General features: G+C 58.0%; 44 protein-coding genes (1 of these 44 running past the window's edge). 17 read left to right on the top strand and 27 right to left on the bottom strand.

From position 1 onward, the window contains the following. The 7 genes from ispE to trmFO all read right to left on the bottom strand — a co-directional run. Positions 1-773: the 5' portion of a 4-(cytidine 5'-diphospho)-2-C-methyl-D-erythritol kinase gene (gene ispE / locus ACVWVQ_RS08940; RefSeq protein ID WP_457508066.1), read on the bottom strand. 163 nt of this gene lie to the left of the window's left edge; 773 of the gene's 936 nt are visible here — the first part of the coding sequence; its start codon is at positions 771-773; its stop codon lies off the left edge, out of view. 121 nt (positions 774-894) lie between these two features. Then, positions 895-1,347, bottom strand: a complete 453-nt coding sequence (locus ACVWVQ_RS08935) for a hypothetical protein (protein WP_414388642.1) — start codon at positions 1,345-1,347, stop codon at positions 895-897. A 258-nt stretch (positions 1,348-1,605) separates the two neighbouring features. Continuing rightward, entirely contained in the window at positions 1,606-3,639 is a 2,034-nt protein-coding gene (locus ACVWVQ_RS08930) for an FHA domain-containing protein (protein WP_457508055.1), read from the bottom strand. 176 nt (positions 3,640-3,815) lie between these two features. Beyond that, positions 3,816-4,358: an FHA domain-containing protein gene (locus ACVWVQ_RS08925; protein ID WP_457508053.1), complete on the bottom strand. Its 543-nt coding sequence runs from the start codon at positions 4,356-4,358 to the stop codon at positions 3,816-3,818. 529 nt (positions 4,359-4,887) lie between these two features. Next, positions 4,888-5,355 carry a hypothetical protein gene (locus ACVWVQ_RS08920; protein WP_457508051.1) on the bottom strand — a complete coding sequence of 156 codons (468 nt, stop codon included), beginning with the start codon at positions 5,353-5,355 and terminating at the stop codon, positions 4,888-4,890. Positions 5,356-5,784: 429 nt separating this feature from the next. Then, positions 5,785-6,996 carry an acetate kinase gene (locus tag ACVWVQ_RS08915; protein WP_457508049.1) on the bottom strand — a complete coding sequence of 404 codons (1,212 nt, stop codon included), beginning with the start codon at positions 6,994-6,996 and terminating at the stop codon, positions 5,785-5,787. A 110-nt stretch (positions 6,997-7,106) separates the two neighbouring features. Then, positions 7,107-8,486 (bottom strand): FADH(2)-oxidizing methylenetetrahydrofolate--tRNA-(uracil(54)-C(5))-methyltransferase TrmFO, encoded by a 1,380-nt coding sequence (gene trmFO / locus ACVWVQ_RS08910; protein WP_414329729.1) that lies wholly within the window; start codon positions 8,484-8,486, stop codon positions 7,107-7,109. Positions 8,487-8,669: 183 nt separating this feature from the next. Between trmFO and trpD the strand changes: the two genes are divergently transcribed. Further along, complete coding sequence (trpD, locus tag ACVWVQ_RS08905; RefSeq protein WP_414329730.1) at positions 8,670-9,701, top strand: anthranilate phosphoribosyltransferase; 1,032 nt, start codon at positions 8,670-8,672, stop codon at positions 9,699-9,701. 51 nt (positions 9,702-9,752) lie between these two features. On the opposite strand, the gene ACVWVQ_RS08900 is transcribed toward trpD, so the two are convergent. Next, the gene (locus ACVWVQ_RS08900; protein WP_457508047.1) at positions 9,753-10,379 is read right to left on the bottom strand and encodes a nitroreductase family protein; all 627 of its coding nucleotides are present in this window, start codon (positions 10,377-10,379) and stop codon (positions 9,753-9,755) included. A 275-nt stretch (positions 10,380-10,654) separates the two neighbouring features. On the opposite strand from ACVWVQ_RS08900, the gene dapA reads away from it, so the two are divergent. Together dapA and ACVWVQ_RS08890 are read left to right on the top strand one after the other, a co-directional pair. Then, positions 10,655-11,575 carry a 4-hydroxy-tetrahydrodipicolinate synthase gene (gene dapA / locus ACVWVQ_RS08895; protein ID WP_457508046.1) on the top strand — a complete coding sequence of 307 codons (921 nt, stop codon included), beginning with the start codon at positions 10,655-10,657 and terminating at the stop codon, positions 11,573-11,575. A gap of 219 nt (positions 11,576-11,794) precedes the next feature. Then, the gene (locus ACVWVQ_RS08890; protein ID WP_457508044.1) at positions 11,795-13,630 is read left to right on the top strand and encodes a ribonuclease J; all 1,836 of its coding nucleotides are present in this window, start codon (positions 11,795-11,797) and stop codon (positions 13,628-13,630) included. 71 nt (positions 13,631-13,701) lie between these two features. On the opposite strand, the gene ACVWVQ_RS08885 is transcribed toward ACVWVQ_RS08890, so the two are convergent. Continuing rightward, entirely contained in the window at positions 13,702-14,583 is an 882-nt protein-coding gene (locus tag ACVWVQ_RS08885) for an SGNH/GDSL hydrolase family protein (RefSeq protein ID WP_457508042.1), read from the bottom strand. Between the two features lie 238 nt (positions 14,584-14,821). Here ACVWVQ_RS08885 and ACVWVQ_RS08880 point away from each other — a divergent pair, with 238 nt between their 5' ends. From ACVWVQ_RS08880 to purD, 3 genes are all read left to right on the top strand, one after another. Further along, positions 14,822-16,111, top strand: a complete 1,290-nt coding sequence (locus ACVWVQ_RS08880) for an HD domain-containing protein (protein ID WP_457508039.1) — start codon at positions 14,822-14,824, stop codon at positions 16,109-16,111. Between the two features lie 98 nt (positions 16,112-16,209). Continuing rightward, entirely contained in the window at positions 16,210-17,400 is a 1,191-nt protein-coding gene (locus ACVWVQ_RS08875) for a glycosyltransferase (protein WP_457508037.1), read from the top strand. Positions 17,401-17,480: 80 nt separating this feature from the next. After that, positions 17,481-18,776: a phosphoribosylamine--glycine ligase gene (gene purD / locus ACVWVQ_RS08870; protein WP_457508035.1), complete on the top strand. Its 1,296-nt coding sequence runs from the start codon at positions 17,481-17,483 to the stop codon at positions 18,774-18,776. Positions 18,777-18,931: 155 nt separating this feature from the next. Here purD and ACVWVQ_RS08865 read toward each other — a convergent pair whose 3' ends face one another. The 11 genes from ACVWVQ_RS08865 to ACVWVQ_RS08815 form a co-directional block, all read right to left on the bottom strand. Beyond that, entirely contained in the window at positions 18,932-19,543 is a 612-nt protein-coding gene (locus ACVWVQ_RS08865) for a nitrate reductase associated protein (protein ID WP_457508064.1), read from the bottom strand. A gap of 34 nt (positions 19,544-19,577) precedes the next feature. Further along, positions 19,578-21,746, bottom strand: a complete 2,169-nt coding sequence (locus ACVWVQ_RS08860) for a molybdopterin oxidoreductase family protein (RefSeq protein WP_457508062.1) — start codon at positions 21,744-21,746, stop codon at positions 19,578-19,580. Positions 21,747-21,854: 108 nt separating this feature from the next. Continuing rightward, complete coding sequence (locus ACVWVQ_RS08855; RefSeq protein ID WP_457508033.1) at positions 21,855-22,388, bottom strand: Uma2 family endonuclease; 534 nt, start codon at positions 22,386-22,388, stop codon at positions 21,855-21,857. Between the two features lie 33 nt (positions 22,389-22,421). Continuing rightward, a complete protein-coding gene (locus ACVWVQ_RS08850; protein WP_457508060.1) occupies positions 22,422-23,264 on the bottom strand; it encodes an ABC transporter ATP-binding protein in 843 nt (280 codons plus the stop codon). Positions 23,265-23,302: 38 nt separating this feature from the next. Continuing rightward, a complete protein-coding gene (locus ACVWVQ_RS08845; RefSeq protein ID WP_457508031.1) occupies positions 23,303-25,294 on the bottom strand; it encodes a nitrate ABC transporter ATP-binding protein in 1,992 nt (663 codons plus the stop codon). A gap of 72 nt (positions 25,295-25,366) precedes the next feature. Continuing rightward, positions 25,367-26,326, bottom strand: a complete 960-nt coding sequence (gene ntrB / locus ACVWVQ_RS08840; protein ID WP_011431708.1) for a nitrate ABC transporter permease — start codon at positions 26,324-26,326, stop codon at positions 25,367-25,369. A gap of 145 nt (positions 26,327-26,471) precedes the next feature. Then, entirely contained in the window at positions 26,472-27,794 is a 1,323-nt protein-coding gene (locus ACVWVQ_RS08835; protein ID WP_457388132.1) for a CmpA/NrtA family ABC transporter substrate-binding protein, read from the bottom strand. Positions 27,795-27,855: 61 nt separating this feature from the next. Beyond that, positions 27,856-29,403 (bottom strand): ferredoxin--nitrite reductase, encoded by a 1,548-nt coding sequence (locus tag ACVWVQ_RS08830; protein WP_414389720.1) that lies wholly within the window; start codon positions 29,401-29,403, stop codon positions 27,856-27,858. A gap of 192 nt (positions 29,404-29,595) precedes the next feature. After that, positions 29,596-30,735, bottom strand: a complete 1,140-nt coding sequence (locus tag ACVWVQ_RS08825) for a CAP domain-containing protein (protein ID WP_457508030.1) — start codon at positions 30,733-30,735, stop codon at positions 29,596-29,598. 16 nt (positions 30,736-30,751) lie between these two features. Next, on the bottom strand, positions 30,752-30,898 hold the full coding sequence (locus ACVWVQ_RS08820; protein ID WP_187147246.1) for a hypothetical protein: 147 nt from the start codon (positions 30,896-30,898) through the stop codon (positions 30,752-30,754). A gap of 580 nt (positions 30,899-31,478) precedes the next feature. Beyond that, complete coding sequence (locus ACVWVQ_RS08815; protein ID WP_011431703.1) at positions 31,479-31,964, bottom strand: ureidoglycolate lyase; 486 nt, start codon at positions 31,962-31,964, stop codon at positions 31,479-31,481. Positions 31,965-32,179: 215 nt separating this feature from the next. Here ACVWVQ_RS08815 and ACVWVQ_RS08810 point away from each other — a divergent pair, with 215 nt between their 5' ends. The 3 genes from ACVWVQ_RS08810 to ACVWVQ_RS08800 all read left to right on the top strand — a co-directional run bounded on the left by ACVWVQ_RS08810 (position 32,180) and on the right by ACVWVQ_RS08800 (position 36,836). Next, on the top strand, positions 32,180-32,971 hold the full coding sequence (locus ACVWVQ_RS08810; RefSeq protein ID WP_457508028.1) for a hypothetical protein: 792 nt from the start codon (positions 32,180-32,182) through the stop codon (positions 32,969-32,971). 226 nt (positions 32,972-33,197) lie between these two features. Next, the gene (locus tag ACVWVQ_RS08805; RefSeq protein WP_414351185.1) at positions 33,198-33,839 is read left to right on the top strand and encodes an ABC transporter permease; all 642 of its coding nucleotides are present in this window, start codon (positions 33,198-33,200) and stop codon (positions 33,837-33,839) included. A gap of 18 nt (positions 33,840-33,857) precedes the next feature. Next, entirely contained in the window at positions 33,858-36,836 is a 2,979-nt protein-coding gene (locus ACVWVQ_RS08800) for an ATP-binding protein (RefSeq protein ID WP_457508026.1), read from the top strand. 3 nt (positions 36,837-36,839) lie between these two features. Here ACVWVQ_RS08800 and ACVWVQ_RS08795 read toward each other — a convergent pair whose 3' ends face one another. From ACVWVQ_RS08795 to ureC, 5 genes are all read right to left on the bottom strand, one after another. Beyond that, the gene (locus tag ACVWVQ_RS08795) at positions 36,840-38,099 is read right to left on the bottom strand and encodes an ABC transporter substrate-binding protein (RefSeq protein ID WP_457508024.1); all 1,260 of its coding nucleotides are present in this window, start codon (positions 38,097-38,099) and stop codon (positions 36,840-36,842) included. Between the two features lie 59 nt (positions 38,100-38,158). Then, positions 38,159-39,406 carry an RNA-guided endonuclease InsQ/TnpB family protein gene (locus ACVWVQ_RS08790; protein ID WP_457508058.1) on the bottom strand — a complete coding sequence of 416 codons (1,248 nt, stop codon included), beginning with the start codon at positions 39,404-39,406 and terminating at the stop codon, positions 38,159-38,161. Further along, positions 39,294-39,887, bottom strand: coding sequence for an IS607 family transposase (locus ACVWVQ_RS08785; protein ID WP_457508022.1), 594 nt, complete (start codon positions 39,885-39,887; stop codon positions 39,294-39,296). The genes ACVWVQ_RS08790 and ACVWVQ_RS08785 overlap by 113 nt, the downstream gene beginning before the upstream one ends. A gap of 67 nt (positions 39,888-39,954) precedes the next feature. Further along, positions 39,955-41,061, bottom strand: a complete 1,107-nt coding sequence (locus ACVWVQ_RS08780; protein ID WP_457508020.1) for an ABC transporter ATP-binding protein — start codon at positions 41,059-41,061, stop codon at positions 39,955-39,957. A gap of 50 nt (positions 41,062-41,111) precedes the next feature. After that, on the bottom strand, positions 41,112-42,830 hold the full coding sequence (ureC, locus tag ACVWVQ_RS08775; protein WP_457508018.1) for an urease subunit alpha: 1,719 nt from the start codon (positions 42,828-42,830) through the stop codon (positions 41,112-41,114). Positions 42,831-43,157: 327 nt separating this feature from the next. Here ureC and psaA point away from each other — a divergent pair, with 327 nt between their 5' ends. The 4 genes from psaA (at position 43,158) to ACVWVQ_RS08755 (ending at position 50,018) form a co-directional block, all read left to right on the top strand. After that, positions 43,158-45,425 (top strand): photosystem I core protein PsaA, encoded by a 2,268-nt coding sequence (gene psaA / locus ACVWVQ_RS08770; RefSeq protein ID WP_457508016.1) that lies wholly within the window; start codon positions 43,158-43,160, stop codon positions 45,423-45,425. Positions 45,426-45,446: 21 nt separating this feature from the next. After that, positions 45,447-47,681, top strand: a complete 2,235-nt coding sequence (psaB, locus tag ACVWVQ_RS08765; RefSeq protein WP_457508014.1) for a photosystem I core protein PsaB — start codon at positions 45,447-45,449, stop codon at positions 47,679-47,681. 117 nt (positions 47,682-47,798) lie between these two features. Continuing rightward, positions 47,799-48,380 carry a Uma2 family endonuclease gene (locus ACVWVQ_RS08760; protein ID WP_414522281.1) on the top strand — a complete coding sequence of 194 codons (582 nt, stop codon included), beginning with the start codon at positions 47,799-47,801 and terminating at the stop codon, positions 48,378-48,380. A gap of 30 nt (positions 48,381-48,410) precedes the next feature. Continuing rightward, a complete protein-coding gene (locus ACVWVQ_RS08755) occupies positions 48,411-50,018 on the top strand; it encodes a phytoene desaturase family protein (RefSeq protein ID WP_457508012.1) in 1,608 nt (535 codons plus the stop codon). A 59-nt stretch (positions 50,019-50,077) separates the two neighbouring features. Here the strand turns inward: ACVWVQ_RS08755 and ACVWVQ_RS08750 are convergent, their stop codons facing one another. After that, positions 50,078-51,556: a hypothetical protein gene (locus ACVWVQ_RS08750; protein WP_457508010.1), complete on the bottom strand. Its 1,479-nt coding sequence runs from the start codon at positions 51,554-51,556 to the stop codon at positions 50,078-50,080. A 320-nt stretch (positions 51,557-51,876) separates the two neighbouring features. On the opposite strand from ACVWVQ_RS08750, the gene ACVWVQ_RS08745 reads away from it, so the two are divergent. Together ACVWVQ_RS08745 and ACVWVQ_RS08740 are read left to right on the top strand one after the other, a co-directional pair. Beyond that, positions 51,877-52,506: a hypothetical protein gene (locus tag ACVWVQ_RS08745; protein WP_457508008.1), complete on the top strand. Its 630-nt coding sequence runs from the start codon at positions 51,877-51,879 to the stop codon at positions 52,504-52,506. Between the two features lie 66 nt (positions 52,507-52,572). Continuing rightward, on the top strand, positions 52,573-53,661 hold the full coding sequence (locus ACVWVQ_RS08740) for a DUF7933 domain-containing protein (protein ID WP_457508006.1): 1,089 nt from the start codon (positions 52,573-52,575) through the stop codon (positions 53,659-53,661). A gap of 221 nt (positions 53,662-53,882) precedes the next feature. On the opposite strand, the gene ACVWVQ_RS08735 is transcribed toward ACVWVQ_RS08740, so the two are convergent. Then, the gene (locus ACVWVQ_RS08735) at positions 53,883-55,286 is read right to left on the bottom strand and encodes a phosphoglucomutase/phosphomannomutase family protein (protein ID WP_457508004.1); all 1,404 of its coding nucleotides are present in this window, start codon (positions 55,284-55,286) and stop codon (positions 53,883-53,885) included. A gap of 270 nt (positions 55,287-55,556) precedes the next feature. Between ACVWVQ_RS08735 and ACVWVQ_RS08730 the strand changes: the two genes are divergently transcribed. Beyond that, complete coding sequence (locus ACVWVQ_RS08730; protein WP_457508003.1) at positions 55,557-56,279, top strand: hypothetical protein; 723 nt, start codon at positions 55,557-55,559, stop codon at positions 56,277-56,279. A gap of 183 nt (positions 56,280-56,462) precedes the next feature. Then, positions 56,463-57,467: a phosphate/phosphite/phosphonate ABC transporter substrate-binding protein gene (gene phnD, locus ACVWVQ_RS08725; RefSeq protein WP_457508000.1), complete on the top strand. Its 1,005-nt coding sequence runs from the start codon at positions 56,463-56,465 to the stop codon at positions 57,465-57,467. Positions 57,468-57,671: the final 204 nt, after the last annotated feature.

The raw sequence follows: 57,671 nt of genomic DNA, 5'->3' as shown, positions 1-57,671 counted from the left end.
CCCGACATCAGGGATCCCAGGGCCCCCGCCGAGAGAAGAGCTTGGCGCAGTTCCCCTACAATCGCGTACTCCGGCAAAACCACCTGTTCCAAGTCATTGCGCAAACTCCTGGCTAACGCCGGCGGATCCTGACGGCTGAGAGCCGCCAACGCCTGCGGCAAGGTGGGCAGTGTGGGTTTGGGTAGGGCATCCCCTCCCAAGCTCCCCTGACGAGAACGAAAGGCTTGATAGGCCCAGGCGGTGGAAACCCCCAGGTGCTTGGGCTTGGCCAGCAGCACAGGGATCCCTTCCCAATCGGCCAGCGGCTCCAAAACTTCCCCGCGCCCGGTGGCCAGTTGCGTTCCCCCCTGGATACAGAAGGGAATGTCGGATCCCAGACGGGCTGCCAAGCTCTGCAACTCTCCCACCGTCAGGCCCAGCCCCCACAGTTGGTTTAACCCCACCAAAACCGCCGCCGCATCAGCCGAGCCCCCCGCCAAACCTGCTGCCACCGGAATGTGCTTTTCGATGTGAATCTCCACGCCAGCGGCAGAGTGACACTCTTTTTGCAGCAGCTCAGCGGCTTGATAGGCAAGGTTGCGGGCATCTGTGGGCACTTCTGGGCGATCGCAGGTGAGGTGGATCCCGTGAGGACGGCTCTTCAACTGCAGTCGATCCGCCAAATGAATGCTCTGCAACACCATCGCCACCTCTGAATACCCATCAGGACGGGAGCCGAGGATTTCCAGGTAGAGGTTGATCTTGGCGCGGGCAATCAGGGTACAGGCTTGCATGGGGTGAAAATCTGGGTCAGCAACAAGTCTCAACTCCCCTTAGCCTGTACAGACCTGATCAAAACACAGACTTATCCGGGGAGGTCTCCCAGCCCGATTCTAACGGCAATGGATCCCCTTTCTAGCTGCCGGAGCGCGGCCATGGCCCCAGCCACTCTCCACCGCGAAAGCGCCAGCGGGGAAACAAAATGCGCATTACCACCCAAGCGCTGAGGTAAAGGCAAACCCAGACCACACTGTAGTGGAGAATAAAATCTCCCAAGTCAAACCGTTGGGTTGGGATATAAGGAAGACCCACCACCTTCAAGACTGTACCCAAAAAAAGCCCTTCCCAAATGCCGGCCAAAAGCTGAAGGATCCCAGGCCAATCGTGATCCCACATCCACCCCATCAGATAGTTATAAACGACATCCCAAACACAGCCAAACAGACCTACGTAGAGCAATACCCAAAAATAGGTGAGGCTGCCGCCATGTCCAGTGATCCCAAAATAAAAGGGTAAACTTGCCAAAACACCAACGGTGGCCAATAAGAAAATGCGAGTTTGCCAGCGGCCAATCAGGGTCGGAGTCATCTTTTCCTCCCGCAGTTTTGCCAATCGAGATCATCAGGATCCGTGTCGCTCCCAGTCTGTTTGAGGGAACCTTCTGGCCCTCACCCCCAACCCTTCCCCCTTTGGTATAGAAGAGTTGGGGATCAACGCAACGCCACTTTCATGAGGCTAGCGCGATGGGGAATGGCCATGGTGTGCCGCCAATGTTTTACGTGTGGGACAGCGTTGATAACCAAAAACATCTCACAAAATCCAGAAGCGTTGCCCAATGTCGGCAAGCTAGGGGCTGATGTTTAGGGCCCACTTGCACCATTGCCACAGGGATCGGATCCCTTCTAAGCCTTTGACCCCCGGTGCCCGCAGTCGAGCCAGGTGTTCCACCGAGCGATGGGCACAGTACTGTAAACCCAAAAACGTATCCACCGGCGCATAGGGCCCGCCCAAGGTGATGATCCCAGCGGCGTACATTCGCCCATCCCGGTTGCGCATCTCCACCAGCTCAAAGTCGTTGGAGACATGCAAGCGCCCGTGAGGATTGAGGGGCAGGTTGTAGTGGGTAATTAGATCGTTGAGGAGAGGATTGGTCATGGGATCCGAAACCAAACCCGTACAGTCGATAACGAAATCGGCCTCCACCTTTAATTGCGTGTTGTTGTGGGTACCTCGAATGTAGGTTACCGGCTTACCCTTGTCGCCGGGAACCACCGACTCCACCTTGCCGAACACAATCGAGTACCAGCCCTCTCGCAACCCTTGCCGCACGATCCGCCGCCATTTCCGCCGACTTGCTGTCGTGGTGCCGCCCCAAGCTTCCAGCAGTTCGCGCCGTTCCAGGGGGGTCGCCGCTTCCAATTTGGCACGCAGAACTCCTCCCCAAGTGCCCTTGGGCCAGTTGAAGGGCTGAAACTCCCAATGGTTATCCACTGCCCGTTTGGCTCGTCCGAAGCGATTACCGCTTTTGGGCGCACGGCTCAGATGCACCACCGAGATGCGGGGGTTGACTTTGCGGGCTTCGTAAAGGCGTTCCATCACCTGAGAGGCGACGATCCCAAATCCCCGAATTAGGACGGTGCCACCTTGTTTCTCCAACTGCTCATAAACGTGATCATGAGGCTCATAGCCATGTACCACCGATCTCAAATCTCCTGTTTTTTCGCGAAACTCCTGCAGGTCGTTGAGCAACTTGATGGCCGGATATCCAGTTGCCAAATGGAGATACTTGGCCACCATAAAACGGTGATCCGTATGGCCGGGCCGCGTTGCCGAATAGGCCACCACATATCGCCCATCCTCCGTTTTGCGAATGGCGCGAATATGGCCGTAACACAACATTTGCTCCCAACCAATTCGGGCTGCCTCCCGATCCATTGAGGCAAATACATCCCCCGCCCGCGGCGTATAGGTATCTGCCAACAAGGGCTCACTAAATACCTGCCACAAAAAGCCGAGTGCTTCCAACAATCGGCCGGAGAAAAAGGAACGCCAAGCATCCCGCAGAGCATAGCCAGGCCAGCCCCAAATGTTGTCTGGACAAGAATCGGAGCCAGAGCGAATTCGCTTCCAGCGGGGGATCTGGCAGTTGGTCAAAAGCCGTTCATACCGTTCGTAGGGTTTGCGGGCAATGCTGATGACGCGGATGTGTTCCGGTCTGACCCCGTAGATGCGCAGGGTATCCACCCAGACAAAGCTGCCGATACCGCCGCCCAAGGCCAAATAGAGGGTCTCTTCCACAGGTAGTCCGGTGGCTTTGAGGGCGCTCAGGGCAATTTGCTCAGCTCGAAACAAATCCGGCGGCGGAAAATCCGAGCCAGCCCGCACTTCAGGAAGCTGCTCTGGGGCAAAAACCACCGTGGAAGCCGGGGGAACCTCAAATGCGGTGTCGGGTTGGGTGGCCGGGCGAATCAGTTCGGTGCGCGGCTCCAGCAGGAGGGTAGGGGTACCGCGATGGGTGCCGGTCAAAAGGGTGGCATTGGGATCCCTGGGGGACACCAAACCCACGGTGATGCTGTAGGGGCCAAGCTCCACCACTTCTCCCCCCTGGAGCACCCGGCGTGCCTGACGGATTTTTTCCCCATTGATGCGGCTGCCGTTGGCACTGCGATCTTCATAGATGACCTGGCCATCCTCACCGAGATAGACGAGGGCGTGATAACGGGAGATCTCCTGGCTGGCAAACACAGCCCGCGCCACTTCTCGACCTTGCCATTCCTGTGGCAATTGGGCCAGCTCCCTGCCCAAGGCAAGAGGCAATGGAAAAATCAGCTCCTGCTGTTCTTCGGTGATGGGATCTTCCCAGCTCAGTTGAATTTGCATAGCTTCTCCTTACCTTTACAAAGATCATGAAGAGGCCATTGAGAAAACCCAGAACAACGCGACCTCACAGGTCACCTCGGGGTTTGTCTGGGATCCCTTTTTTCTATCCCCCACGGACTTGGATCAGCCACTGGGATCTGTAAGAAGAATTAAGAAGAATAGAAAGGGTTGGTCCTCTAGAGAGGAGGTTGTGGGGCTTTGCCAGCTTCTGGAGGAGGGATCACCAAGGTAGCGCTCAAGACCAAATGCCCACAGTAGGGACAATTCTGGCCCTGATATTCCGGGGGTAGGTAGTGAGGGTTTTCCAGGCGGCTGCACTTAACCTTGAGGGCGTCCAAAGTGCCGCGGCTGAGGGGAACCCCCTGATTCTTCCTGGCCACTTCTATGGACTTCACGCTCAGCACAATGTGCCCCAACTGAATTTGGCTATTGGCCTCAAGCGCAAGCTCTTCCTGAATTATTTTTCGGCCATTCACCCAGACAGGGTTGGGCTGCTTAGGAGGCAAACGATCCCGAGTTAAGTTGCGAATGTGAAAGTTTAAGGTTTTGGGATCAAAATAAAGCCCGGCGTGAACTCCTGAAACCGAGCGAGTTGGGTCATTGAGCACCACATCGCAGCCGGGATCCCGTCCAATGGTAACCAGCTTGGAGGGAACAGGCGAAACCGTTTGCGATCGACGCCGGTCGGCTTCGGTCCATTCCAAAGTGAGTTGACACACGATCCCATTCTCCACAGTTCAGCGCCTCCATTCCCTAGATCGGCTTCAGCATATCCAAAGGTCAGCTTGGGGAAAGCAGAAGATGTCTTTTTCGTCAAAATTGTTATCTTTTTGGATAACTATAACCTACTCCCCTGACCAAAGGCTTGCGCTGATCCGGATCACCTGAGTTGGGATCTCCGAGTTACATTCCTGCTGGAGACCGTGCCCAAACGCTCCGCGCCGCTTCCGCGACCACCCTCAGCTCCTCTTCCAGAGGGAGAGGGGAGCCAGACGGAAAGGTTTCATTCATGATGTTTAGACCATGATGTTTAGAGTGACTACATACTCGACTTTATCCCCACCCGATTTGAAGCAACAAAACTCGATCTCCTCAGGAACGGCGAGGCCGTTCAAGTTTGACCGAGGTGGCCTGATCCCTTGGCCGGAAGCCTCAGAAATCCACCTGAGAGATAGGGCCTAGAGTGAGTTTTGAGTTTCTGGGGATCCTGCAAGACTAGTATCCTCTGTGTCTTTATCCAAACCGTTTTCAAAGCACTCCGGTAAATGGGAAACTGCCGCTGCCCAGCCGCTCCTGCCGATCGAACACACTGATGGTGAGCTGATGGGATCCCGTTTGAGTGAGGGTAAAGCGATTCTGGGTCAGGGTCAGCCCTGTAACGGTGCAGGTGGTCGCCCCAACGAAGCAGCCGGGCAACTGAGCAGCATCAAAAGCTCCCAGGGTTACGAAATTGCCCAGTGGGGTGGTGACGGAAGCCAAAAAGGCGTTGGAACCCCGGATCCCGGCAGGGGCCTCTACCCGGAAAGACACCACAAAGGTTGGAGTTTGCCCCACCAAGACGGTGCGCGGAGAGAGATCAGTAATGGTGAGGGATGGAGCAGGTATGGGAGGCGGCAGGGGCAGAAGATCGCTGCTGCCGGTCGTGCCCCCACACCCCACCAGAACACTGCTCAGCAGCACCAGCACTGGGATCCGTTCATGTATCCGCTGCATCATCTCTTCTCCATCCCCAAAAGATCCCAAAGGAGCATGCCTCTAACCCCCAAAACCCTGAACTTTGCTGAATTTACTGAGCTTTAGGCGGTTTGGCAAAAGTCATTGAGAGGGATATAATAGACCAAGTTTCCCCCTGATCCTTGAGTCCACCGCAACGGTTGCCGGGAAGTGAAGGGGGAAAGCGCTCGGGGGGTATTCCTCAGGGCTTTGCGGGATACCGCCTTCCTGTTTGGACTCCGTCCCGCTGACGCGAACAGAGATAGGCAGGATGCGATCGCCTCTTTCCTGAACCATGTTCAGGAAAGTTCAGCGTGAATGTATCAGTCTCAAAAGACCTTCTTTCTTGAGCTTATTGTCCGAGGTTGATCTTCACCAAGCCAGCGGGCAGAAAGGAGAGAACCTGGCGAGAAGCAGCCTGGGATCCTTCGCTTATTCCCCTTGCAAAAGGTTTTGGCAAGCTGTGGCAATGGCCCAGTCCTCTTGGGCTGAGATCACCAGAACCCGCACCGGAGCATCCGAAGTGCTGATATCGCAGTTGCGGGGGGATCCGGCATTCAAAACCGGGTCGATCTGGATCCCTAAAAAACCCAGATCTGCACAGGTTGCTGCCCGCACCGGCGCCGAGTTTTCCCCAATCCCCCCAGAGAACACCAGCGCATCCAGCCGATCCAAGCTCATGAGCATTGCCCCAATCTGGCTGCGCAGACGGTGAACAAACAGCTCAAAAGCCAGCTCCGCCCGGGCATGGCCTGCCTCCATTGCCTCCAACACAACCCGCATATCGCTGCTTAGGCCGGAAACGCCCTTCAGCCCTGATTCTCGGTTCAAGATCCGATCCAGTTCATCCACGCTCATGCCCTGGCGCAACTGATGGATCAAAATGCCCGGATCCACCGACCCCGACCGGGATCCCATCATCAAGCCCTCCAGAGGGGTATAGCCCATGGTGGTATCCACGCTTCTGCCCCCGCGAATAGCCGCCAACGAACAGCCGTTGCCCAGGTGACAGGTGATCAGCCGCAACTCTTCCAGGGGTCGGTTCAAGATCTCGGCAGCGCGACGGGCGCAATGCTCGTGGTTAATGCCATGAAACCCGTAGCGGCGGATCCCTTGTTCAGCCCAGGCATAGGGGAGGGGGTAGAGGGCTGCTGCCGGGGGCATTTGCTGGTGGAAGGCGGTGTCGAAAACGGCCACCTGAGGGATCCCGGGCAACAGTTGCCTTAGCAGACGGATGCCAGCCAGCGCGGCAGGGTTGTGGGCTGGGGCCAAGGGGATCAATTGCTCAATCGCCCTCTCCACCTCTGGTGTAATTAAGGTAGGCTGCCGGTACAGGGATCCCCCATGCACCACCCGATGGCCAACGCCGCCGATCTCAGCCGCCTGGGAGAGCAGGGATCCCTCCCCTTGCCAGAGGCTTTGAAACAGCGGGGCCAATTGGCCGATCCCCCTCTCAGGTGAAACGGAGGGAAAAGGTTCCCACCCACCGCTTCGCCGACGGGTCTGGATGAGGGCCTCCCCCGGCTTGTAGATGAAATCCACCTGGGCTTGCCAGATGGGCGTGGCCTCCACCCTTCCCTCAACCGCCAGAAATAGGGAGGATTTGAGGCTGCTGGAACCGGCATTGACGACCAGAATATTCACAGCGTGTCTTCGTCGGCCTTCGCAAGGCTTATCGACTTCAAGCTAACGCTCAATCTCGACTTTGACTTCGGACTGCAACCGTTGGTAACACGCTCCAGCCTGGGCCTCCCCTAGGCAGTTTGCACTTGGCGCACCAACCCAGTCGTTTTCAGAGCAGCCAAAGCCCGATCCCGGTAACGGCCATAGCGCTCCTGCTTGTTGCGAAGCTTGCGCCCCTCCAAATCCGGCAACAGCCCAAAATTGGCCGGCATCGGCTGAAAGTGCCTGGGATCCGCGCTGCTGATGAATTGAAACAGGGATCCCATCATCGTTTCGGGGGGCAGCGTGATCAAGGGCAACCCCAGAGCCAGGCGGGCGGCGTTCTGTCCGGCCAACCATCCCCCTGCCACCGCGCAGGCATAGCCCTCGGTGCCCACCAACTGGCCGGCGGCAAACAGCGTGGGTCGGCGACGGAATTGCAAGGTCGGCCACAGAAGCTGGGGCGAATTCAAAAATGTATTGCGGTGCATCACCCCAAAGCGGACAAACTCCGCCTGTTCCAGGCCGGGGATGAGGCGAAAGACCCGCTGCTGTTCTCCCCATTTCAAGTTGGTTTGAAAGCCCACCAAGTTCCACAGCTGCCCTGCTTTGTCCTCTTGCCGCAACTGCACCACCGCGTAAGGACGGGATCCCGTGCGCGGATCCACCAGCCCCACCGGCTTCAAGGGGCCGAAACAGAGGGTGTCTTTGCCACGGCGCGCCATTTCTTCAATCGGCAAGCAGCCCTCGAAAAACTTGCGCTCCTCCCGTTCAAAATCCTTGAGGGGCGCCTGCTCCGCCTCCACCAGCGCCCGCCAAAACCGTTCGTACTCCGCTTCCGTCATGGGGCAGTTGAGATAGGCTGCTTCCCCCTTGTCGTAGCGGGAAGCCTGAAACACCACCGCTCGGTTCAACGAATCCCCGGTAACAATAGGGCTAGACGCATCAAAAAAGCTCAGGTACTCCAGGCCCGTAAAGGCTTGCAGTGCCTTGGCCAGGGGATCGCTGGTCAGAGGGCCGGTACAGAGGACGGCAATGCCCTCCGGGATCTCCGTCACCTCCTCCCGACGCAGGGTGATGCGGGGATGGTTTTGAATGGCTTCCGTGAGAGCCTGGCTGAAGCGGGCCCGATCCACTGCCAATGCCCCTCCTGCCGGCACTGCATGGCAATCCGCCGTCGCGATCACCAGGGATCCCAGTTGTCGCAGTTCTTCCTTGAGTAGCCCTGCCGCCCGATCGCTGGCCGCAGCCCCAAAGGAGTTGCTGCACACCAGCTCCCCCAACTGATCGGTGTGATGGGCCGGGCTCTGACGCACGGGGCGCATCTCCGAAAGGATGACAGGCAACCCTGCCTGGGCAATTTGCCAAGCAGCTTCTGTCCCCGCCAACCCCCCGCCCACAACATGGATGGGGGCAAAGGCTCCCGCTCGTGCAAGCGGGCTGCAAGCCCTTGGGTTAGTTGGAGGATTCATCACAACCTCCGGGAGGGAAGAGAAGAATGGAGCGCACCCTGCCGAGGCCGGAAACGGCTCAGGTCAAACCCACTATACCAACCATCAGCATGGCCCGACCTGCACGAGGCAAGTGACCCAGAGGCGGGATACGCTACTAGATACGCTACTATAAGTACCCGCTGACACCCAGGATCCCGACCCATGACGGAAACGGCTGACCTTTGGCCACAGCTTTTGGGGCAGTTGCTGGATCGGCAATCTCTCAGCGAAGCCCAAGCTGAACAGTTGATGAACGGTTGGCTCCAGAACCAAGTGCCAGATGTGGTGTCGGGGGCGATTCTGGCGGCCCTGCAAGCCAAGGGTGTGAGCGCTGGTGAACTGGCCGGCATGGCACGAGTGCTACAGCGGGCTTCGCTGGGATCCCCGCTGGACTTGCCTCTCCTGGTGGATACCTGTGGCACCGGCGGCGATGGGGCCGGCACTTTTAACATTTCCACGGCGGTGGCCTTTGTGGTCAGTGCAGCCGGGATCCCGGTGGTTAAACATGGCAACCGTTCCGCCTCTGGCAAGGTCGGCTCGGCGGATGTGCTGGAGGCCCTGGGGGTGAACTTGGGGGCTGAGCCAGAGCGGGTGCGGGCGGCTGTGGCGGAAGTGGGCATCACCTTTTTGTTTGCTCCCCAGTGGCACCCGGCCATGCGGGCGGTGATCCCCTATCGACGGGCCCTAAAAGTTCGCACCATCTTCAACCTGTTGGGGCCCTTGGTCAACCCCCTCTATCCCAACCGCCAGGTGATCGGGGTTTACGCCCAGGAGCTGGTGCCGGTAATGGCAGAGGCCCTGCGCCTGTTGGGACGGGAAGGGGCCATTGTGTTGCACAGCCGCGAAGGTCTCGACGAGGCCGGTCTGGATCAACCCACCGATCTGGGCATCCTGTCCGGTGGGCTGGTACGGACGGAAGTCTTGAACCCTGCAGATTACGAGCTGACCCTGGCACCCACCCAAGCTCTCAAGGGGGGGGATGTGGCGGAAAATGCCGCCATCCTCACCCAAGTTCTCCAGGGATCCGGGACGCCTGCCCAGCAGGATGTGGTGGCCTTGAATGCTGCTTTGGCCCTGCAGGTGGCCGGAGTGGCCCCCGATTGGAGAGCCGGGATCGCCCAAGCTCGCGAGATTCTCGCCAGGGGTGCCGCTTGGGATCGCTTGCAACAGCTGGTTCATTTTCTCAAGGCTTGATGCCGGTAGGAGCCCAGGAGAGGGCGACAGGGATCCCACCTGAGCCTAGGGCTAAAACTCCCGCCCTCGCCCAAAGGCCAGAACTTCATCCACCCCCAAGCGAGGCTTGCGCGGCAGGTTACCCGCTGCCGCATATCCAACCGCCAGCAGCATCACCGGCACGTAGCGGTCGGCAATGCCGAACTCCCGCTTTACCCCTTCCGGATCAAAGCCGATCATCGGCCCGCTCACCAAACCCTTGGCCTGAGCCGCGATCATCAGCGCCATGGCAGCCATCGCCCCAGAGCGAATCGCTTCATCCCGCGCCAAGGTGGGATTGTGGAGATAGGTTGCCTGGGCCATGTTCATCCAGCCTTCCGCTTTTTCGGGGGGGAGGATCCCGGCAGCAACGCTTCTTTGCACAATTTCAGGCAGTTTCTCATACCCCCGCAGATCCCCCAGGATGATAAACACCACCGATGCATCCGCCACCTTCTGTTGGTTGTAGGCCAGAGATTTGAGGCGCTCTTTGTCTTCCGGGTCGGTGACCGCAACAAACCGCCAGTGCTGAATGTTGAAGGAAGAAGGAGCTTCCGTAGCATAAGCCACCAGCTCTCGGATCTCCGCTTCCGATAAACGGCGGCTGGGATCCAATTTGTCGGCGGAAATGCGCTCTTTCAGGGCAGTTAGGGCGTCCATAGGGATCCTCAAGTGTCGGTAGAAAGGCTGCTCCCCCCAAAGGTAGGGGCAGGATTGGCAAATGGCTATACATTCCGTGTTCAAACGGTCTGTCTTCTTTGTTATCCCCCTTTTATCCAGCCTGTGGCAACCGGGTGAGGCACAAACTGGGCCTTGGCAGGGCAGGCAAGCGGGATCCCTAACGCAAAGGCAGGTATGATGGAAAAACAAACTGGTCTCATCTGGGTCGCCCGGTTAATCGTCGGATTGGTGTGGTTGATGGGGAGAAGCAATCGGTGAACTTCGGTCGAGTGCTGACGGCCATGGTTACCCCCTTTACCGATGAGGGGGAGCTTAACTACGATGAGGCCGCTCGTTTGGCCGATTACTTGGCAACCCACGGCAGTGACGGCTTGGTGGTCTGTGGCACCACAGGCGAATCTCCCACCCTAACCTGGCAAGAGGAGTATGAGCTGTTCCGCGTGGTGCGAGATGCCGTAGCCGGTCGGGCTAAGGTGATCGCCGGGACGGGATCCAACTCCACCCGTGAGGCCATTGAAGCCACAAAAAAGGCCGCTCAACTCGGTTTGGATGGCTCTCTGCAGGTGGTGCCCTACTACAACAAGCCTACCCAGGCCGGCCTTTATGAGCACTTCAAGGCCATCGCCCAAGCCAGTGACCTGCCCATCTTGATCTACAACATTCCCAGTCGGACAGGGGCCAGTTTACAGCCGGAGACTGTAGCCCAATTAGCAGAATTGGAAACGGTTGTCGCCATCAAAGAAGCCAGTGGTATGATGGATGTAGCTTCGGAAATTCGGCGACTCACTCCCTCGCGTTTCGCCATCTATTCAGGGGATGACTCTCTGACGTTGCCACTCCTATCTTTGGGAGGCAGCGGTGTGGTCAGTGTAGCCAGCCACCTAGTTGGGTTGCAGTTGCAGGAGTTGATCCAGAGCTACATCAGAGGGCAACACGATCAAGCTTTGGCCCACCACCTGCGTTTGTTTCCGTTGTTCAAGGTTTTGTTCATCGAGACCAACCCGGTTCCGATCAAGGCAGCATTGGAGATGCAGGGCTGGCAAGTGGGTCGAGCTCGTCTTCCCCTAGCGCCTCTGCAACCCAGTTCTCTGCAGGTTTTGCGACAGGTGCTTGAAGAGATGGGCCTACTGGCTGAATCGAAGGGATCCGAACAAATGGCGACGAAAGTTTCATGATTGCATTTTTAGGCTTTGCTTCTGCCATGACCACGGTTTTCAGGGGTTTGCAAGGGGCTCTTTTGTGGCGTTTGACCTGTGGGTAGGTAGCTTTTTCCTTGAAAAGCTCTTCCCCGGCCTGGGAAATGGATGAGTTGCGGCTTTCGCCCACAACTTTGTCGGAGATAGCCTGCGCCTATTTCTGTTTTTGTTTTTTTACTGTTGAGGATCTAAACCCATATGCCAACACCACGTTCTTCAGTTGCTTCTCGTTCTGTGATCCCACAATCCACCTCTTCCGTTCAGATGATTCCGCTGGGCGGCGAACGGGAGATCGGCAAAAACACATGGGCCTTCCGCTACGAGGACGACATTATCCTCTTGGATGCCGGTTTGGCTTTTCCCGATGAGAGCATGCACGGCATTAACATCGTGCTGCCGGACATGACCTACATCAAGCAAAATCGGGACAAAGTGCGGGGGATGGTGGTTACCCACGGCCATGAAGATCACATCGGCGGGATCCCGTATCACCTGCGGGAATTTGATATTCCGGTCATCTACGGCCCCAGATTGGCGCTGGCGCTTCTGGAAGAGAAATTGCGGGCAGTGGGCCTGCTCAACCGCACAGAGCTGCGTCCTGTTGGCCCCCGTGAAATCGTTCCCTTGAGTAAGCACTTTTTTGCCGAATTCATTCGCAACACCCACTCTTTTGCCGATAGCTTTACGGTGGCTCTGCACACGCCTGTGGGCGTCATTATTCAGACCGGCGACTTTAAGATCGACCATACCCCCGTGGATGGGGAGTACTTCGACCTGCAGCGGTTGGCCGAACATGGGGAAAAGGGAGTGCTCTGCCTGATCAGCGACTCCACCAACGCTGAAGTGCCGGGGTTCACCCCCTCTGAAGCCTCTGTGGTGCCCGGTCTCACCAAGGCCATTGCGGGAGCCAAGGGACGGGTGATCATCACCACCTTTGCTTCTTCGGTACATCGTCTCAACTTGGTGCTGCAGATTGCCGAACAGCAAGGTCGGGTGGTGTCTCTGCTGGGCCGCTCCATGCTAAACGTGGTGGCTCATGCGCGGCGCTTGGGCTACATCCGCTGCAAGGACGAGACGCTGCAGCCAATGCATGTGATCAACAGCCTGCCGGATGACCAGGTGATCATCCTCACCACCGGATCCCAGGGAGAACCTCTAGCTGCTCTCACCCGCATTGCCAACGGTGATCACTCGCAGTTGCAAATCAAGCCAGGAGACACGGTGGTGTGGTCGGCCAACCCGATCCCTGGCAACACGATCGCAGTCTCGCGGGTCATTGACAAGCTAATGGAGCTGGGAGCCAATGTCATTTACGGCAAAGACAAGGGCCTGCACGTTTCCGGCCACGGCTGCCAGGAAGACCAGAAGCTGATGATTGCCCTCACCCGCCCCAAGTTCTTCGTTCCCACTCACGGGGAATACCGCATGCTGGTCAAGCACGCCGAAACCGCCATGAGCATGGGGATCCCGCGGGAAAACATTGTAATCATCGACAATGGCGATGTGGTGGAGGTGAACCGGGAGCGCATTGCCATCACGGGCCGCGTCCCCTCTGGCCTGCAGATGATCGCCGCTTCCCACGATGGAGTGGTGATGGATGAGATGATGCAGGAGCGGCAGCAGATCGCCAAAGACGGTATGGTGACGGTGGTGATCAGCCTGGACGGCAGTGGCCAGTTGCTCTGCACCCCACAGGTGCAAACCTTTGGCTTGGCGGGGGAAGGGAACCAACTCAAGGGATCCGACCTGAAACCCCTTCTGGAGAACACCCTTCGGCAAGCGTGGCCCCAATTTGCTCGCTCGCTGGAGCGGGGCAGCCTGGACATCGACTGGGCCGGCCTCAAGGGCGAAGTGGAGCGGGTGGTGCGTCGTTTCTTGCGAGAACAATTGCCCGGCAGGCCCACGGTGGCGGTTTTTGTGCAATCCCCTGAAGAGGAGTCTGTGTCTTCCCTGAGTGTGGAAACCCAACCGGAGCCGGTAGCGGGTGCTCTGGGCCGGCGGCGGCGTTCCTCGGCAGCGGTAGCTGCTTCCTAAAACTGGCCCGTTCTCCGTGGCTGGATCGTCTAAGCGCCTTTGGGATCCCTTGCCGAGCGCAGGGATCCTTCCTATTGTGCCGGCTTGTATCCATCCGTGAGAAAACTGCGGAGGGCGGACTCTGCCGCCGCATCCCATTGCAGGGATCCCACCTCGCTAAAGGGAGGGCAGCGGGTTTGGGGAGGGATCGGTTGCCGAAGGGCGCTCAAGAAGGCATCGGCCAAATCGGCGTAGCCCCGGTCGTTGGGGTGAAAGCCGTCGGCCAGCGGGCCGGGAAAGAAGGACTCGCGTCGGTAGGAGCGGGGATCGCAGAGCAAGTCCACCACTGGGATCCCCTGTTGGCTTAAGGGGTTGATGGCCCGTTGCGTGAGGCCGACCGAGATCAGGGAGAGCAGTTGGCGCACGCTGCTGGGTTGCTGCTGACCCAGAGGAATCAGGGCGAAGTTGGGCAGGTTGGCCACCGCCAGGCGAGCTTGAGGGGCACGGGCACGCACCGCTTGCAGCAGGGTTTGGTAATCGGCGGCGAATTGTCGGATCTGCTGATCGACGAAGGGCAAGGGATCCTCACCTTGGAGAGCCCGTTGAGCCGCCGCCAGAGCGATGGCGTTGGTATCGTTTCCGCCCACCCAAATGGTGATCAGGGTGGCATCGGGGGGAAGGCGCGGCACTTGATCCTGCAGCAAATTGGCCGGGATCCCCTGCCTCAGGGCTTGCATGGCGGGGCTGAGCACCGCTCCCGAACGGCCCAGGTTGATAAGCTCCACTGGGCCGGGCAGCAAGCGAGCCAGGCGGGGCACATAGGCCGTTCCATTGGGGCAGTCCAGGGGCTCTGAGCGCTGGGGTCGAGTGCCGGCGGCGTTGGCTGGGCCATCACAGGAAATGGAGGCGTTGTAGCCAACGGCATCGCTGGCTCCCAGGGCAACGTAGCGGGTGAGGGTGGGTGGGCTGGGCACAACAGGGGATCCAGAACTGGCAGAGCAGCCGGTTAGCCCCAAACTGAGTATCAAAATCAGCAGGGAGAGGAGGAACACTCAGCTGTCTTGTTGTCTTGGAGTCGAGTTTTCTGGGGTTCGGGTGCTGGCATCCTTTGCAGAGAGAGGCATGGGAAAGCGGGCATAGATAGGGCGAGGCGGGAAGCACCCCCAGACAGGCTAGCCAAGGATCCCAAAATCGGCGAGGTATGGTGGGAGTATGCCGCTACGGTTTTGCAAGTCCCGCACCTACCACGATCCCCTGCATGGCGCCATCAGCCTGAATGGAGGGGACGCGGTTGAGGCTCTGCTCATTCGCCTGATCGATACACCGGCCTTTCAGCGGCTGCGCCGCATTCGCCAGTTGGACACGGCCTTTTTTACCTTCCACGGGGCAGAGGGATCCCGCTTTACCCATTCGGTGGGAGTGTTGCAGGTAACGCGGCGGCTGTTCGACAAATTGGCCCATCGCCACCCGGAGCTGCGTCCCTATCGGGCGGTAACCTTGGCCTCGGCTCTGCTGCACGACATTGGCCATGCCCCTTTTAGCCATGCCGGGGAAGAGATCTTCGGCTGCCGGCACGAGGTTTGGACGGCCCGCATTCTCCGGGAGGATCCCCAGGTGAGGACGCTGCTGGCGGAGTTTGATTCCCAACTGCCGGCCCAGATGCATCAAGTGCTGCAGAAGCAGTTTCCCCTGCCGCTGGTGGGGCAACTCATCTCCAGCCAACTGGACTGCGACCGCTTCGATTACCTGATGCGGGATAGCCTGCTCACGGGTGCCCAATACGGCCACCTGGACTTGGATCGCATCCTAACGGTGCTGGATTATGACCCGGAGACGGGATCCCTGTCCATCCCCGCCCGCAAAGGCCTGGGGGCCATCGAGCACTACCTGGTGGTGCGCTATTTCATGTACACCCAGGTGTACCAGCACCCCAAGAGCCTCTGTGCCCGTTTTATCTTGGAGCGGCTATTCAGGCGGGCAGAGGCGCTCCTGCAAAGGGGGGAGATTGAGCTGGATCCCATCCTCAGCGCTTGGTGCTGGGCCTCGCTGGCGGCTCAAAAAGGGGATCCCTTCGAGTTGCCGCTCCCCCTCTACTTGGCTGCCGACGATATCATCTTCAGCTACCCCATGCGCCTCTGGGCCATGTCGGGGAAGGATCCCATCTTGGCGGATCTGTCGCGGCGCTACTTGGAGCGGGATTTGTTCAAGGCCCGCAACATTACCCAGTTGTCTGAGGAACAACGCCAAACCCTGGTGGCCGCCGTGCAGGCCAAAATGCTGCAGGACGGGCTGGATCCTGAAAGTTACTTGGGCATCCGCTCTGCCCATGTCCAGGGCTATAGCTTTTATGACCAAGGGATCCAGCTCAAAACCGAGCGTGGCTATGAAGAAATTGCCCATCTTTCCCCTTTGGTGCGTGCCTTGGTGGAAACCCAGCGCCAGGTCTGGCTAATCTTTCCCCGGCCCTATGGCGATATCGTAGAGGGGGTTTTGTCTGCCTAGAAAATCATTGGGCCATCCCAGAGCTAGAGCATTAGAGGTGGGAATCTGTTCCTGAGCACATCTAAACTGAGCACATCTAAACAACGAGGGAAGCAGGAGTGGGGATCCGAGAAATCCTAACGGGGGTATTGTCCTTAACAGCTTTGGCGATTGCCCTAGTGGCCCTGCAACTGAGGCGAGCGTTGCGGGCTTCCCCCTGGCTGAGGGATCCCCCGGCGGAACAGGCAGGGGAAATCGCGGCCGGGATGGAGCGGCTGGCGGTGATCGTGCCCGCCTACAACGAGGCCGAGAACGTGGTGGGCTGCCTGAGCAGCATTCTGGACAGCACCTCTGCCCCTTTACAGGTGTGGTTGGTGGACGATGAATCCACGGATGCCACCTGGGAGCTGGCCCAAGCCCTGGCTGCCGAACGGCAAGATCCGCGCCTACACCTGCTCAAGGGGGATCCCCGTCCCAAAGGCCAAAGGTGGGTGGGCAAAAACTGGGCCTGTGCCCAAGCCGTCGCCCGCGTAGAAGCCGACTACTTGCTGTTTCTGGATTGCGACGTGCGGCTGGGATCCGGTGCCATTGAAGCGGCCTTAGGACATTTGCTGGCAAGCGGCAGCGGCTTGGTGAGTGTAGGGCCGCAATTGGTGTGCGGTTGCCTGGCGGAGTGGCTGGTGCAACCCATCATGATGACCATCCTGGCGGTGGGTTACAACTTTGCCGCCGTGAACGATCCCGACAACCCCAAAGCCTTTGCCTTTGGTCCCTTCCTGCTGTTTCGCCGCTCTGCCTACGAGCAAGTTGGCGGGCATGCCGGAGTGGCCGATGTGGTGATCGAGGATGTGGCCCTGGGGCAACGGATCAAAGCCCAGGGGTTGGGCCTGCAAATTTGCCTGGGAGGGCCGCGGGTGCGCAGCCGCATGTATGCCAACGGGGCTGCCCTTTGGGAAGGGTGGACCAAAAACTGGTTCCTGGGCCTGGAGCGCAACTGGGCCTTGGCCGTGTTGGCGATGGTCACGGTTTTGGGGATTTGCAGCTTGCCTTGGTTGGGGGTGATCCTGGCTGTGGTCACGGGATCCCTGGAGGTGCTGTTGGCCAGCTTGGCAGGGATCCTGGCCCAATTGGCCATCCGGCTCTTGCTCCGGCATTGGGCGCATCTGCCCCTGCGCTACTGGTGGCTAACGGCAGTGGGGGGTTGGGCGACAGCGGCCATCATCTTGGCTTCGGCCATCCGCACCACCACCGGCCGCAACTGGACTTGGCGGGGCCGTTCTCTCGCCGTCCACAGTGTGCCAACACCCTAGAAACGGGGCAAGAACATGGTCTAATGGGGGATGTTCGGGAGACAGGCAAGCTGGGTTTAGAAACGGTGGAATAACACACTATGCAGGCTCTGGTCATCGGATCGGGGGGACGAGAACACGCCCTGGCCTGGAAGCTGTTGCAGTCTCCCCAGGTTACTCGGGTCTACTGTGCCCCCGGCAACGGCGGCATGCAGCAGATGCCCCGCTGTCAATCCGTGGCTTTGGCGGCCACCGACATTGAAGGCCTGGTGCGGTTTGCCACCGTACAAGGGATCCGCCTGACGGTGGTAGGGCCAGAGCTGCCCTTGGTGCAGGGGATCGTGGACGCCTTCCAGGCAGCAGGGTTGCCCATTTTCGGGCCTAGCCGCGCCGCTGCCCAACTGGAAGGAAGCAAACTCTGGGCTAAGCAATTGATGCAAGAGGCGGGGATCCCGACTGCTCGCGCTACCGGCTTTGCTGAGCTATCTGCCGCTGTGGCCTATCTCGACTCCCAGAGTTTCCCAGTGGTCATCAAAAAAGACGGACTGGCTGCCGGCAAGGGGGTAACCGTTGCCCAAAACCGGGAAGAAGCCGTGCAAGCCCTGGAAGCAGCCCTGGCCAAGCCGGGCGATCAGGTGCTGATCGAGGAGTTTATCCCCGGCCAGGAGGTGTCGGTTTTGGCTCTAACCGATGGCCAGATCTGTGTGCCGCTGCCACCTGCCCAGGACTACAAGCGCCTTGGCGAGGGCGATACCGGCCCCAACACCGGCGGCATGGGAGCTCATGCCCCTGCGGATCACCTGGTCACTCCAGAACTGTTGGCCCGCATCCAAACCCAGATCCTGGATCCCACCCTGGAGGCTTTGCAACGGCGGGGCATCCGCTACCAGGGGGTGATCTATGCCGGTTTGATGATCACGCCCAGTGGGGATCCCTACGTGTTGGAGTACAACTGCCGCTTTGGGGATCCCGAAGCTCAGGTCATCCTGCCCTTGCTGGAAAACCCTTTGGACGAGGTGCTGCTGGCCTGTATAGAAGGACGGCTGGCCCAAATCCAGCTCAAATGGAAACCCGGCTATGCCGCCTGCGTGGTGATGGCAGCCCCAGGCTATCCCGATGCCTACGAGCGAGGGATCCCCATCTCCGGCTTGGATGCAGCTGCCACCACGGGGGCGTTGGTGTTTCATGCGGGTACCCGCCAGGCAGGCAAGCAGCTCCTGAGCGATGGCGGGCGCGTTCTCTGTCTTACCGGCCAAGGGGCAACCCTATCCGAGGCCCTGCGCCAAGCCTACGCAGCTGTGGAGCAAGTGCAGTTTCCCAAGGCCTACTATCGTTCTGACATCGGCAGCCACGCCCTGGGGCCTGCCGTCCGCCGAGGAGTGATCCCTACCCCATAAAGCCATCCCTTGCCCTCTCAGCTGCAGCCGGATGGAAGAAGCCCCAGAGGGGTCGCTCCTCCAGGGCCCATAAAGCAGCTTTGAAAAAAGCTTTGATGCTTAGACGATAGCGCTTTCGGTAACAAGACGGCAACAGTGATATCAAAAGCTCAACTTTACTTTAGATTCCTTAACAATAGCCCTCTGCTTTGACTAGGCACGGATATTGCTGAGCTGAGTCTCTCCCCTCTCGAGGGGGATCCCCCATTAGCCCACTTGAACTGTTGCGGACCCGGATCCCCTAGAGCAGGCATTTCCTCTCCCAGGGTGGAAGAGGGGTTGGGGGTGGTCGTCTGGGGCAGCGCATGGCAGAGGAGACTATCTCTCTCAAATAGATTCAGGCCAAACTCTCGCAGAGCGGGCAAGAAATTTTTGTTTTCGTGATGGGATCGGCTCAACTTCAGCAAGGCAAATCTCTGGATATCGTGCAAGTTTCTCCAGAAATCGAGGGCAAGCCGGATCCCCAGGTCTTGAGCTTTTTGTTGGACAGCCATTGGGATCTGGTGCGGATTTTGCCATTCAGGCTGGGGGTCAATGGGAATCTCTTGCGCCTCTTCGTGGCAGATGGAGCGAACCAAATGGCGCAGATGGTTGCGGAGTTCTTCTAGATCCTGTGGAGATTCAGAGGGCCAATCAACACACTTCCGCCGCTCTTCTAAGGAAAACTTGGCCCATTGATGAAGCTTGAGCTTGATCCCGCACAAATCCAGCTTCAGGCGTAAGCTCATGGGAATGCATCGCAGAGAGTCGGCAAAATCTTGCTCAAACTGAAACAGAGCCATGGAAATCTCCGTTAGGATACCTGAGAGGATTACTTGATGGTGGATCGGCTTTCTCAAGAGCAACGGCGCAGGCTTTTAATTCCGGCTGTCCGGAATCAGGGCAACTGATGTCATGGGTGAGGGCATTACACTCAGCTTGTTCTGCCCAGAGGGATCCCCAGTGCATGGGTACAAATAGCGTACCGGGAGCAATGTTGGCAGTTATCTTGGCCGGGAAATAGGCCCGTCCGCGGGCAGAACGCACTTGAACCCAATCTCCATCTTGGAGGCCCAGTTTTTCCGCATCGCGAGGATGGATTTCAATAAAGGGTTGGGGGTGCATTTGCTTGATTTTTTCAATCCTGCCGGTGCGGGTTTGGGTGTGCCAATGGCCGTAAAGCCTGCCCGTGGTTAATACGTAGGGAAACTGGGGATCCGGCGGCTCTGCTAGGCCACGGGAATGGTGGGGGATAAAGCGGGCGCGGCCATTGGGGGTCGGGAAACGCCAATCTGTGTAGAGGCGAGTGGACTTAGGGGCCGAGGTTCTTTCTTTGGGATAAGGCCATTGCTGAGGGCCTTGTTCTGCCAAAAGGGCATGGCTGAGGCCGGAGTGATCGCAGAGGCGATTTGCGGTAAGGGCGGCAAATTCTGCATAAACCTCTGCCGCGGTTTGGAAGGAAAATTGCGCTTCAAAGCCCAACCTGCGCCCCACTTCAGCAAAGATCTCCCAATCGGGTCGGGCTTCGCCAGGGGGGTCTCGAAAGGCTTGACAAAGGGTAACCCTGCGCTCGGAGTTGGTCATCACCCCGGTTTTCTCGCTCCACTGGCAGGCGGGCAAAAGCAAATGGGCATATTCTGCCGTTTCTGTAGGGTAATAAGCCTCTTGGTAAACGGTAAAGGGAGACTTTTTCAGGGCTTTTTTGACCCGTTCCAGATCCGGAAAGCTCACCAAAGGATTGGTGGCCACAATCCAAAAGAACTGCAGGGATCCCGTCTCCAGAGCGGCAATCATCTCGGTAGCCCTCAGCCCTGGGCAGGGAGAGAGGGAACCGCCGGGCAAGCCCCAAGCCTGCTCCACCTCTGCCCGATGCTGGGGATGGCTCACCAGCCGATATCCCGGCAGCAGATGGGATAACCCCCCTGCCTCTCGACCGCCCATGGCATTGGGCTGGCCGGTCAAGGAAAAGGGGCCCGTCCCCGGTCGGCCAATTTGCCCGGTCAGGAGATGCAGGTTGATTAAGCTGGTGATCTTGGCGGTGCCCTCGCTGGACTGGTTTAGGCCCATCGACCAAAGGGAGAGAACTCTCTGGGATCCCTGCCAGAGCTTGGCTGCTTCGATCAAATCCTCGGTGGCAATTCCACAGCGCTGGGCCACAATCTGCGGCTCATAATCGGCCAGCAAAGCTGCATATTCGGCAAAACCTTGGGTGCAGCCCTCGATAAAATCGGTAGCCATTGATCCCCACTTCAACAGCAAATGGGCAATCCCATTGAAAAGATCGATATCCGTACCGGGGCGAATTTTTAAGTGGAGATCGGCAGCTTCTGCTGTCTGAGTGCGCCGGGGATCCACGACCACCATTTTGAGGGGGGATCCGGGCTTGTGCCGCTTCTTCAGGCGATTAAAAAGAATGGGGTGGCACTCGGCGGTGTTGGTGCCCACCAGAAAAGCCAGATTGCAGAGATCGAGATCCTCGTAGCAGCAGGGGGGGCCATCGGATCCCAGGGATTGGGTGTAGGCCGAGACGGCTGAGGACATGCACAGGCGCGAGTTGGTGTCAAAATTATTGGTGCCCAGGCAGCCCTTAATGAGCTTTTGAGCAACGTAATAGTCTTCAGTGAGCAACTGCCCCGATCCATACATGGCTATGGAGTGGGGGTTGTCTTTGAGGCGGCGCAGCCGAGAAACCATCTCCTCAAAAGCCTGATCCCAAGAAATGCGGCGAAAGGGCTGATCCAAGCTCTCCCGAAACAGGGGAGAGAGCAGCCGATCTCGACCAACTGCCTCCAGAACCGTAGCCCCCTTTACACAGACCATCCCCAAGCTGGAAGGATGCTCCCGGTCGCCTCTCATTTTCCAGTCACCTGAGGCTGTCGAAATCGCCTCCAATCCACATCCCACACCGCAATAGGGACATAGGGTTTTGATGACAGCTTTTTCCGACTCCATCGCGGTCACCATGAGTTGGGATCCCTATTAAACGCCCAATTCTCTCGCATTTTGGATCCCTTAGCTGAGAAGAGCGGCAACTTGGATCTCCAAGCCAGGTAATACAACCTAGCTCTTGTCAGTGTCCTGTTCAGCTAGCCAAAGATGGCCATCTTGAGTTTGGATAAAAACGTATTTGCTTCTGGGAAAAATCAGCCAGACTTCCAGTACATCGGAGCTGAGATACTCTTGGGCTTTTAGGAAAATATCTTCTCCACAGTCGGTTGGAGAGAAGATCTCCTCAACCAGAGGATAGCTCTGCAGCAGCGTGGCAATATCCTCTCCAAATTGCTGGATTAAATCTGGAGATGAGTAGGCAGCATCAGGTCTTCTGACTCTGCCTTTGGTTTGGCCGGGAGCCTTCACCAAAACCATACCCCCCAATGGCTGACATTCAACATAACCGAGCCAACGGAAGAGAAGTCGGGTTTGGATCTTTGCATGCCCTAAGGTTTGCCCCACTTTCTCCACAATGTAGCCATCTACCCATTTGGTTTGGGCAACTGGATTGGCCAGATAGTCGGCAAGGGTTTTGGGCAGGGTAGAGACCCGCTTCTCCATTGGGAGATCGGTTGGAGCTACCTGAACCGGAGCAGCGGCCATCAACTTCCCTCCCCAAGCGTTTTGATTCCTAGCTTAATCCTCCCTATGGGCAAAGCGACGATAGAGGAAGTCAAGGGCGCGGTTACGCAATTCGTAGAACTCAGGCATTTCCATAATGCGGGAGCGGATGCGCGGTCGCTCAAAGGGAATGGTCAAGATCTCACCAATATGGGCAGCGGGGCCGTTGGTCATCATCACCACACGGTCTGACAAGTAGAGAGCCTCGTCGATGTCGTGGGTAATCATCAAAACTGTGCAGCGGTGATCCCGCCAAATGGCCAGCAGCTCATCTTGTAGATCTTCCTTGGTAATGGCATCCAAGGCCCCAAAAGGCTCATCCAAGAGCAAAACTTGCGGACGAACGGCAAGAGCACGGGCAATGGCTACCCTTTGCTTCATGCCTCCAGAAAGCTGCTTGGGCCGCTTGTGGGCTGCTTCCGCCAAACCTACCAATTCCAGATGTTCTTGAACAATTTCCCTTTTTTCCCACCGGGGTTTGGTTGGGTACACCTGATCCACCACCAGATAGACATTTTCAAAAGCCGTCAGCCAGGGCAAAAGGGAATAATGTTGAAACACCATCATCCGATCTGGCCCTGGGGAGGTGATGGGCTGGCCCTTGAGGGTAATGGATCCCGAAGTGGGAGTCGAAAAACCCGCCACCATGTTGATCAAGGTGGATTTGCCACAACCCGAGTGGCCGATAATGCAAACAAACTCACCGGCGGCCACTTCCAGATTGATATTTTCCAGCGCAACGAAGGGCCCTGCTGAGGTGAAGTAGGTCTTGCCCACATTCTGAAGACAAAGAAGGGGCAGTCCTGCAACCGGAGAAGCAGAAGATAGCGGTGAGGAGAACGTGCGGGAGCTGGTCATCATGGTGTTTTCCAATCGAGAGTTTAAGGTAACAAAAGCTAAACTTCGCTGAGCTGGTACTCCTGCAGCTTCAGATCCTGCCGGATGGCCACCGACTCCAGGTAAGCAACGGGATCCTCTCCGTCAAAGCGGGATCCATCGGCAAAGAGCAAAGCTCCGCGGTCATGGGCCCGATCCGGCAGGCCCAGTTCTCTGGCGGCTAGGGCGTAGGTTTCGCTGTCCAGAACTTGGTCGAGAACCGAAACCCAATTGCGGGGAAAAGCGCAGAGTCCCCAGCGAGCCATTTGCGTCAAGATCCAGAGGTGTTCCAATCTTTCCGGACAGGTGTTGCGCCCGTTGGCAAACTGGTGAAAACCGGTGAGGGCTTGGGATTCATCGGCAATTCCCCGCTGCAGAATACCCGTCCACCCCGGCTGCAGATCCTCCAGGGCCACGCCCACATACTGGGGCTGAGCCAGCCACTCCAAGATCTCAGAACGGTGCTGCGGCTGATCGCAGTAGTGACAAGCCTCCAGTAGTGCTTTGACCAGAGCCACGTGGGTGCGGGGGTAGCTTTGGGCCCAGTCCTGGCGCACCGTCAGCACCTTTTCGATGTGGCTGGGTAAGATTTCAGGGGTGGTGGCGACGATAACCCCCACCTGTTCCCGCACGGCGCGGGAGTTCCAGGGCTCGCCCACGCAGTAGCCATCGATGTTGCCGGCCTTGAGGTGGGCCACCATCTGCGGCGGCGGGATCACCGTCAACGTAACGTCCCGATCCGGATCCACCCCCCCACCGGCCAGCCAGTGCCGCAACAGGAAGTTTTGCATGGAAGCCGGATGAACCACTCCCAGGGTGTGGACTGTGTCGGGGGTGTGGTTGAGGTATTGGCGAAAATCCGCCAGGCTTTGAACGCCTCGCTCCAAAAGTCTGCGCCCAAAGGTAATGGCGTTGCCGCCGCGGGAGAGGGTTAGCGCGGTAATCAAAGGCACCGGAACTCCCCCCACTCCCAAGGTGGAAGCCAACGGGATCCCGGCCACCACCATGGCCGCATCCAGCCGACCGGAGCGGATCCCTTCCCAGATGGTCTTCCAGCCTGGCTCCCGCACCAGGGTGACCTGCTCCAGGCCATGCTTTTGAAACAGGCCTTTTTCCTGCGCCACCACCAGCGGGGCGCAGTCGTTGAGGGGCACAAAGCCAACCTCCAAATTGACCTTCTCCAGGCCGTGTTTGGCAATGGCCACGCGAACAGGCGTTTTTTGGCGAGCCCGCTTTTGCTGGTTGAGAAAGTAGATCATCTCTCCCCGCAGGCTGTAGTAGTCGGGGTGACGCACCACTTCCAAACGATGGCGGGGTCGAGGAAAAGGGATCCGCAAAATCTGGCCAATGCGGGCCTCCGGGCCATTGGTCATCATTACCACCCGATCCGAAAGCAGCAGCGCCTCATCCACATCGTGGGTAACCATGACACAGGTGAGCTGCTCCGCCTGGGCAATCTCCATCAGTTGCTCCTGCAGGTTGCCGCGCGTCAAGGCATCCAGAGCGCCAAAGGGCTCATCCAACAGCAGCACCCGCGGACGGATGGCCAAAGCCCGGGCAATGGCTACCCGCTGTTTCATCCCTCCTGACAGATGGGCCGGTCGCTTGTCGGCTGCCCCCTGCAACCCCACCTGGCGGATGTGCTCTTCCACAATCCGGCTTCGCTCTGCTTTGGGAAGGGATCCCAGCACCTCGTCCACAGCCAGGGCAACGTTCTCCCGCACGGTCAGCCAGGGCAGCAGGGAATAGTTCTGAAACACCACCATGCGATCTGGGCCGGGATCCGTAACCTGTCGGCCCTCCAGGAGAATGCCCCCTCGGGAAGGCTTTTCCAGGCCGGCGATGATGTTGAGCAGGGTCGATTTGCCACAGCCGGAGTGGCCGATCAACGAGACAAATTCCCCTTTTTGGATCTCCAGGTGGATGTCTTTCAGGACAGGGTAGATCTCTCCGTTGTCGAGGAGAAATTCCTTGTCGACATGATCCACTTCAATGTAAGGCTGGGTCTTCATGATTCCCCTGAGATGATTTCTGAGAGCATGGAGAAATTGTCAGCAACCAATCTAAAACTCGGCCAAGCTCATTTAGCGATCCTCAGCCACCACCAGCGAGCCAATCCAAGCCGTGATGCGATCCAGCAGAAGACCCACCATCCCGACATAGATCAAAGCCAGAATGATTTCGCTGATGCGGGAGCTATTCCAGGCATCCCAGATGAAAAATCCAATGCCCACACCGCCAATCAACATTTCCGCTGCCACAATGGCCAGCCAAGACAAGCCCACCCCAATGCGCAAGCCGGTAAAAATGTAGGGTACAGTTGCCGGGAAAACGATTTTGAAAAAGTACTTCCAGCCGGACATGCGCACAATTCTGGCCACGTTGCGGTAGTCCTGTGGGATCTGCTGTACGCCGACAACGGTGTTGATCAAAATGGGCCAGAGGGCCGTAATGAAGATTACGAAAATGGCGGAAGGGTTGGCATCTCGAAAGGCAGCCAAAGAAATCGGCAGCCAGGCCAAAGGCGGCACCGTGCGCAGCACCTGAAAAATGGGATCCAAAGCCTCGTACAGCCAGCGATTGACCCCGATGATCATGCCGCCCACAACCCCCACCAAGCCGGCCAGGGCAAACCCAATGAACACCCGCCGCAAGCTGGCCCAAATTTGCCAGAACAGCCCTTTGGCATTGCCGCCATAGTCAAAAAAGGGATCTTTAATGAGGGGATCCCAGGTGTCCTGCCAAACCTGGAGAGGGGTGGGCAAGTTGGCTCCGGGGCGGCTGTAAATGATTTGCCAGAGAATCAGGACGAGCAAAATGGCCGTAGCGGGCAACAGAATGCGACGCAGCGCTTTGTGGATTTGGACTCTTTGCCGCCAAGCAGAAGAAGGTGCAGAACTGGCGGGGGAACCGATTCCGGTACTGGACTGAAGAACAGAACCTTGGCCGGTTTTCAGCAGCCAGTGGCCTAGGCCAACCAGTAGGGGAAGCAGGATCCGAAAGAGGTGGTAGCCCAACTGTAGGGCAGAGTGGAAAATCCTCATGGCTTGCTGGGAGTAAGGTTGAAGTCAACTTAAGAGGATCCCAAGAGAGAAGGGGTTTCAGTTGAACACTCTTTGTGGGGATTCGGGGATCCCTTCTCTCCTGGACAGAGGGTTTGCAGCTAACTTGCTGGGGAAAGTTGGGAAATTAGGCCAGCTTCTTAATCGCCAATTTCTCCAGGTAGGCGGCAGGATTTTCGGGATCGAACTGCACCCCGTCGAAGAAGGTTTCCACTCCTCGAGAGGTGCTGGGGGGAATGGCTGCCCCCTGACCAATGGCTTTGGCAGCTTCTCGCCAGAGTTCTTCCCGATTCACCCGCTCCACCAAGGCTTTGGTATCGGTGTCGGCAGGCAGATAGCCCCAGCGGATGTTTTCGGTCAAGAACCAGAGATCGTGGCTCTTGAAGGGGTAGGAAGCGTAGTTCTGCCAGAACTTCATCAGGTGGGGGCTGTTTTCAACGACCTTGCCGGTGCCGTAGTCAAAAGTGCCCCGAGAACGGCCCAAGATATCGGGCACAGGCACCCCCAGCCAGCGGCGGTCGCCGATGATGCGACACATCTCCTCTTTGTTTTCCATCTGGTCGCACCAGATCTGGGCTTCTAGCACCGCTTTCAACAGGGCAAGGGTGGCTTTCGGGTGCGCATCCACCCAGTCGGCCCGCAGGGCAAAGGCCTTTTCCGGGTGGCCGTTCCACAGCTCGCCGGTGGTGAGGGCACTATACCCCTCTTTTTGGTTCACCAGCTGGGCATTCCAAGGCTCGCCCACACAGAAGGCTTCCATGGTTCTGGATTTCATATTGGCCACCATCTGCGGCGGCGGCACCACAATGATGGAGACGTCGCTAGTGGGATCGATCCCGCCTGCGGCCAGCCAGTAGCGCATCCATAGGTCGTGGGTACCGCCGGGGAAGGTCATCGCACATTTGGGATCCCCGCCGGCAGCTCGGACCTCGGCAAACTTGGCCTTGAGGGGGGAACTATCCAGGCCGATTTGCAAATCCCGATATTGGTTGGAAATGCTGATGCCCTGACCGTCCAGATTGAGACGGGCCAAAATGTACATAGGCACCGGCTTGCCATCGGTAACTTTGCCGGTGGTGATGAGGTAGGGCATGGGGGTGAGGATGTGTGCCCCATCGATGCCGCCGGCGGCGGATCCCAGCACCAAATTGTCGCGGGTGGTGCCCCAAGAGGCCTGCTTGACCACCTCCACGTCTTTCATGCCGTACTTGTCAAAGAACCCTTTTTCTTTGGCGATGATCAGGGGGGCCGCGTCGGTTAGAGCGATGAACCCCAGCTTGGCGCTGGTGGTTTCGGGAGTATCGGCCTGCGCCACCCAGTAGCCTTTGCCCAAGGATTGCGATTGGGCGCGCGGGATCCCAGCCGTGGCCGCCCCAGCCGTGAGAGCAGCCACCCCGGCCAAAAATTGCCGACGGGAGACGGGAGAGGAAGTGCTGAACAGCTTAGACATCGAAACCTCCAAGATTTACAACGACGAAGAAAGAAAAACTTTCAGGACGGCAACAGAACCGCTAGCGGGTTACCAAAACAGAAGCCTGGGCGGCGGACGGATGCTGACGCGGCTTGGCCCCAAAGTGTTCAATGAGCAGCTCCACCAAGACCGGCTTGAGGTCTTCGCAAGGGATCCCTTTGCGCACGCATTCGCCCAGCTTGGCGTCTTTGCCCACCTCTCCCCCCATGTAGATGTCCACGGCCTCCACCACCCTGCCGTCCTTGCGAGCAGTGGTGCCCATAAGGCCGATATCGGCTACTTGGGGTTGGCCGCAGGAGTTGGGGCAGCCCGTCCAGTGGATGCGCACCGTTTGGGGGATCTCCAGCTCCGCCTCCAGCTCCTCCATCAAGGCCACAGCCCGGTTTTTGGTCTCGATAAGGGCAAAGTTGCAGAACTGGTTGCCCGTGCAGGACACCAACCCCCGCTGCAAGGGCCCTGGGTTGGGGGAGAACTTCTTCAAGAGCGGCTCTTTGAGGAGCGGGGCCACTCGGGAGTCGGGCACATTGGGGATGAGCACGTTCTGCTCCACTGTCAGCCGCAGCTCCCCGGAGCCGTACACCTCCGCCAAGCGGGCCAGCTCCATCATCTCCAGGGCGTTGAGCCGCCCCACCGGCACATGCAGGCCGACAAAGTTGAGGCCCGGCTGCTTCTGGGCATGCACCCCCAGCAGATCCCGCTTGTGCCAGACCACCTCGTCTTTTTCCGCTGCCCTGGGCAGAGGGTGGCCTATCTGGCGCTCCACAGCCGCCCGGAACTTCTCTAGGCCCCACTCGTCAATGAGCCACATCAACCGCGCCTTTTGCCGGTTGGCCCGCAGGCCGTGATCCCGGTAGACCAGCAGCACCGCCTCGCACAGGGGAACTACATCGCGGGGATCCACCCAGACATCTAGGCCAATTGCCTCGGCGCAGCGGCGAGCAGAGAAAAAGCCGCCCACCAGGACGTTGAAGCCCAGGCGGCCATTTTTGAAGGCGGGCACAAAGGCCAGGTCGTTGATCTCGGCATGCACCGAGTTGTCGCGACAACCGCAGATGGCGATGTTGAACTTGCGCGGCAGGTTGCTGAAGGAAGGGTTGCCCTCGCCGTTGTTGGTGATCATGTCCTGCACCTTGCGAGTGAGGCCGCGCACGTCGATCAGCTCATCCGGGTCAATACCGGCCAGAGGGGATCCCGTGATGTTGCGCACGTTGTCCATGCCCGACTGGATGCTGGTCAGGCCTACCTCTTTCAGGTAGCCCAGGATCTGGGGCATTTCCTCGATGGGGATGCCCCGCAGTTGCAGGTTCTGCCGGGTGGTGATGTCGGCTACGCCCTGTTCTCCATAGGGGTGGATGATTGCGCCCAACATCCGCATTTGGCCGCTGGTTAGGATCCCATTGGGCAGGCGCAGCCGCAGCATGAACTGACCTGGGGTGCGCTTGCGAAAGAAGATCCCCAGCCACTTGAGGCGGTGATCCCGGTCGTCTTCAGGAATGTTCTCCCAACCCATCCGGGCAAACGCCTCCAGCTCGGCCTTGACCGCCAGCCCATCCTTTTCGCTTTTGAGGCGTTCAAATTGGTTCGCCATGATCGCTGCCGTGGGGTGAACACTGGCTACCCTAGCGATAACGAACCGTTAACTTTGGTATTGGCAGTTACACTTTGTAACAGGTTATGCAGTTTTGTCATTCTCGAATTGCGCTTTATGCATAAAGTCAAGCTTCCAGGAGCAGCAGACTCCTCTCTCCCCTTTGGGAAAGGGGCTGGGGGTGAGGAAAAGCTAGTTGAGAGGGTTGAAAGAGTTGAAAGGCTCCCTCTGCCAGAGCAGACGGGGCGGGATCCCCAGCCCTTCGGTGAGGGGTGCGGGCCGTTGGGAAGTTTGGGGATCGCAGTCGTAGAGAGCGGTGGTGTAGCGATAGCTGCGGGGGGGGCCACCGTTGAGGCGAATGCCGCTAATTTCAAAGGTGTAGTTGCGATTGGGCTGGATCGAACCCACGGAGTAGGTCAAAGTTTCCAGGCCAAAGGCGGGATCCCCCACGCGGAGATCTCCAACAGGCACCGGCTCACCGGTGAGGGCATCGGTGATGCGGACTTGGGCTTGGCTGAGATCAGCCTTGCCGCCACGGCTGGGCACCGAGAAAGACCAGCGGTAGGCAGACAGGGGCTGGCCGGAAAACCCTTCTAGGCGGTAGAGGTAGCCGTCTTTCTCCGGGAAGGCGATGAACTCTGGATCTGGCACCGACTCGTCAAAACCGAAGATCCAGTTGGCGTTGGCCTGGGTCACCCGTCCGGCCCGTGGGTCAAAGACAATGCCGTAAGCCCCTTGGGCGTACTGAGGATACAGGTTCCAACGGCGATGCCCCACATCCACAAAGTTTTCTCGACCTGGCTCGGCAAAATAGATGTCCACCTGCCGCGCCAACACCCGGCCTGGATCGGGGCCGTTCAGCTCTAGGATGGGCCCAACCGCCAGGTTGCTGAAGCGGGATCCCGCCTCCCCAGCAGGGGTAAAGCAGCGCCAAGAAGGGGGCGGCTGGTGGCTGAGAGTACCATTGGCTACCTGCATCAAGGCCGCTTGCTGGGCGGCTTCTAGGAACTGAGGATTGAGCTTCACCGGCGGTAACTGGTGCAACAGCCGTAGAAAATTCAGCCGATCCATCATCTTTTGGGCTGCTGCAGGCGTAAGGCGACCGGGGTTGCAGGTGGCAACCTGGGGCTGTTCGGCGTAAATAGGCCCCGTGAAGCTGCGGGTCTGGCGATCCAACCGGCACAGGAAGCTGGCAATCGGCACTTCCCCTGCCCGCGGTGGCTCCATCGAGGTAGGGGATCCTCCACAGGCCGCCAGCAGACAAAGACAAAAGATCCCCGCGATCCTCAAAGCCCAAAGCTGAACCAACTTGGGCAACCGCTGCAAGGGCATGCAAAAACCAGCCGAATTATGAGCCGGTGGGGGTGGGGGTGATGCTGGGGGGGCTGACGGTGCTGCTGCTGCTCTCGCCACAAGCAGGCAACAAGCCCAGACAGGCAAACAGGGCTAAGGCCGCCAAAAGCTGGTGGGTCACTTTGGGTTGCAACGTAGCCATGACAACAAACCTCCCAAATGCTGCTGGGTTTGACCCTGTTCTATCACCTGGCCAGGTGGGTTACAGCACCAAGATCCATGGCGACAAGGGTATAACTTAAGCCCAAGTCAAGGAACGCTCACCCAAGTCGGCTACATCCACCAGGACTGGGATCCAAGCCCACTTTTTCTCTCCACCCATAGTGGAGTACGGATCCCCACAACTGATACATTCACGCTGAACTCTCCTGAACATGGTTCAGGAAAGAAGCGATCGCATCCTGCCTATCTCTGTTCGCGTCAGCGGGACGGAGTCCAAACAGGAAGGCGGTATCCCGCAAAGCCCTGAGGAATACCCCCCGAGCGCTTTCCCCCTTCACTTCCCGGCAACCGTTGCGGTGGACTCAAGGATCAGGGGGAAACTTGGTCTACTATATCCCTCTCAATGACTTTTGCCAAACCGCCTAAAGCTCAGTAAATTCAGCAAAGTTCAGGGTTTTGGGGGTTAGAGGCATGCTCTTCTTGCGCTCAAGCGAAAGATTGCTGTGATCAATGATCAATGCTGCTTTTTGCCCGATTGATAAGGGATCCCCAAAAGCTTGTCAGGGGGTGATCTGGAACTCCAGGTTGTAGGTTTGGAGTAAGTTTATGGTTTCGTGATCGGTGATGTTGGTGTCGGCCAGCTCCAAGTTGTAGAAATCGATGAACTCTTCGTGGTCAAAATAGGGGCCGGCATGCCAGGTACCCATCTCCAGTTTGATAAAGCGATCCCCAGGCACCCGAAAGGCTTGAATCTGATCCACGTGCAGCTCATCGGCAGGGGGTGCAACACCAATAAACCACTCCTTGCCATTCAGGGATCCCAGGCACTGGGTGCAGCGGATGTGGTGGGTGATCTGAGTAAACTTGAGGCCGCGGCGAGGCAAGCGCATGATGTAAAAGCGGGGCTGCCCTTGATTCAAGAACAACTGAGCATCTTGACTGTCGAAGGGTTTGTGATCGGGAGTGGGGCAAATGACCTGTCCGTAGGGGGCAAAGTTTTCCGGTTCAGCGAGATGGGCCTTCAGTTGGCGCAATTGGCTGGTCACCCTGCTCTTCTCCTTTGCGTTTGACGAGCTGTCTTGTGTCTCACTGTTGCCCTACAACGTGAGCACGAGGGCGTGAAGACGCAAACAGCCCAGCGAACCCCATTCTATCGAGACTTGGCCAGGCAGCTTCCCTTCTGGGAAGGGATCCCTGAGCAAGCCCAAGCTGCTCAAGGTCGCAAGTACAATGGGAAAACTTCCCAGCCTCAGCAGAGCAAATGGCGATGCAGCGGGACTTACAAGAGCTGATCATCTCCCCAGCTCAAGTTGAAAGCCTCTCTCAAGTGCCGGTGGCTTGGTTGTATCGGCCTCAGCCTGCTCGTCGCTTTAAGGATCGCCTGCGCCAGTTCTCCGCTTTCTGGGATCTCCTACGCTTGCTGGTGACGCTGGACTTGTTCTTGCGTTTCTTGACCTTCTGGACAGGGGGATCCCTACTTACCCTGGTGGGGCGGATTTGGATCTCTGGCCTACAGGCCACTTGGGGCACTTGGCTGGTGGAATGGGGGATCCTGGCGGCTATTGCCGCCCTGGGCCAAGCCTATTGGATTTTCCGCAGCCGTCGCATGCCGCTGCTGTTGAACTTGCTGGGGGAAGTGGATCGCTACAACCGAATCATCCAGGCCATCCACGTCAACGACCAGTTGGTGGAAGCGGGCAACCCCGAGGTGAAGCTGGCCCAGAAGGCTGAGGTGATCGAAGCGCTGAAGCTGACCCGGGCCGATCTCATCCGCGCCTTGAAAACCGAACGGATCTTGCGGCAAAACGAAGACCTGATCGAGCAGCAGAGCGAGTTCTTCGGCGATAACTTGGCAGCTTTGACAGCTCTGCAGGTGAGCGAGCAGGCCAGCGAACAGGGTCGTATCCTGGAGACTGCTTTACAGATTGCTCTGCAGGTGCGCTCCCAAATCCGCCGTTTGCAGGAGCGAGAGGCTAACCAAGCCCCAAGCAGGGATCCAGACGAGATCGAGGGAGACGGGCAGGACACAGACGGCAACTCAGATGGGCAGTGAAACAGATGGTTATTTTTGTCGGCAGGCGGCGCTGTGGGTTCTAATCCTTGGGAGAAAGTTGAGGTTGATTGCACCGCGTTAGCAGGTCGGAGACCGAAATTGGAGTGACCCCATCTCCCTGATTGGTGCTAAATCCCCGCTCTGCACTATTCCGCACTGTCAAGATCGCCTGCCGGCGCTACACTGGGGCTTGTCTTGGATCCCTCTGTCATCCACACACCTCTAGATGAGCCTTTTGGCCCGCTCCCTCAGCTACGCCCAGAACCACAGCGACATGCTGTTTCAAGCTTTCGTCCAACACCTGCAACTGGTGGCGGTGCCTTTGGGAATGGGGCTGCTGTTGGGTTTGCCGCTGGGCTTTTTCAGCTCCCGCTCCCAGATGCTTTCCCTGGTGGTGATCAATGCGTTTAGCAGCCTGCGGGTGATCCCCAGTTTGGCCATTTTGTTTTTGGCCATCCCCTATTTCGGCCTCAGCTTCCGTTCGGCAGTTGTCGCGCTAACCCTCCTGGCTTTGCCCCCCATTCTGATCAGCACGGATGTGGCCTTCCGCAGCCTTGAGCCGGCCCTGCGGGAAGCTGCCCTGAGCATGGGCATGACTCCTGGCCAGGTACTGCGGCACGTGGAGATCCCTTTGGCCTTGCCGGTGATCTTGGCCGGTGTTAAAACGGCTACCATTGAGGTGATTGCCAGTGCTACTCTGGCAGCGTTTATCGGCGCAGGAGGGCTGGGTACTTTCATTACCCTAGGGTTTGCCCTCTACGACAACGCCATCTTGCTGGTGGGGGCGGTTCCAGTGGCCCTTCTGGCTATTGCGGCCGAGATCGGCCTTGGCACTCTGCAGCGGGCTTTGGAACCTCCCCAAGCCTGAGGTTCTGTGAGGGATCCCATGCTGTCTTCCCCTAGTTCTTCTGAAGTGCGATCCCGGTGGCCTTTCCGCTCCATTCCTTTGCGGGTGGCGTTGCTGCTGCCCCTAGTGCTCTCAGTAGCAGGGGGAGTGGGGGGAGTGGCCTATCTCTCCTGGCAGGGCGGGCGACACCTGGCGCTGCGCTTGACGGAGCAACTGAGGCGGGAAGTTACCGACCGCACCGAAGAGCATCTTGCCAGATATTTGCAAATTCCCCTTCAGATCAATGCCCTCAATCAAGGGGCAGTGAGGGGGGGGCTGCTGCCCGATTTGACAACCCCCAGCCCAGCCGATCTAGAGGTGCTGGAAGCTCACTTTGCCCGCCAGTTGCAGCCATTTCCTGAGCTCAGCTATGTCGGCTTTGTCTCGGCTCAAGGGGGGTTTGTGATTGCCCGCCGTCACGCCGATGGGTCGATCTGGACTTACCATACACTCGGCCTGTTGCCGGGATCCGTCCAGGGCTGCCAACGGGATCCAGAGACAGGGGATCCCACTGGCCTGAGGAGGCAGTTAGGCTTTGTGGATTTGAGGCGGTTGTTCTGGTTTCCCCAGCTCCTGCAGTCGGAAGGGATCCGCGACACTTGGGTGGTAACCCGATTTTTTGCGGAGCTTCCTGCCCAGGATCCAGAGCGGCTGATCCTGACGTCCCTATCCCTGACCGACTCGGGGGGGCGGGTTTACGGCAGCTTATTGGCTTCCCTGTCCATTCAGCAGCTTCAGGCTTTTCTGGAACGAGTACAAGGCAGCTCTGCTGTGGGGGTGAGCTTTCTGCTGGACGAAGAGGGGCAAGTGGTGGCCAGTACGGCGGGGCCTGCTCCCCATCCGCTGCTGGTGGCCGTGCAAGAGCAGGTGGGCTCCTGGGGGACGGCCTCTTCCCAAGATTCGCTGCGCCTCGTGGTTGGCGGGATCCCCTACTGGGTGGAGGTGGAGTCCCTCCAGAGTAAAGGGAGGCTGGGCTTTTATTTTGTGCATGGGATCCCAGAGGCAACCCTTCTGGCCGAAGTCCATCGGGGCGCCCAACAGGCTGCGCTGCTGGGGGGTGGGCTATTGCTGAGCATGCTGGGGACAGGGATCCTCCTCGGCGAAGCTCTCTCCCGTCCCCTGCGCCGCCTCACCCAAATCGCCGAGCAATTTATCCAAAGCGGCTTCCAGCCCTGGCCCCCTTTGGATCCCGGCCCCATCCAAGAGGTGCAGACCCTGGCCAAAGCTTGGCAGCAGGCGGCAGCAGCTCAGCAGGCGCTGCTGGATCGTCTGTGGCAGCAGCAGCAAGAATACCGCGCCGTGGTAGAGCAGCAGACAGAGCTCATTTGCCGCTTTCGGCCCGATACCTGCATCACCTTCGTCAATCCTGCCTACTTGCGCTTCTTCGGTCGGCGGGCAGAGGAGGTGGTGGGCCAACCTTGGCGGGATCGGCTGCCGGAAGAAGAGCGGGAGGAAGTGTTGCAAGCTTTTGCCGCCCTCACTCCCGAAAGTCCCTTTTACAGCAGCGAGCGGGAGTACCCCGGCAAAGACGGCCAGTCCCGCTGGATTAGCTGGGTAGATCAGGGCATTTTCGACAGCCGAGGCCGCCTGGTGGAGATCCTATCGGTGGGGCGGGAGATCACCGAGCAGAAACGGGCAGAACAGCAGTTGCAGGCCCTCAACCGGGAGCTGGAAGCCCAGGTGGAGCTGCGCACGGCCAAGCTGCAGCAAGCCTTGCATTTTGAGGGGGTGCTGCGCGCCATCAGCAGCCGGATGGTGGTCAGCCTAAACGAGGGGGAAATCCTGGAAGAAGTGGTCAGAGCCCTTGCCGAAGCGCTAAGCCTGACCTGCTGCCAAATCCTGCTGCTTTTAGAAGATGGGTCAACCTGGATCCCTGGCTACTGCTACTCCCCCCTTCTCTCTTCTGATGCAGCTCAGGGCGACAGGGCGGATCCCTTGCATGGCCGAGACTACGCCAGCGACCCGGAGTTCTTGCGCCTGCTGCAGTCCCATTCTTCCTCACAGCAGAAATGGGAAATCCACTGCTGTTGTCGGAAGGAAGGACGCTGGGTGCGGCTGCTGGCCTGCACCCTTTGGGACAAAGAGAAGCGGCTGGGAGCTTTGCTGTTGGAGCGGCTGCCGGAGCAAGAGTTTTCCGAAGACGAGATTCAACTGGCCTATCAGGTGGCCAACTTGTGTGCCCTGGCCATCCGCCAAGCCCGTTTGTACCAAGCAGCCCAAGCGCAGGTGAAGGAATTGGAGCGGCTGAATCTGCTGAAGGATGATTTCCTCAGCACCGTCTCCCACGAGCTGCGCACCCCCATGACCAATGTGCGCATGGCCTTGCAAATGCTGCAAATGACCCGCGATAACCCCGAGAAACAGCAGCACTACTTCACCATTGCCCTGAAAGAGTGCAACCGGCAAATCGAGCTCATCAACGACCTGCTGGATATGCGACGGCTGGAAGCCGGGACGTATCTGCTGCAACCAGAGAATATTTTTCTGCCGCGGTATTTACAAGATTTGCTGGACGGGGCTCAGCCTTTGGTCCAAGCCAAACATCAACACCTGCAACTGCACCTGGAGGCAGGGATCCCCTCGCTTTGGGCCGACCCCACCTGCTTGGGGCGCATTCTGCGCGAGCTGCTGCACAACGCCATCAAGTACACGGCCCCTGAGGGATCCATCCACCTGCGGGTTGTCTCAGAAGGGCAGGGGATCCTCTTCGTCTGCAGCAACAGCAGCGAGATCCCAACAGCAGAGCTGCCCCGCATCTTTGAAAAGTTTTACCGGATCCCGCAATCGGATCGCTGGAAGCACGGCGGCACCGGCCTGGGGCTGGCTTTGGTGAAGCAACTGGTGGAGCATATGGGGGGGAATATCTCCGTCAACAGCTCGGACGGATGGACCCACTTCCAAGTTTGGTTGCCCCAAGGTGAGGATCCTGCTCCACCATTGCCCGCAATGTCGGATCCCCAAGAGAGAGAGGCTGGGTGACCCCTATCCCGGCAAGACTTGTTGCTGCCAGAGGGCCTCCAGTTGCACCGTGTATTCGGAGTTCACGATGGGCACTGCCCCAGCAATGGCCTCTTGAATGGGGATCCCGGCGGCAGCCTCCAGCTGGGCAAAAGCTGTTTGGTAGTCGGCAGACAACCGGCTGACATCAATGAGCGGCAGATCCCCCCAGACCTCCGGCTTGAACTTTTCCAATTGCCCCTCCGGGCTGGCCAAAACCTCTGCCAAGACCATCGCCCCCCAAGGATTGGCCGCATTGATGGGAATGGCCGTGAACGAGGGATCGATCAAGCTGGTGCCCGGGATCCCATAGGGGGTGGTGCTGGGGGGAAATTGGCCGTTGCCCTTGCGCAAGATCACCTGATCGATAAAGGTGGGGATGAGCCACACTTCGCCGTTGGCAAAAAGCTCCGCCAGGCGGGCAAAGGTGGGCGGGTAGGTTTGGCCCTGTCTCCACAGGAAGGGATCCAGCTTTCTCAGGTATTCCACCAGGGCAGGGGATTGTCGCGCCCAGAGATCGGCATCGAAGTCCGGCCCGCTGTACTGGGCATAGCCCCCGGTCACGCCGTAGAAGGCGCTCAACAAAAAGCGGCTGCCATGAAAATCCGGCGGGGCCACGTAGGTAAATCGCCCTGGATTGGCCTCTGCCCAAGCCAACAGTTCGGCGTAGCTCTGGGGGGGATTGGGTACCCGCTCGGCATCATAGGCCATCAAAAAGTAGTTGCCGGTGTAGGGTGCAGAATAGCCCTCGGTGGGCAGGCCAAAATCCGTTGCAATATCGGCGGGATCGTAGAAGGGCAAGCTGGGCAATTTCTCAGCAAAAGGGCCGAAGAGCAAATTCCCCTGCTTGAGGGTGCGGAAGTTGTTGCCATTGATCCAGATGAGATCGATGCTGCCGCCGCTGAGCAGCCCGGCCTGTACCTCCCCAATCACCTTGTTGACTGCTTCAACGGTATCCGTGAGCGGGATCCGGTTCAAGCGAATGCCATAACGCTCCTGCAACTGGCTTTTCACCCAGCCATCCACGAAGCCATTGATGGCCTCGCTGCCGCTCCACATGGCCCAGTTGACAGAGCTGCCTCGCGCCCGCTCCAGAATGTCTGCCCAGCTCAGGGATCCCAGATCCACCGAACTCTGTGAGGTATTCTGGGCAAACGGAGAGCCTTGACTCAACGCCCAAGCTCCCAGGGATCCCAGGCCGGCCAACACCTGCCGCCGCTTCCAGAAAACGCTTTTGGGTTGCATAGCCTTGCCTCCACCCCCATCCAACTTTCAGGTTCCAGATTCAACTTAAACTGATACATTTACGCTGAACACTGCTGAGCATTACTGCTCAACGGTGAAGCGATAGCATTCTGTCCGTTTCCGTTGTCGCTACGCGACGCTGACGCGGTCGCGTCAGCGGGACGGAGTCCAAACAGAAAGGCGGTATCCCGCAAAGCCCTGAGCATAACACCCAGAGCGCCTTGCCAATCTCGTGGTAGCCTGTGGTTGCACTTTGGGCATCTAAACACCTTTGCGCCACCTAATTTAGTGTGGATGTGCCCACACTTGGTACAGGTTTTACTGGTGTACGCTTCCGATACTTCCACGACGACCACGTTTTTCTTTTTGGCTTGAAACTTCAGGAACTGCTTGAACCGATAGTGCGCCCAGGTGAGCATCGCCCTCGCCGTCTTGCTACCAAACTTCCTCCCCGCCTTGGCAACCATCTTGGCTGACTCGAAAGTGGGGAGAAATATCAATCGGTAGTTATCCGTCAGGAACGCCGCTACCTTGCGATGGCACTCGTCCACCAAGTCCCTGATGCGTTCCCGCAGACGAAACGCCGCTTGCCGCATTCGCCTACGCTTGGGTCTCGGTGCTTTACTCAGCCTAGATTGCAGATCGTCTAGGTGGTAGCACAGCCGAACGATTCTACCGAAGTCCCCCTTGGCAATATCTACAAAACCTGCCCCATCAAACCCTGTAAAGAAACTTCTTACCCCAGGGTCAAGCGCAACAACCCCCTTTGCTAATGAACACTGCTCGTTCACGGGCTCAGGAACGATGGCATACCATCTGTCTTTCACCCGCATTAGCTTAGTCCCATAGGCACACTTTTGCGGCACCGCTTCTGACGCCGTAAACGACAAACCCTTCGTGAGCTTCGGATACCACCTGCCCTGACTGAAATTACTGTTGTTGAACTGCAAGGTGTGGGTCTTATCCCTCACACTGCGAAACCGAGCTTCCTTGCTTTGGCGAAACGCTTGCCATGCCTCCATGACGGCGTTCTGCTTAATGTGGCAGGGGGCTTCCTTCACCCACTGCGGCAAGTCCGATTGCAGGATAATATTCCGCAGCTTTTCTGGGGTTTTAGTAGTGCCATGCTGACGCTGATAGGCAATCGCTTGGTTGTAGCAGTACCGGCACGCCGCTTGCCACCGCTTCCAGACTTTAGCCAGCGCTGGCTCCGGATAAATCCGTATCTTTCTCGATTGCAGCCCGATATTTCCTGAGTCCGTAGAGCCGACTGCTGAAGCAGTGCAGGATGGTGAGGATATCCTCAACCAGTTCCTGTTGGGGAGAAAGGTGATCGTCATCGAGAACCAAGACCTCGCAGCCGTATTGACGGCAGTACCACTCAACGAACTCAAATCCAAACCGGCAGAGTCGATCCCTGTGAGCGACCACAATTGTTCCGACATCTCCTGTACGAACTCGCTCCAATAAGGCAAGGAACTTTGGTCTTTTGAAGTCGAGACCGCCGCCAATCTCTCCGACCACTTCGGCTCCAGGATAGAGGCTAACCAGCCTTGCAATCTGTCTCTCCAAGTCTGGCTTCTGCCCTCGGCTGCTGACTCGGGCGTACAAAACGACTCGTTTGACTTTTCTTGGCGTTTTGATGTAGCTGTCGAGGTCATACCTTCTCGCCCTACCGGATGGTGTGCGTATTGCCTTGATCCAACCTTTCTGTTCCCATCGCCTCAAAGTGTGGAGACATACCCCGAAATAGTCCGCCGCTTCTCTCGGTTTCACATACCTAGCCATACTAAGCAGCCATGCTGAACATACTATACGTTATTTCCAGTATAGTCCAGCATATCATTGACTAGAGTCATACTCTCCCCTCTTCCTTTGGGAAAAGGGCCGGGGGTGAGGGATCCCCGCCAACCCCCACAGGCCACAGAGCCTCTGGCGGCAAATGGATCCACACTGCCTGCCCCGGCGCAAACACCTGGTGGGGAGCCACCCAAGCCTGCAGACTGCCCCAAGGGGCTTGCAAGGTCAGCCGTCGCTGGGTGCCCGCAAAGCGTTCCGCCATCACTTGAGCGGAGAAAACATTGTCGGCCAAGCCGGGCGGCTGGGGAAGCACCTGCACCTGTTCCGGACGCACCGTCAGCCGCACCTGACCTTGAAGTGGCACGGCGCTTTTCAAGCGGATCCCGTCGTTGAGGCGAAGTTGGTGACCCTCCGCCTGCACATCGAAAAAATTGACCCCGCCAAAAAAGCGGGCAATGCGCTCGGAGCGCGGCTGCTGATAGAACTCCACAGGGGATCCCACCTGGTGTAGCTGCCCCTCAAACATCAGGCCGATGCGTTGGGCCATGGCTGTGGCTTCTGCTTGATCGTGGGTAACCAGCACCGTCGTCACCCCTGTTTCCGCCTGCAGCTCCAGGATGAGGGCCTGCATCTCTTGGCGCAGGTTGGCATCCAGGGCCGATAAAGGTTCATCCAACAGCAGCACCTTGGGCCGAATCACCAAAGCCCGCGCCAGGGCCACCCGCTGCGCTTGTCCGCCAGAAAGCTGACTGGGCCGACGCTGAGCAAAGCCGGGCAATTGCACCCGCTCCAACATGCGCCAGGCGGCAGCCTCCCGCTCTGCCCGGGGAATGCCCCGCATTTTCAGGCCAAAAGCAACATTCTCCCCCACGCTCAGGTGGGGAAACAGGCGGCTGTGTTGGGACAGCAAAGTCACGCCGCGCCGTTCCGGCGGCAGAGGGTTGAGGGGGATCCCGTCCAGCCAGATTTCCCCCGGATAGGGCAAGGGATCCGGCTCCAGCAGGCCGGCGATGAGATTGAGGGTGGTGGACTTGCCGCAGCCCGACGGCCCCAGCAGGGCGAAGATCTCCCCTGCCTCCACGCTCAAAGACAAATCCCTGAGGACAGGGATCCCTCCCTTGTGGAAGCGCTTGCTGAGGTGGCGGAGAACAAGGTGGCCCATGCTTGAGTTACCGATCAAACGCTCAATAGAGCTCTCAAACTCTCCCAAAATTAGAACAGAAAATACCGCTGCGCCATAGGCAGCACCTCTGCCGGCTCACAGGTGAGCAGCTCTCCATCGGCCCGCACTTCATAGGTCTCCGGGTTCACCTCAATGTGAGGAGTGGCGGTATTGAGTTTCAAATCCGCTTTGCCGATCTCGCGGCAGTTTTTGACCGCTACGGCCCGGCGCTGGATCCCCAATTTCTCCGGGATCCCCAGGTCTAGGGCAGCCTGGGAGACAAAGAGCAGGCTGGTCTCGGTCAAGGCGCGGCCAAAGCTGCCGAACATGGGGCGGGGGTACACCGGCTGCGGGGTTGGAATGGAAGCATTGGGATCCCCCATCTGGGCGTAGGCAATCAGGCCCCCCTTCAGGACGATTTCCGGCTTAACCCCAAAAAAGGCCGGCTTCCACAGACACAGATCCGCCAGTTTTCCCACCTCCACCGACCCGATGACGTGGCTGAGTCCTTGGGCGATGGCGGGGCAGATGGTGTACTTGGCTACGTAACGCTTGGCCCGGAAGTTGTCGTTGCGGCTGCTGTCCTGCGGCAGAGGCCCCCGCTGCACCTTCATCTTGTGAGCCGTCTGCCAAGTGCGGATGATTACCTCCCCCACCCGGCCCATGGCCTGGGAGTCGGAAGAGATGATGCTGAACACCCCCATGTCATGCAAGATGTCCTCGGCGGCGATGGTTTGGGGGCGAATGCGGCTTTCGGCAAAAGCAATATCCTCCGGCACATTCTTGCTCAGGTGGTGACACACCATCAGCATGTCCAGATGCTCTTCGATGGTGTTGCGGGTAAACGGGCGGGTGGGATTGGTGGAGCTGGGCAGCACGTTGGGCTCGGAGGCAATGCGGATGATGTCGGGGGCATGCCCACCCCCGGCCCCCTCGGTGTGAAAGGTGTGAATGGTGCGGCCATTGATGGCGGCGATGGTATCTTCCACAAAAGCCGATTCATTTAAAGTATCGGTGTGGATGAGGGTTTGGATGTCGTACTCATCCGCGACCTGCAGGCAGCTATCGATCACTGCCGGCGTGGATCCCCAATCTTCATGGATCTTGAGGCCGCAGGCCCCCGCTTCCACCTGTTCCCGCAAAGCTGCGGGAAAAGCCGCGTTTCCCTTGCCAAAGAAGCCCAAATTGACGGGGAACCCCTCCGCCGCCTGCAACATCTTGCCCAAGTTCCAAGCTCCAGGGGTGCAGGTGGTGGCGTTGCTGCCTGTGGCCGGCCCAGTTCCGCCCCCCAAAAGGGTGGTCACTCCCGAGGCGATGGCAAACTCGCACAGCTGCGGACAGATGAAATGCACATGGGCATCGATCCCGCCCGCTGTCAGGATCAGGTTTTCCCCGGCAATCACCTCGGTGCTGGGGCCAACCACCATGCCCGGCGTCACCCCCGCTTGGATGTTGGGGTTGCCGGCTTTGCCAATGCCGACAATGTAGCCATCGCGAATGCCCACATCTGCCTTGACAATGCCCCACCAGTCCAGGATCAGGGCGTTGGTGATCACCAGATCCAAGGCCCCGTTGGCGCGGGTGGCCGTCGGCGATTGCCCCATGCCATCGCGGATGGTTTTGCCGCCCCCAAACTTAATCTCCTCGCCGTAGGTGGTGAAATCCTGCTCCACCTCGATGATCAGTTCGGTATCCGCCAGGCGCACCCGATCCCCTACGGTGGGGCCGTAGTTGCTGACGTATTGGCGACGGGGAATTTCTAGGGTCATAGGGTGACATCTGCAAAACGGCTGCCAGGGTTTTACCACACATCCCCACCCAGGGGATCCCTTGCTGCTTGTTGTCTGGTTTCAACCCTTCATTAGAACCCATTGGGTCGACTGAAAATTCGTTACATATATTTACATCTATGATCGAAAAAACAATTGCCAATCGACTCCAGCCTCGATGGGACAAGGGATCCCTCGTTTAATTATTGTGAAGCAACTGAGGGCTCACAAACCCTGACCTATAATGCCAGGTAAGTCCTGCCCTGGGGGAATCTTCTGCCAAGGGGTAGGGATGCTTCGTTCCTTGTCGCAAGAGAGGAGTTCTTGATGACAACTACGCCAAAGGAGCGAGAGCCGAAGGTCAAGGTGTCGGTTGATGTGGATCCGGTTCCCACCTCATTTGAGAAATGGGCCAAGCCGGGGCACTTCGACCGCAGCCTATCCCGTGGCCCCAAGACCACGACCTGGATCTGGAACCTCCATGCTCTTGCTCATGACTTCGACAGTCACACCAGCGACTTAGAAGACGTCTCTCGTAAGATCTTTTCCGCTCACTTCGGCCACTTGGCAGTGGTTTTCGTCTGGCTGAGCGGCATGTACTACCACGGAGCTCAGTTCTCCAACTATTCCGCTTGGCTGGCGGATCCGATCAACGTCAAGCCCAGCGCCCAAGTGGTCTGGCCCATCTTCGGCCAAGAGATCCTGAATGGGGATGTGGGTGGCGGCTTCGAAGGGATCCGCATTACTTCTGGTCTATTTCACCTCTGGCGAGCTGCCGGCATCACCAACGAGTTTCAACTCCTCTGCACCGCCATCGGTGGCTTGGTGATGGCCGGGTTGTGCCTGTTCGCCGGCTGGTTCCACTACCACAAGCGGGCTCCCAAGCTGGAGTGGTTCCAAAATGTGGAATCGATGCTCAACCACCACCTGGCGGGCCTGCTGGGGCTGGGTTCTTTGGCCTGGGCCGGTCACCAAATCCACGTGTCCATTCCCATCAACAAGATGTTGGATGCGGGCGTGCCGGCTGACCAGGTGCCCTTGCCCCACGAGTTCATCCTCAACCCGGCCCTGATGAAGGAGATGTTCCCCAGCGTGGATTGGGGCATCTTCAGCGGGGTGGTGCCCTTCTTTACCTTGGATTGGGGCAAGTACGCGGAGTTTCTCACCTTCAAGGGTGGCCTGGATCCGCAAACGGGCGCCCTCTGGCTAACCGATCAAGCCCACCACCACTTGGCCATTGCCGTGCTCTTCATCGTGGCCGGGCACATGTACCGCACCAACTGGGGCATTGGCCACTCCATTAAAGAGATCCTGGAAGCCCACAAAGGCCCCTTCACCGGCGAAGGCCACAAGGGCCTCTACGAAGTGCTCACCACCTCCTGGCATGCCCAACTGGCCATCAACTTGGCCATGGTGGGATCCCTGAGCATCATCGTGGCCCAGCACATGTACGCCATGAACCCCTACCCCTACATGGGCATCGACTACGCCACCCAGATCTCCCTGTTTACCCACCACATGTGGATAGGCGGCTTCTTCGTGGTGGGGGGTGCTGCCCACGGGGCCATTTACATGGTGCGGGACTACGACCCGGCGGTGAACCGCAACAACGTGTTGGATCGGGTATTGCGCCACCGCGACGCCATCATCAGCCACCTCAACTGGGTGTGTCTGTTCTTGGGCTTCCACGCCTTTGGCTTCTACGTCCACAACGACACGATGCAAGCCCTGGGCCGTCCGCAGGACATGTTCTCGGACACCGGCATCCAACTGCAGCCCATCTTTGCCCAGTGGATCCAGTCGCTGCACACTTCGGCCATTGCCAGCACCGCTCCCTATGTGGGCGCCTCGGTTAGCCCCATCTTTGGTGGCGACGTGGTGGCTGTGGGCGGCAAGGTGTCCATGATGCCCATGGTGCTGGGCACGGCGGACTTCATGGTGCACCACATCCACGCCATGACCATCCACATTACGGTGCTGATTTTGCTCAAGGGGGTGTTGTTTGCCCGCTCTTCCCGGTTGATCCCGGACAAAGGCAAATTGGGCTTCCGCTTCCCCTGCGATGGCCCGGGCCGCGGCGGCACCTGCCAGGTCTCCGGCTGGGATCACGTGTTCCTGGGGCTGTTCTGGATGTACAACTGCATCTCCATCGTGATCTTCCACTTCAGTTGGAAGATGCAGAGCGACATCTGGGGCACCGTCAACGCCGATGGCACGATTGAGCACATCACCGGCGGCAACTTTGCGGCCAGCGCCATTAACATCAACGGCTGGTTGCGGGACTTCCTGTGGGCGCAATCGGTGCAGGTGATCAACTCCTACGGCTCGGCTCTGTCGGCTTATGGGCTGCTCTTCTTGGGCGCTCACTTTGTCTGGGCCTTCAGCCTGATGTTCCTGTTCAGCGGTCGCGGCTACTGGCAGGAGCTCATTGAGTCAATTGTCTGGGCTCACAACAAGCTGAAAGTTGCTCCGGCCATTCAACCCCGCGCTCTGAGCATCATTCAGGGTCGGGCGGTCGGTGTGGCCCACTACCTGTTGGGAGGGATCGTCACCACCTGGGCGTTCTTCCTGGCACGGTTCGGCGCACTCGGCTAAGGCAAGGAGGAAGAGAGAATCATGACAACTGCAACTCGTTTTCCCCAATTCAGCCAAGACCTGGCCAGCGATCCCACCACGCGTCGGCTGTGGTATGGCATTGCCACCGCCCACGACTTCGAGACCCACGATGGCATGACGGAGGAGCGGCTTTACCAAAAGCTGTTCGCCACCCACTTTGGCCATCTGGCAATCATCTTCCTGTGGGCCTCCGGCAACGTCTTCCACATCGCCTGGCAAGGCAACTATGAGCAATGGGTAGCCAACCCCACCGGTGTTACGCCCATCGCCCACGCCATCTGGGATCCCCACTTTGGCAAGGCAGCGGTGGAAGCCTTTACCCAACCGGGGGGCGGCGGCCCCGTCAACGCGGCCTACTCTGGCCTGTACTATTGGTTCAACACCATTGGCCTGCGCACCAACGGCGATCTCTACACCGGCGCGATTGGCCTGCTGTTGTTGGCGGCAGTGTTTCTGTTTGCCGGCTGGCTGCACCTGCAGCCCCGCTTCCGGCCTAGCCTGAGCTGGTTCAAGAACGCTGAAGCCCGTCTCAACCACCACCTGGCCGGCTTGTTTGGGGTCAGTTCCCTGGCTTGGACTGGTCACCTGGTACACGTCGCCATCCCCGAGTCCCGCGGGCAGCACGTAGGCTGGGACAACTTCCTTACCACTCTGCCCCACCCGGCAGGTCTGAAGCCCTTCTTTACCCTCAACTGGGGGGTGTATGCCCAGAACCCGGACACGGCCAACCATGTCTGGGGCACGGCAGAAGGGGCGGGCACGGCCATCCTCACTTTCTTGGGTGGCTTTAACCCCAACACCCAGTCCCTGTGGCTGACGGACATGGCCCACCACCACCTGGCCATCGCGGTGATCTTCATCGTGGCCGGCCACATGTACCGCACCAACTGGGGCATTGGCCATAGCATCCGGGAGATCCTTGGCTCCCACAACCCCCCCAAGGGCACTCCCTTCGGAGGCCTGCTGGGAGAAGGCCACAAAGGTCTCTACGACACGGTCAACAACTCCCTGCACTTCCAGTTGGCTCTGGCCTTGGCCTGTCTGGGGGTGGTGACCTCGCTGGTGGCGCAGCACATGTACGCCCTTAACCCCTACGTGTTCATGTCCATGGATCACACCACGGAGGCGGCTCTCTACACCCATCACCAGTACATTGCTGGCTTCTTGATGGTGGGGGCGTTTGCCCACGGGGCCATCTTCCTGGTGCGGGACTACGATCCTGAGGCCAACAAGAACAACGTGCTGGCGCGGGTGCTGGATCACAAAGAAGCGATCATCTCCCACCTCAGCTGGGTATCGCTGTTCCTGGGCTTCCACACCCTGGGGCTGTACGTCCACAACGACGTCATGCAGGCCTTTGGCACGCCGGAGAAGCAGATCTTGATCGAGCCGGTGTTTGCTCAGTTCATCCAGGCCTCTCACGGCAAGATGATCTACGGCATGGATGTGTTGTTGTCCAACCCCGACAGCCTTGCTTCTACCGCTTGGCCCAACTACGGCAACGTGTGGCTGCCGGGCTGGCTGCAGGCCATCAACGATCCCAATGGATCCCTGTTCCTGCCCATTGGCCCGGGTGACTTCCTGGTGCACCACGCCATTGCCCTGGGCCTGCACACCACCACCTTGATCCTGGTGAAAGGTGCGTTGGATGCTCGCGGCTCTAAGCTGATGCCGGATAAAAAAGACTTCGGCTACAGCTTCCCCTGCGATGGCCCGGGTCGGGGCGGCACCTGCGACATCTCCGCCTGGGATGCCTTCTACCTGGCCATGTTCTGGATGCTGAACACCATCGGCTGGGTTACCTTCTACTGGCACTGGAAGCAGCTTGGGGTTTGGAGCGGCAACACTGCCCAGTTCAACGAGAACTCCACCTACCTGATGGGCTGGCTGCGGGATTACCTCTGGGCCAACTCCGCCCAGTTGATCAACGGCTACAACCCCTACGGGATGAATAACCTGGCGGTTTGGGCCTGGATGTTCCTGTTCGGCCACCTGGTGTGGGCAACTGGGTTCATGTTCCTGATCTCCTGGCGCGGCTACTGGCAAGAGCTGATCGAGACCTTGGTGTGGGCGCATGAGCGCACTCCCTTGGCCAAGCTGATCCGCTGGAAAGACAAGCCGGTGGCCATGTCGATTGTCCAAGGTCGTCTGGTGGGTCTGGCTCACTTCACGGTGGGTTACGTGTTGACCTACGCGGCCTTTGTTATCGCCTCGACAGCCTCTCAGTCGGGGTAGCAAGCCTCACCTGCTGAATAACCGGTAGAGAAGGGATCCCTCGGCTGGTCCAGGGATCCCTTTTTTGTGAGTTGGTAGAGTGGTGATATGAAGTTTAGGGTCTGATGAGTTTGGTCGATGACTCTAGCCGCCCGATTGGATCCCTATATCAGGCGATATACCTTTGAGGAGTTTCATCGGCTGATTGAGTCTGGACAGATTGAAGAGCCCAATCAGTTGGAGCTGATTGACGGGCTCCTGGTTCAAAAGATGACGAAAGGGGAGAGGCACGCCGCCTACTGTAGCCGCCTGTACCGACTGTTGGTGGGCCTTGTGCAGGAGCAAGCTATTGTGCGCACCCAGGATCCAGTGCAACTGCCCCCCAATCACGAGCCGGAGCCCGACTTTGCCATTGTGCGCTTTCAGCAGGATGAGTACCGCTCTCGGCATCCTCAGCCCGAAGACATCTATCTCATCATCGAAGTGGCTGATTCTTCCCTTACCTATGATCGGGAAGTCAAACTCGGACTCTACGCCAAAGCCGGGATCCCCAACTACTGGATCTTGAACTTGCAAGAGAACTGCCTAGAGACGTACAGCTTGCCAATAGAGTCGGGAGTTTACCAAAAAAGAGAGGCTTACACCCCCAAGGAGAAAGTTGGGATCCCAGGGATCCGGGCTGGAGAGTTGAGTCTGGATCAGGTTTTTTCCATCGGTTAAGGCAGGGATCCCTTGCCGGCAGATCGAGTCTTGGCTGTCAGGAGTATTGTGGGTGGAGAAGCGTTTGCAGAAGGATTGTTGATGAGCTACGACGCGGTGGTGATTGGGGCCGGGCACAACGGGCTGGTGAGCGCTTGCTATTTGGCCAAAGCGGGGCAAAAAGTGCTAGTGCTGGAGCGCTATCACACCGTTGGTGGTGCTGCCATTACAGAAGAAATTCACCCAGGCTTTCGCGTGTCGGTGGCTTCCTACTCCTGTAGTTTGCTGCGCCCGGAGATCATCCGCGATCTGCGCCTGCCGGACTATGGCTTTGAGGTCTATGCCAAGCAACCTTCCTACTTCATGCCCTTCCCGGATGGGCAGCACCTCTTCCTGTATGCCGATAACCGCGCCAAGAGCAAGGCGGAAATTGCCAAGTTTTCCCGCAAAGATGCGGAAGCCTACGACCGCTGGGAGGAGTTTTGGGATCGGGTGAACGAGGTGGTGGAGCCAACCTTAATGCAGCCGCCGATTTCACTGGGGCAACTGGCGGATCGCTTTGCAGCCGCCGGGTATGAAGACGATTTCCGCCGCATCATGCTCCTCTCGACCACCGATCTTTTGGATGAGTTCTTCGAGTCGGAGCAGGTCAAGGCGGCGATGGCTCCCCAATCTTTGATTGGCACCTCAGCCGGGCCGATGACTCCAGGTACGCCCTACATCTGGCTGGTCCATGCGGTAGGTCGGGCCATTGGCTCGCGTGGGGTCTGGGGCTATGTGCGCGGTGGGATGGGATCCATTACCCAAGCGATGGCCAAGGCAGCTCTGGACTTAGGGGTGGAGATCCGCACGTCTGCTCCAGTGGCGGAGATCTTGATAGAGAGTGGGCAGGCCGCTGGGGTTATCCTCGAATCGGGGGAAACCGTGCGGGCGCGGGCGGTTCTCTCCAATGCCCATCCCCAAATCACCTTTTTGCGACTCTGCTCCTCTTTGCCCCCAGACTTGCGTGACCGGCTAGAACGGCACTACCGCACCTCAGGCCCGGTGTACAAGCTCAACTTGGCCCTGGAGGAACTGCCCCGCTACACGGCGGCCCCTGCTGAAGTGCCCCCAGAAGTGGTCAGTTCCGCCACGGTAGACATTGCTCCCTCGGTGGCCTATCTGGAGCGGGCTTGGGATGATTGCAAATACGGGATCCCTTCCCGGGATCCGTTTATCGAGATCTACAGCCAATCCCCCACCGACCCGACAATGGCTCCCCCAGGCAAGCACATCCTCTCCTGTTTCTGTCAGTTTGTGCCTTACCAACCCAAAGGGCGAGACTGGAACGATGGCCTGCGGGAAGAATTTGCCGATCGGGTAATCGACAAAATTGCCCAATTTGCCCCCAACATTAAAAACGCCGTGATCGCACGGCAGATGTTGTCGCCCGTGGATCTGGAGGCCCGCTTCGGCCTTGTGGGGGGCAGCATTTTTCACGGGGAAATGACGCCGGATCAAAGCTACAACCTACGGCCCATCTCCGGCCTGGCCGACTATCGATCCCCCATTCCCGGCCTTTACCTCTGCGGCTCAGGGGCGCACCCAGGAGGCGGAGTGACCGGGATCCCTGGCCACAACTGCGCACAGGTGGTGCTCAGCGATCTACCCAAGCTCTGACCGACGAAAAGGCCAAGCCAGAGCGGATCCCTGCTCTGGGATCAAACGGGTTGCCTGGGTTACAGCCGCACCTGCGTGCCCTCAAAGAATCCACGAATAATGAGAATAACTCCCCCTGCATCAGGAGTACCCGTATTTCCGTCGCCAGTTGGTGGGTTCGGGCCTATAACTTGGTTGTCAGTGGGGAACTCTTGCTCAATAAAGAATTGCCCAGAGATATTCGAGCCAGAGGTGGTTGGATCGAAAACCAAATTCAAGTTGCCTCGCAGCAGAGAACCGCCAATATCTGCCCTATTAAACGGCCCGGCCAGTTGTGCCCCAGCTAAGGTGCGGAAGACAAAATCTCCCGTGGTGGGGACAATGCCCTGAAGGATAACAGGACTGAGATTAGTTCCCTCCACAGGGGATCCAGGCAACGTACCTGTAGAGCGCTCTGTGCGCAATGAGAAAAAGTAATCAAAGACTGTTGGGGCACCCGGACGATCAGGAACCGGCAATTCCGGCAATTGCGGTATCGGTGTGGGGAAAGGTCGTGGCGGCGGGCTGACCTGCACAAAGTTGAGAACTGTGCTGACGTTGGCCGGATCAAACTCCGCTTGAACACGACCGTTCAGTAAGCGGCGGATGCGAACCAACTGATTGGGCAAGATGTTTGGACGAGTGGGATCCGGAGCAAACAGTACCGACTGCGTACCCACCTGGTCGGGACGATAGACAATCTCCGCCTGGTTGGGACGGAAGTTCAGGCGTGCAAACAGGGCCAAGGCATCCTCAGGAGTGCCATCACCCGCAACGCCCCGCTGCCGCACCACAAAGCTGGCGGAGAAACTACCTGTCTGGAGAATGGCAGATACTCCTTCTGTTGGGTTCACGAAGCTTCCTGCTGGTGGGTCGCCGTTGGGGCCAGGATCTTCATAGAGTACCCCCGTGGTGCGGACAATGAGAGAAGAATCTCCCTCTAGGACAACTTGGTTGCCATTCCTATTCACCAAGATTCGGCGCACGGTGAGAGTCAAGACAGTACCTTCCCTGACGGCTCTAAAGGTTGTGTTCACCCGAATGCGCTGATCATTGGGGTTTGTCGAAATTGCAACCAGCCCGGCGATATTGAATTGCGTAGATAGCCTGCCGTCGTTGGGTCCAAAGGCAGTGATATTCACCAGCGGTGTGGTTCGCCCAATTTGGATGGCCAGCGTGCTGGAGCGAAGGGTGGAGTCGATTGTCAGCTCACTGGCTGGGATCTCGTTCACAGGCAAGATGCGGGCTTCAACATTGGCGATGCGAGCTTCACCGCTGCCTTGGAGGGGGTTGGTGCGCACAGGGATCCCGTTGTCAAACCTCGGATTGACATAGTCCAAGCGGAGGCTGGTGGTCTCCAGCACTGAGCCGGGGGTAAAGCGATACTCTTGGGCCGAGACAAAGGCAGCCGGATCCACCTGGACGGGCCCAGGCAAGGTCGGAGACTCATTAACTTCTCCGCAGCCGCCTAGCAGCAAGACTCCACACAAAACCGCCAACGAGCGACCTTTGAAGTTCATACGGCACTTCCTCACACACCTTAAATCTGGGCAAATCCACACAAAATGGGGAGAAGGCACCCAACCCCTAACGCTACAGGTAAGCTGGCCGCCCCTGCTCGAGGCTATGATACCCCATATCTAGGGGATGGGCCATTTCCAGAACAATTTCTTGCATTTGCTCTGCCGCTCGCTTGACAACGCTCTAGGATGCAGTAGAACTAACAGCAGACATCCCCCTTGAAATTGTGCAGATGCATAAGACTTGAGCAAGCTCGGTGGATCCCCGCTGGACGCTGCCTAAGACGTTTGCTGTGGTGTGAGTGAGTGGAGATTTTTCGATGAGACGACGTTTTGGCTCAGCCCTTGGCCGTGGCGGCCTCTCTCTTTGGGCAACCTGTGCTTCGGTTGCGCTGATTACCGGCTGCAGTAGCGAGACCACCAGCGGGGTGCCGCCTCTACTGGATTCTAGCGGTGCCACGCCTCCTCCTGTGGCCGTTGCCCCCACGATTGCCCCCAATCTCACGCCTATCACCTTCCGCCCAGGGCCGGACTTTGCCCCCATCACCCCACCGCCGGTTCAACCCGACCTTCCGGATCCGCCTAGTCTGTCTGGGCAGTTTAATCTTTCAGTGGGATCCGCCTTTGTAACTATCACCTTGGCCGGCTTACGTGCTCCAGGAGTGATCAGGAGCGTAGAGGTTCAGTTTTTCAACATCAGTCGCGGCACGGATATTACCAGCATCTTTTTGCCGACGGCAATTGAGCAGTTTAGAAATACGCTGATAGGCAGAGGCAATAGCTACGACGACCGAAACGGGATCACCCTCACCGGCGGCTTTACCTTTCCGGCTGACCCGGCTGCCTATACTGCCAATGTTGCTACAGGAGAAAGGGTTTTGGTAATCGTGGTCATTCGAGATTCATTTGGTCAAGCTCTGAGTCTGAAAGCGGACGCCCAAGCCCCCTAAGCTAGAGCTGAGTAAGGCTGTTTGGGTTTGTGCCACGAGAGAGTTGAATGGCAGGAGGATGAGGGAATGAAAACGGGAAAAGTAGCTGGGGTTTTGGCTTGCCTGTGCTTGGGCTTGCTAACAGCTTGTCAACAAACTAAAGAGGGGAATCCAATCAGCTCGCTGCCAGGGCCAATCATCCCTGTGCAAAACCCAAATACGGAACCCGGAGGAACGGGGGTAGGGCTGCCATCCACTCCTCCGATTGGATCTGTTCCCCCAGGTCAACCCAGCCCTCTTGTGCCCCCTCCTGTGTCGGCACCGACGATCCCTCCCCTGCCCAGCCCGAACCCCTCTCCCAGTATCATTGGCTTGCCCCCAGGCCCCTTGGCTGCCCCGAAGTTTACTAAGAGCTTCAGTCCTTCCACAACCTCACCAAACGCTCCCGTAACCCTAAGCTTCACAATCACCAACAACTCTGGCATCCAACTGACTGGCCTCAACTTTGCAGACAGCCTGCCTGCAGGGTTAGTTGTTGACACTTCGCCTAACATCACCAATACCTGTGGTGGATCATTTGCTCCGACTCCAGGCGGGGCCCTAATCACTCTAAGCAATGGAACACTGGCTGCCAACGCAACTTGTACAGTTACTGTTCAGGTTGTTGCTGCAGGCACAGGTACCTATACTAACCCTGCCGTAACTCTGACCAGTAACCAGGCTCCTCCTGTTCCAAGCGCACCTGTCGATCTCTTCGTGATCCTAGCTACTCCTCCAGGGTTTACTAAGCAGTTTGTTCCTAACTCGACTACAAACGGCAACATCGTGGCTGTTGTCTTCACAATTACGAACACTGCAACTGTTCCCATAACCGGCCTCAGTTTCATCGACATTTTGCCCAGCACTCCGGCTCCAGGGTTACAAATTACGAATCCAGAAGTTAACTCAAACACCTGCGGTGGTACGCTGACAGCAATTGGTGGTACGACCACGATTTCTCTCGCGGGCGGAAGCCTAGCCGCAGGCGCCTCCTGCGTAGTTTCTGTATCGGTCGAGCAAGCTCTGCCCCTGCCTCCACCACCAGTGCAGTACGACAACCCTCCAGTTACTCTCTTGAGCAATGGCGCGCCACCAGTTCAATCCAATCCCAATCCAGCATCTGTGACTTTCAACTGAGCCCCCTGCAAAATCCTGGCTATTGATTGGCCGATGTCTGAACAGGGTAGTCGAACTTTTCCGGGGAATTCAAAATCTGTGGGATCTTGTGCTAGCTGAAGGATTCCGGCTGAATTTTGAGTCAAGCGATCCAGCTTTGCCAAAGAAGCCGTACTTTGTCCGACTTTGCAAGATTTTGTGAACAAGTGGGATCCTTGCCCTGCAAGGGATCCGCATCAACCTCAATCAACCTGGCCGATCAAGGCGGCTGCCCAATCCAGGAGGGCGTTCACTGCTTCTAGGTCTTTCGCTTCTGAGTACAACCTCAGCAGAGGCTCGGTGCCGCTGCCGCGAATCATCACCCAGCTTCCATCGGCGAGGGTGAATTTGTGGCCATCTTTGTCGAAATGTTTGATCACCTTCTGCCCCAAAATCTCAAGCGGGGGATCCTTTTGCAGCCGCTGGAAGAGCTGGGTTTGTTGATTTTGATCGGCGAGGTGGAGATCGCGGCGCAGGTAAACAGAGGTGAACCCTTCCCGTTCCTGCAAAGCCCGGTAGATGGTGCTGAGATCTTGGCCGGTTTCCGTAACCGCTTCGATGAGATACAGGGCCGAAAGCAGGGCATCCCGCTCGGGAATGTGGCCCAGGTAGCCGATGCCGCCCGATTCTTCTCCACCCAAGAGCACCTCTGTGCTCATCATGCGCTCGGCGATGTACTTAAAGCCCACCGGCATTTCCGTAACCGGCAGGCCGTAGTGCTGTGCAACTTTAACAAACAGTTCGGAGCCGCTGATGGTTTTGACAATCTCGCCCCGCAAGCTGCGTCGCCCGGCCAAGTGGTCGATCAAGATGGGGATCAGGATCTGCGGGCTGAGGAAATGGCCCTGCCCATCGAGAGCCGCAATGCGGTCGGCATCCCCATCAAAGACCAAACCCATTTTCAAGGGGGCCGGATCCGCTGCGATGATCTGAGCGGAAGCCTGCAGGTTTTGCGGCAAAGGCTCAGGGGGAAATCCCCCAAACAAGGGATCCCGATGCGCCTGCAACTCAATGACCTTCTCCCCCAAGAGGCGCTTGAGGCCGCCAGCGCCAGAGCCAAACATGACATCCACCCAAATCTTGGCCGGGGATCCCTTGAGCTTTTCCAGATCCACAAAGCGGCTGAGCTGAGCCAGGTAGCCGGGCCAGGGATCCCAGGTGTGGATGGGGGTCTTGTGGGATCCAAGAGGTTGCAGGTGGCGCATATCCTGCTCGATGGCGGCAGTGACTTCCGGTGGCACGGAGCCACCGAATCCTCCCTTGACCTTGAGGCCGGAATAGTGGGGGGGGTTGTGGCTGGCGGTGATCACCAAAGCGCCGTGGCAGCCCCGCTCCTTGGCACCCCAGCTAAAGGCCGGCGTTGGGGCCACCGTGGTGGAGAGATAGACCGGGATCCCCAGGCGGGCCACCACCTCAGCAACGTGGGCGGCAAAGCGTTCCGAAAGAAAGCGGTTGTCGTAGCCGACCAGGATCCCTTCGCCGGGGTAGGTGCGGGCCAACACTTGGGCGCTGGCCTGGGCTGCAACGGTCAAGTTTTGGAAAGTAAAGGCATCGGCAATCACGGCTCGCCAGCCGTCGGTGCCAAAGTGAATAGGGGGGGTGGGCATGGCTTGATGTATCGGATCCCGTCGCATCAACTCATAGCATGATGCCAAGGTCAATGGTTTCAAGGAGGACGAAAAAGCGGTTGATCTGCGGTTTCTCAGCCCACTCTCAGGCAAAATGGGCTGCATTCTCAGCTGGAGCGGGGGTAATAAGAGAGGAGTTTCTCTTGCAGGGTTCATCAATCCAGCTCCCAGCCTGACGGCCCAAGGTATCTGCGAGGGAGTTCCTCCGCGTATTTACGTGGGTACAGTTCTGCAAGTTGTGGTGCCAAGATGTTCAGCCTACTCCTTCTGCTGACCTTGATTGGGGTGATCTTCTTCACCCGGCGGCTACAGCAACTCCTGCACAACATTCCGCAGCGCTACTGGCTCTCTCTGGGTGGAGGGATTTCTCTGGCCTATGTGTTCACGGCTTTTTTGGCGGAAGTGACGGAGCTGCAACAACACTTGATGCCCCTAGAAGTGCCTGTGTTGGGCTATTTGATTGAACACATTCATCTGCTCATGTTGCTGGGCATTGTTACGGTATATGAGTTGGAGGGGCTGGCCCAATCTTCCAAGCAAGAGGCATTGCTGCATCCAAGGATATTTTCCGTTCACATTGGTTTCTTTACGCTCTACAGCGTAATTCTGGGTTATCTGCTAAGACACACGGTGCAAGAATGGCTCAGTTGCCTGTTGCTGACCATCGCTTTGGCTATCGACCTCAGCATCGTCTGTAAAGATCTATTTGAGCATCATCCCCACTTATTTCAGCACCAAGGGCGTTGGCTGTTGATCGGATCCCTTTTTGTCGGTTGGCTGATGGGGCAAAGGGCCATTTTGCCGGAGATAGCCTTAGCCGCCAGCATTGCCTTTGTAGCGGGGGTTTTAATCTTTCAAGTGCTGAAGCACGAGCTACCCGAAACCGAAGGGCACTTTGGGGCATTTTTGGCGGGTGTTGTCGGTTTTGGTAGCTTGCTGGTGGCCATTTCGGCCATTCGGGCCTGGGAGTGAGTTCTACGGGTAAACCCAGCGTATCAGTAGCAATCACTGGGATCCCTCTCTGAAATTCTGCGGATTTTGAGTGGAGATTACCTTTTCTTAATCTTCGCTTAACAAAAAATTAACTCTAGCCTGCTATTTTCTATCAGTTCCTTGAAGAAACACTAAGCCCTCATTGAGGAGTCAATAGACACTATGATGAAAACTTTCTTGGCAGGCCGTCGCTCTTTGCTCGTGGGGCTAGTTGCCACCGTGGCCGGTGCTTCTGTAGCCCTGTCTGGACTGGTGCATGCCCAGGCCAAAGATTGCCCCCGTCCGCCGGAGATGGATGTGCGCTTCTGCGACCGCGATGGCGATTTGATTGCCGATGTGCCGGAAGATCCGAACGAGTGGATCAATCCGGATACCCTGATCTTTGCCTACACCCCCGTTGAGGATCCCTCAATTTACGAGAACGTTTGGGCTGAGTTTCTCGATCACTTGGCAGAGGTAACCGGCAAGAAGGTGGAATACTTCCCAGTGCAGTCCAATGCTGCTCAGTTGGAAGCGATGCGGGCGGGCCGTTTGCATGTGACCGGCTTTAACACCGGCTCTGTCCCTTTGGCGGTGAATGCGGTGGGCTTCCGTCCTTTTGCTATGATGGCCAGCTTGGATGGCAGCTTCGGCTACGAAATGGAGATCATCGTTCCTGCCGATAGCGATATCCAATCCATCGAAGATCTGCGCGGTCGGCAATTGGCTTTCACTAGCGAAACCTCCAACTCTGGCTTTAAGGCTCCTTCGGCGCTGCTGAAAGGGGAATTTGGCATGGAGCCCGGGGTTGACTACCAAACTGTCTTCTCAGGCAACCACGAGAACTCTATCTTGGGTGTGTTTAACAGTGACTACGAGGCGGCGGCTATTGCCAACTCCGTGATGACCCGCATGGCCGAGCGGGGCACGATTGATCCCAGCAAAATTCGCACCATCTACAAATCTCAAACTTTCCCCACCACAGCCTATGGAGTTGTCTACAACCTCCACCCAGAAGTGGCGGAAAAAGTGAAAGAGGCTTTCTTCACCTTTGAGTGGGAAGGCACCAAGCTAGCGGAAGAGTTTGGCAAGAGTGGTGGGGAGCAGTTCATTCCCATCACTTACAAAGAGTATTGGGAAGTGATCCGCACTATTGATAAAGCCAGCGGCGTGGAGTACAAGCTCTAAATCCTCTCCAGCAGATCTTTCACTTATGGGATCCCTTCTCGATCGGGGATCCCTTTTTGTTGTCCTGCAACAGTCAGGATCGAGCCGGACAGTATCATCGTTGCAGACCTACAGCCTTTTAATTTAAAATAGGGTACAGGTATTCAAGAGGAAGGAGAGAAAGGAATGCCGACTCATTCTTTGGATTTGCGGCAAAGAGTTGTA

The sequence above is a fragment of the Thermostichus sp. MS-CIW-36 genome (assembly GCF_054059035.1).
The sequence above is the reverse complement of the archived record's forward strand: the minus strand, read 5'-3'. Positions and strand labels throughout refer to the sequence as shown.

What these genes read in the sequence shown, in the direction of transcription:
- ACVWVQ_RS08935 (WP_414388642.1), bottom strand. Translation starts at nt 1,347, where the DNA reads ATGACTCCGACCCTGATTGGCCGCTGGCAAACTCGCATTTTCTTATTG.
- ACVWVQ_RS08930 (WP_457508055.1), bottom strand. Translation starts at nt 3,639, where the DNA reads ATGCAAATTCAACTGAGCTGGGAAGATCCCATCACCGAAGAACAGCAG.
- ACVWVQ_RS08920 (WP_457508051.1), bottom strand. Translation starts at nt 5,355, where the DNA reads ATGATGCAGCGGATACATGAACGGATCCCAGTGCTGGTGCTGCTGAGC.
- trmFO (WP_414329729.1), bottom strand. Translation starts at nt 8,486, where the DNA reads ATGAATCCTCCAACTAACCCAAGGGCTTGCAGCCCGCTTGCACGAGCG.
- trpD (WP_414329730.1), top strand. Translation starts at nt 8,670, where the DNA reads ATGACGGAAACGGCTGACCTTTGGCCACAGCTTTTGGGGCAGTTGCTG.
- ACVWVQ_RS08900 (WP_457508047.1), bottom strand. Translation starts at nt 10,379, where the DNA reads ATGGACGCCCTAACTGCCCTGAAAGAGCGCATTTCCGCCGACAAATTG.
- ACVWVQ_RS08890 (WP_457508044.1), top strand. Translation starts at nt 11,795, where the DNA reads ATGCCAACACCACGTTCTTCAGTTGCTTCTCGTTCTGTGATCCCACAA.
- ACVWVQ_RS08880 (WP_457508039.1), top strand. Translation starts at nt 14,822, where the DNA reads ATGCCGCTACGGTTTTGCAAGTCCCGCACCTACCACGATCCCCTGCAT.
- purD (WP_457508035.1), top strand. Translation starts at nt 17,481, where the DNA reads ATGCAGGCTCTGGTCATCGGATCGGGGGGACGAGAACACGCCCTGGCC.
- ACVWVQ_RS08865 (WP_457508064.1), bottom strand. Translation starts at nt 19,543, where the DNA reads ATGAGCTTACGCCTGAAGCTGGATTTGTGCGGGATCAAGCTCAAGCTT.
- ACVWVQ_RS08860 (WP_457508062.1), bottom strand. Translation starts at nt 21,746, where the DNA reads ATGGAGTCGGAAAAAGCTGTCATCAAAACCCTATGTCCCTATTGCGGT.
- ACVWVQ_RS08855 (WP_457508033.1), bottom strand. Translation starts at nt 22,388, where the DNA reads ATGGCCGCTGCTCCGGTTCAGGTAGCTCCAACCGATCTCCCAATGGAG.
- ACVWVQ_RS08850 (WP_457508060.1), bottom strand. Translation starts at nt 23,264, where the DNA reads ATGACCAGCTCCCGCACGTTCTCCTCACCGCTATCTTCTGCTTCTCCG.
- ACVWVQ_RS08845 (WP_457508031.1), bottom strand. Translation starts at nt 25,294, where the DNA reads ATGAAGACCCAGCCTTACATTGAAGTGGATCATGTCGACAAGGAATTT.
- ntrB (WP_011431708.1), bottom strand. Translation starts at nt 26,326, where the DNA reads ATGAGGATTTTCCACTCTGCCCTACAGTTGGGCTACCACCTCTTTCGG.
- ACVWVQ_RS08835 (WP_457388132.1), bottom strand. Translation starts at nt 27,794, where the DNA reads ATGTCTAAGCTGTTCAGCACTTCCTCTCCCGTCTCCCGTCGGCAATTT.
- ACVWVQ_RS08830 (WP_414389720.1), bottom strand. Translation starts at nt 29,403, where the DNA reads ATGGCGAACCAATTTGAACGCCTCAAAAGCGAAAAGGATGGGCTGGCG.
- ACVWVQ_RS08825 (WP_457508030.1), bottom strand. Translation starts at nt 30,735, where the DNA reads ATGCCCTTGCAGCGGTTGCCCAAGTTGGTTCAGCTTTGGGCTTTGAGG.
- ACVWVQ_RS08820 (WP_187147246.1), bottom strand. Translation starts at nt 30,898, where the DNA reads ATGGCTACGTTGCAACCCAAAGTGACCCACCAGCTTTTGGCGGCCTTA.
- ACVWVQ_RS08810 (WP_457508028.1), top strand. Translation starts at nt 32,180, where the DNA reads ATGGCGATGCAGCGGGACTTACAAGAGCTGATCATCTCCCCAGCTCAA.
- ACVWVQ_RS08805 (WP_414351185.1), top strand. Translation starts at nt 33,198, where the DNA reads ATGAGCCTTTTGGCCCGCTCCCTCAGCTACGCCCAGAACCACAGCGAC.
- ACVWVQ_RS08800 (WP_457508026.1), top strand. Translation starts at nt 33,858, where the DNA reads ATGCTGTCTTCCCCTAGTTCTTCTGAAGTGCGATCCCGGTGGCCTTTC.
- ACVWVQ_RS08795 (WP_457508024.1), bottom strand. Translation starts at nt 38,099, where the DNA reads ATGCAACCCAAAAGCGTTTTCTGGAAGCGGCGGCAGGTGTTGGCCGGC.
- ACVWVQ_RS08785 (WP_457508022.1), bottom strand. Translation starts at nt 39,887, where the DNA reads ATGGCTAGGTATGTGAAACCGAGAGAAGCGGCGGACTATTTCGGGGTA.
- ACVWVQ_RS08780 (WP_457508020.1), bottom strand. Translation starts at nt 41,061, where the DNA reads ATGGGCCACCTTGTTCTCCGCCACCTCAGCAAGCGCTTCCACAAGGGA.
- ureC (WP_457508018.1), bottom strand. Translation starts at nt 42,830, where the DNA reads ATGACCCTAGAAATTCCCCGTCGCCAATACGTCAGCAACTACGGCCCC.
- psaA (WP_457508016.1), top strand. Translation starts at nt 43,158, where the DNA reads ATGACAACTACGCCAAAGGAGCGAGAGCCGAAGGTCAAGGTGTCGGTT.
- psaB (WP_457508014.1), top strand. Translation starts at nt 45,447, where the DNA reads ATGACAACTGCAACTCGTTTTCCCCAATTCAGCCAAGACCTGGCCAGC.
- ACVWVQ_RS08760 (WP_414522281.1), top strand. Translation starts at nt 47,799, where the DNA reads ATGACTCTAGCCGCCCGATTGGATCCCTATATCAGGCGATATACCTTT.
- ACVWVQ_RS08750 (WP_457508010.1), bottom strand. Translation starts at nt 51,556, where the DNA reads ATGAACTTCAAAGGTCGCTCGTTGGCGGTTTTGTGTGGAGTCTTGCTG.
- ACVWVQ_RS08745 (WP_457508008.1), top strand. Translation starts at nt 51,877, where the DNA reads ATGAGACGACGTTTTGGCTCAGCCCTTGGCCGTGGCGGCCTCTCTCTT.
- ACVWVQ_RS08740 (WP_457508006.1), top strand. Translation starts at nt 52,573, where the DNA reads ATGAAAACGGGAAAAGTAGCTGGGGTTTTGGCTTGCCTGTGCTTGGGC.
- ACVWVQ_RS08735 (WP_457508004.1), bottom strand. Translation starts at nt 55,286, where the DNA reads ATGCCCACCCCCCCTATTCACTTTGGCACCGACGGCTGGCGAGCCGTG.
- ACVWVQ_RS08730 (WP_457508003.1), top strand. Translation starts at nt 55,557, where the DNA reads ATGTTCAGCCTACTCCTTCTGCTGACCTTGATTGGGGTGATCTTCTTC.
- phnD (WP_457508000.1), top strand. Translation starts at nt 56,463, where the DNA reads ATGATGAAAACTTTCTTGGCAGGCCGTCGCTCTTTGCTCGTGGGGCTA.